Raw genomic sequence first — 56680 nt, 5'->3', positions numbered from 1 at the left:
CCTCGACGCCGCTCTCGATGGCAGTGGGTGGGGCTGGATAGCGCTCGTTGGCGTTGTCGTGGGCTCAATGCTCACGTTTGCGTATGGCGTGCGCTTCGTGTGGGGCGCGTTCTGGACGAAGCGTGACAGCGCGGGCGTCCTCCGAGAGAAGACGGTGTGGCCGGATCCGCCGATCGGCTTCCTTGTCAGCCCGCTGATCCTGACGGTACTGACCGTGATCGGCGGAATCGCAGCTCCCGTTCTCGACAGGCTGTTCGCCCCGTATGCCGAGAGCGTTCCCGGGGAGGGCGGGTATCACCTCGCCCTCTGGCACGGTCTCGAACCGGCGTTGGGCCTCTCCGTTCTCGCTGCGGCGGGCGGCGTCGGAGTGTTCTGGCTCTCGATCGCCACGGGATGGGACCGCACGGGTCGTCTCCTGCGGTACCACGCCAACGACGTCTACTACGGCGTGACACGACTGGTCGATCGCCTTGCGGTTTTCGTCACCTGGGCCACCCACTGGGGATCATTGCCGATCTACGTCGGAACGGTTTTCGTCGTACTGATCGCCTCCCAGGGCACGGTCTTGCTGTCGAGCGCTGAGTGGCGCGTCGAGCTCGAGGCCTGGCACCACCCCGCCCAACCGGTTACGGCGATTCTGATGATCGCGGCGGCGGTTGTCGCCGTTCGCGCACGGAAGCGCTTTACGGGTGTGATTCTCGTTTCCGTCACGGGTCTGGGCATGGTCGTGTTCTTCGCGCTTTCCGGCGCGCCCGATCTCGCCGTCACACAGGTGCTCGTCGAAACGGTCACGCTTGTCGCCTTCGCTCTTGTTCTGCGACGCATCCCGTCGCGCATGGGCGACCCTGGCCCCGTGGCGCACCGCATTCTCCGCGGGGTGATCGGCGCCGGCGTCGGCCTGACGATGGCGGCGGTGGCGATCATCGCCGCGAGCGCCCGTACTCACCGACCCGTCTCTGATGAGTGGGAAGAACTCGCGTACACGATCGGTCACGGCAGAAACATCGTCAACGTCGCGCTCGTTGACCTGCGTGGCTGGGACACCATGGGCGAGTTGAGCGTTCTCGTTGTTGCGGCAACGGGTGTTGCGTCGCTCGTGTTCGTCACAGCGCGCGGCGACCGACTCTCACAGATCCGGCGCGTTGTTCGCGCGAAGACGTCTCGCGCGGTGTGGCGTGCCGCGCGGCACCAGCCGCTGGTCGAGACGACAGGCGGCATCGAAGTCCAGACGTCGGAGAATCGCGATCGGCCGCGCGCGTGGCTCGCGGGAGGCGCACGGATGGATGCGCCGTCGCGAGCCCTCGTGTTGGAAGTCGTCGTTCGAATCCTTTTCCACACCATCATCGTGATCTCGCTCTACCTGGTCTTCGCGGGGCACAACCTTCCCGGAGGTGGTTTCGCCGGCGGGCTGGTTGCCGGCCTGGCCCTGGTGATGCGATACGTGGCCGGCGGTCGATGGGAGCTAGGCCTGGCCGCGCCGACCGATGCCGGACGGCTGCTGGGAGCCGGTATGGCGATTGCCGTCGGAACAGCGATTGCCCCGATGGTGTTTGGCCTTGACCCCCTTACGCGCGCAGTCTGGGAGGCCGACCTTCCTCTCGTTGGTCACGTGCACTTTGTCACGTCGACGTTCTTCGATATCGGCGTTTATCTCGTTGTGATCGGGCTTGTGCTCGACGTTCTTCGTTCGTTGGGGGCCGAGGTGGACCGGCAAATCGATGATGACGGCGGCCGCACGTTCACGGCCGTCACGGCCCCGGAACCGAATGGATCGGAGGGGCGCTCATGAGCGTTTCGCTGAGCCTTGTGATCGTGATGGCCGCCCTGTATGCGCTGGGCGTGTACGCCATGCTCGAGCGCAGCCTCACTCGTGTGCTCATCGGCTTCCTGCTGCTCGGCAACGGCTCGAACCTGCTCATCCTTATTGCGATGGGGTATCCCGGCGTTTCACCGTTCTACGGCTGGGGGGACGAACAGTCCGATCCCCTTCCGCAGGCCCTGATGCTCACGGCCATCGTCATCACCTTCGCCGTCAGCGCGTTTCTTCTGGCGCTGATCTATCGCTCCTGGCAACTCGGACAGGCCGACACGGTCGAGGACGACGAAGAAGACCTCGCTGTGCGCGAGCGTGCTGAGGCGACCGAGGACATCATGGACGACGAAGAAGAGGTTGCAGAGCAAGGCGACGAGGAGACGACCGACTTCTCCGATACGGGGGTTGAGCCCATTACCGCGGCGATGCTCGAACTCGACGATCGACGGGGAGGGGAGTGATGAGTCAGCTGGTTCCTCTTTTCGTTGCTCTTCCGCTGCTCGGGGCGGCGATGGCGCTGATCCTCGCGCGGCATCGTCTGATGCAGGTGGGTGTGTCGATCGTCACCCTGTCGGCAACGTTCCTTCTTGCCGTTTTCATGCTCTATGTCGTCGACACAGGAACGCCACTTGCGGTATCGGTCGGCGGGTGGCCTCTTCCGTTCGGCATCGTGCTGTATGTCGACCGGCTTTCCGCGCTGCTGGTGGCGGTTTCGAGCATCGTGCTGCTGGCGGTTTTGTTGTTCTCCGTTGGGCAGGGCGCGGCGGATGGCGATGAGGACACCCCCGTCACGATCTTCCATCCGACGTATCTGATCCTGGCTGCGGGCGTTTTTAACGCCTTCATCGCTGGTGACCTCTTCAACTTCTATGTGGGCTTCGAGATCCTGCTCGTGGCGTCGTATGTGCTCATTACCCTCGGGTCGACGAAGGAACGCATCCGCGCGGGAACGGTCTACATCGTCGTTTCGCTTGTCTCGAGCCTGATTTTCATTTCCGCGATCGCGGTGATCTACGGCGCGCTGGGCACGGTCAACATGGCGCAGATCGCCGAGAGGATGACGGAGCTTCCCGCCGAGGTGCAGATGCTGCTGCACGTGATGTTGCTGCTGGGCTTCGCCGTGAAGGCCGCCATCTTCCCGCTGTCGTTCTGGTTGCCCGACTCCTATCCGACGGCGCCGGCACCTGTTACGGCGGTGTTCGCGGGGCTGCTGACCAAGGTGGGTGTCTACGCGATCATCCGCACCGAGATGCAGCTGTTCCACGACAGTGATCTCGATGCGATCCTGGCGATCGTTGCCGTTGTCACCATGATCGTCGGCATTCTCGGCGCGGTTGCGCAGGCCGAGATGAAGCGCATTTTGTCGTTCACACTCGTCAGTCACGTCGGCTACATGGTTTTCGGAATCGCGATTGCGAGCGAGAAGGCTGCCGGCGCCACGGTGTACTACATGGTGCACCACATCATCGTTCAGACCACGCTGTTCCTTGCGGTCGGGTTGATCGAGCGATACGCGGGGTCGACGTCGATTCTGCGTGTCAAGGGAATCGCAAAGGCCGCGCCCTTCCTCGCAGCGCTCTATCTGATTCCCGCGCTGAACCTGGGTGGGTTGCCGCCCTTCTCGGGCTTCCTGGGCAAATTCGCGCTGTTCGACGCCGCTGCTGAAGAAGGAACGGCGCTCATGTGGGTGGGCGTTGGTGCGGGAGTTGTGACCTCCCTTCTGACGCTGTATGCGTTGATGCGGGCGTGGAACCTTGCCTTTTGGCGTGAAGAGAACGACTCCGCCGAGACCGAGGCGCGCATTGAATACCTCACCAGCGCCCCGGATGCCGACTTGCAGACGCGTCGTCGTGCGATTCCGCGCATCATGACGAGCTCAACGGCGGGAATGGTCGTCATCATTGTCGGTCTGACCGTTTTCGCCGGTCCGCTCTACGAGATCTGCGACCGGATTGGTCAGGAGCTGTTGCTACCGATCTCGCTCGTGCAGCTGGAGGGGGTGGAACAAACAACATGAGAACACGATTCTGGGTACGTCGATCCTGGGCACAACTTCCGTTCTTTCTCTGGCTTGTTCTTCTCTGGATGCTGTTGTGGGGGCAGCTGACGTGGCTTGCGTTCGTGACGGGTATTGCCGTTGCCACCTATGTCACGACAGCTTTTCGCCTTCCAACGGCCGAGTTGTCTGGCCGGTTCAACCCGTTCTGGTTGCTGGTCTTTGTCGTGCACTTCCTCGCTGAGCTCATCGTTGGCGCTCTGCAGGTGGCATGGCAGACGATTTCGCCGCGCCCGACCGCGACGTCGATCGTCCGCGCACCGCTGCGCATCGATGACGATTTGACGATGACCCACACTTCGGTGGCGATGTCTTTGGTTCCGGGCACGGCCGTTATCGAGGCCGATCGCGAGAACCGGGTGCTCTACTTGCACGCATTGGGCGTGACAACACCCGCCGGCGCCGACCGGGTGCGCAGCGAGGTGCTCGCGTGGGAGATGCGCATCGTTCGCGCACTGGGTTCGCGAGACGCCTATACGACCGTTCGGGCGAAAGCCCCCACCTATGAGAAGCGTCGTGCTGCGCAGTGGGGAGTGGACGTATGACCGTTCAGAGCATCCTCATCGGCGTCACGCTCGTGGTGTTCGGTGCCGCGGCGGCACTCACGATTGTGCGCATGGTCAAGGGCCCGTCGATTCTGGACCGGGCGATCGCCGGCGATGTTCTCCTGACGATGGTGTTGTGCATCATGGGGGCCGAGGCCGTTATCAACCACCGCACCGACACTCTGCCCGTGATGTTGATGATCGCCGCGACGGGCATTCTCGGCACGATCTTGGTCGCTCGGTTCGTTGCTCGACGTGATGGCGGGGGTGAGAAGCGATGATCATCGACATCATTGCGCTGGCCCTTGTGCTGGGCGGCGCCCTTCTGTGCCTGACGGCGGCAATCGGCCTGCTCCGGTTCCGTGATGTTCCCTCGCGGCTGCATGCTGCCACCAAGCCGCAGGTGCTGGGGCTCATGCTGATCGCGACCGCGGTGGCGCTTGCGTTGCGATCGTGGGCGGTTGTTGCGTTCCTCATCCCGATCGTCTTGATCCAGATGGCAACGGCACCGCTCGCCGCGCACGTGGTGGGCCGTCAGGCCTACCGCAACGGCACGCTCGATCAGGACACGGTTGTGATCGACGAGCTCAAGGACCATCCCGAGGTACACGACGATCGGGGATAACCCTTCCTCCGTCGCGTCAGCGCCCTGTCCCCTATTGGATAGGGCGCTGACGCGTTCTGGGGCGAATCGCCGGCCCTCGAACGACACGCCCGGGGGTGGGGTGGGTTGGCGGGGCCGCGATTTCCGCGTAATGTAATCCCTTGTCGCCGCCAAGCGGTGAGGTTGAGCCGGAAGGTTCCCCGCCCCAGGACATGCGACAGGCAGGAAAACTTATTATGAGTTTCGGTCTGGTTTTACTTCTTCGGGAGTGAATATGAATCGGGATTGTCGTTTGAGACGCTCCCAGGATTCATTCAGGCAGAGCGAGTAAGTTAGTTTCTTGTCGCCGATTCGGTTCTGCTGGTTCTGATTCGTCAAGTTGTTGGGTTTCTTTGAAACTTACGGCGTGTCGGATTTGACAGAGAGAATCGCTTCGGATAAGATAGAGAAGTTGCCCCAGAGGGCCGGCTTGGAAGAGTCGGGGCTGGGAGCGTCTGATCCTTGAGAACTCAACAGCGTGCACTTGTCAAATGCCAAATTATCCTCGGCACTCACTTTGTGGGTGTTTGAGAATTCCTTTGGATCATTTGATGTCAGTAATGACATCTATTTATATGGTCAGTTCAAACTCGCTGCTTCCGCGTTTTCCCGCGGTGGTATGCATCTTTTCTTTATGGAGAGTTTGATCCTGGCTCAGGATGAACGCTGGCGGCGTGCTTAACACATGCAAGTCGAACGATGAAGCTCCAGCTTGCTGGAGTGGATTAGTGGCGAACGGGTGAGTAACACGTGAGCAACCTGCCCCGAACTCTGGGATAAGCGCTGGAAACGGCGTCTAATACCGGATACGAACCAGAGCGGCATCGCTTCTGGTGGGAAAGAATTTCGGTTCGGGAGGGGCTCGCGGCCTATCAGCTAGTTGGTGAGGTAATGGCTCACCAAGGCGTCGACGGGTAGCCGGCCTGAGAGGGTGACCGGCCACACTGGGACTGAGACACGGCCCAGACTCCTACGGGAGGCAGCAGTGGGGAATATTGCACAATGGGCGCAAGCCTGATGCAGCAACGCCGCGTGAGGGACGACGGCCTTCGGGTTGTAAACCTCTTTTAGTAGGGAAGAAGCCTTCGGGTGACGGTACCTGCAGAAAAAGCGCCGGCTAACTACGTGCCAGCAGCCGCGGTAATACGTAGGGCGCAAGCGTTATCCGGAATTATTGGGCGTAAAGAGCTCGTAGGCGGTTTGTCGCGTCTGCTGTGAAAACTGGAGGCTCAACCTCCAGCCTGCAGTGGGTACGGGCAGACTAGAGTGCGGTAGGGGAGATTGGAATTCCTGGTGTAGCGGTGGAATGCGCAGATATCAGGAGGAACACCGATGGCGAAGGCAGATCTCTGGGCCGTAACTGACGCTGAGGAGCGAAAGAGTGGGGAGCAAACAGGCTTAGATACCCTGGTAGTCCACTCCGTAAACGTTGGGAACTAGTTGTGGGGGCCTTTCCACGGTCTCCGTGACGCAGCTAACGCATTAAGTTCCCCGCCTGGGGAGTACGGCCGCAAGGCTAAAACTCAAAGGAATTGACGGGGACCCGCACAAGCGGCGGAGCATGCGGATTAATTCGATGCAACGCGAAGAACCTTACCAAGGCTTGACATATACCGGAAACGGCTGGAGACAGTCGCCCCCTTGTGGTCGGTATACAGGTGGTGCATGGTTGTCGTCAGCTCGTGTCGTGAGATGTTGGGTTAAGTCCCGCAACGAGCGCAACCCTCGTTCTATGTTGCCAGCACGTTATGGTGGGAACTCATGGAATACTGCCGGGGTCAACTCGGAGGAAGGTGGGGATGACGTCAAATCATCATGCCCCTTATGTCTTGGGCTTCACGCATGCTACAATGGCCGGTACAATGGGCTGCGATACCGCGAGGTGGAGCGAATCCCAAAAAGCCGGTCCCAGTTCGGATTGTAGTCTGCAACTCGACTACATGAAGTCGGAGTCGCTAGTAATCGCAGATCAGCAACGCTGCGGTGAATACGTTCCCGGGTCTTGTACACACCGCCCGTCAAGTCATGAAAGTCGGTAACACCTGAAGCCGGTGGCCTAACCCTTTTGGGAGGGAGCTGTCGAAGGTGGGATCGGTAATTAGGACTAAGTCGTAACAAGGTAGCCGTACCGGAAGGTGCGGCTGGATCACCTCCTTTCTAAGGAGCTTCTGACACTTTCGGGTGTCCAGAGCCTCGTTCGGAGCGAATGTCTTCGGAGGGGTTTGCTCATGGGTGGAACATTTGACAGGGCGTCTCTTCTGCGGGGCGATTTTTAGTACACCAGCTTGCTGGTCGGAACGGGGTCGTTGTGTGGTGGGGGCGCGTGCACGTTGTTGGGTCCTGAAGGCTCAGTCGTTTGACTGCAGCTTTCCGCCCTGTGTTGAAGCCTTTGTGGTGGATGCGTGGGTGCGACCGTACTTTGAGAACTACACAGTGGACGCGAGCATCTTAAAGAAAGCGAACACACAAGGCTTTTGTTTTGTGTGACTCATGTGATTTCAAGTCTTTAAGAGCAAACGGTGGATGCCTTGGCATCTGGAGCCGAAGAAGGACGTAGCAATCTGCGATAAGCCTTGGGGAGCCGATAAGCGGGCTGTGATCCGAGGATTTCCGAATGGGGAAACCCCGCTGGGTGCGTTTACGTATCCCAGTGACTCCCGTCTGAATATATAGGGCGGGTAGAGGGAACGTGGGGAAGTGAAACATCTCAGTACCCACAGGAAGAGAAAACAAAAGTGATTCCGTGAGTAGTGGCGAGCGAAAGCGGATGAGGCTAAACCGAGCGTGTGTGATAGCCGGCAGGCGTTGCACGTTCGGGGTTGTGGGACCTACCTAAAATCGCTGCCGTGGTTTTGATCGTACAGAAGCGTATAGACGAACAGGTTTGAATGCCTGACCAGAGAGAGTGCGAGTCTCGTAGTCGACATGCGTGTTCTGCGGTGGAAGGTATCCCAAGTAGCACCGGGCCCGTGAAATCCGGTGTGAATCTGTCAGGACCACCTGATAAGCCTAAATACTTCCAGATGACCGATAGCGGACAAGTACCGTGAGGGAAAGGTGAAAAGTACCCCGGGAGGGGAGTGAAATAGTACCTGAAACCGTTTGCTTACAAACCGTTGGAGCTCCCATTGAGGGGTGACAGCGTGCCTTTTGAAGAATGAGCCTGCGAGTTAGTGATACGTGGCGAGGTTAACCCGAGTGGGGTAGCCGTAGCGAAAGCGAGTCTGAATAGGGCGATCGAGTCGCGTGTTCTAGACCCGAAGCGAAGTGATCTATCCATGGCCAGGTTGAAGCGACGGTAAGACGTCGTGGAGGACCGAACCCACTTAGGTTGAAAACTGAGGGGATGAGCTGTGGATAGGGGTGAAAGGCCAATCAAACTTCGTGATAGCTGGTTCTCTCCGAAATGCATTTAGGTGCAGCGTTGCGTGTTTCTTGCCGGAGGTAGAGCTACTGGATGGCCGATGGGCCCCAAAAGGTTACTGACGTCAGCCAAACTCCGAATGCCGGTAAGTGAGAGCGCAGCAGTGAGACGGTGGGGGATAAGCTTCATCGTCGAGAGGGAAACAACCCAGACCACCATCTAAGGTCCCTAAGCGCGTGCTAAGTGGGAAAGGATGTGGAGTTGCTTAGACAACCAGGAGGTTGGCTTAGAAGCAGCCACCCTTGAAAGAGTGCGTAATAGCTCACTGGTCAAGTGATTCCGCGCCGACAATGTAGCGGGGCTCAAGCACGCCACCGAAGTTGTGGCATTGACACATGCGATAGGCCTTCGTGGTCCAGTCGTGTTGATGGGTAGGAGAGCGTCGTGTGCTGGGTGAAGCGGCGGAGTGATCCAGCCGTGGACGGCACACGAGTGAGAATGCAGGCATGAGTAGCGAATGACACGCGAGAAACGTGTCCTCCGAAAGACCAAGGGTTCCAGGGTCAAGCTAATCTTCCCTGGGTAAGTCGGGACCTAAGGCGAGGCCGACAGGCGTAGTCGATGGACAACGGGTTGATATTCCCGTACCGGCGAAGAACCGCCCAAGCTAATCCAGTGGTGCTAAGTGCCCGAAACCTTCTATCGTTGCCTTCGGGTGACACCGGGAGGTGGAGCGCACGACCCCATGCTGGTGCGGTTAGCGTATTAACAGGTGTGACGCAGGAAGGTAGCCCATGCCAGGCGATGGTTGTCCTGGTTCAAGCATGTAGGCCGAGAGATAGGCAAATCCGTCTCTCGTGATGGCTGAGATGTGATGAGGATAAGTGGGTGATCCTATGCTGCCGAGAAAAGCATCGACGCGAGGTTCTAGCTGCCCGTACCCCAAACCGACTCAGGTGGTCAGGTAGAGAATACCAAGGAGATCGAGATAATCGTGGTTAAGGAACTCGGCAAAATGGCCCCGTAACTTCGGGAGAAGGGGCGCCCAGCGCGTATAGGACTTGCTCTGAAAGCGTGTGTGGGCCGCAGAGACCAGTGGGGAACGACTGTTTATTAAAAACACAGGTCCGTGCTAAGTTGCAAGACGATGTATACGGACTGACGCCTGCCCGGTGCCGGAAGGTTAAGAGGACGGGTTAACCGTAAGGTGAAGCTCAGAATTTAAGCCCCGGTAAACGGCGGTGGTAACTATAACCATCCTAAGGTAGCGAAATTCCTTGTCGGGTAAGTTCCGACCTGCACGAATGGCGTAACGATTCCCCAACTGTCTCAACCACGAACTCGGCGAAATTGCATTACGAGTAAAGATGCTCGTTACGCGCAGCAGGACGGAAAGACCCCGTGACCTTTACTATAGCTTGGTATTGGTGTTCTGTATGGCTTGTGTAGGATAGGTGGGAGACTGTGAAGCATTCACGCTAGTGTGTGTGGAGTCGTTGTTGAAATACCACTCTGGTCATTTGGGACATCTAACTTCGGACCGTAATCCGGTTCAGGGACAGTGCCTGGTGGGTAGTTTAACTGGGGCGGTTGCCTCCCAAAGAGTAACGGAGGCGCCCAAAGGTTCCCTCAACCTGGTTGGCAATCAGGTGGCGAGTGTAAGTGCACAAGGGAGCTTGACTGTGAGACTGACAGGTCGAGCAGGGACGAAAGTCGGGACTAGTGATCCGGCAGTGGCTTGTGGAAGCGCTGTCGCTCAACGGATAAAAGGTACCTCGGGGATAACAGGCTGATCTTGCCCAAGAGTCCATATCGACGGCATGGTTTGGCACCTCGATGTCGGCTCGTCGCATCCTGGGGCTGGAGTAGGTCCCAAGGGTTGGGCTGTTCGCCCATTAAAGCGGTACGCGAGCTGGGTTTAGAACGTCGTGAGACAGTTCGGTCCCTATCCGCTGCGCGCGTAGGAAGTTTGAGAGGATCTGACCCTAGTACGAGAGGACCGGGTTGGACGAACCTCTGGTGTGCCAGTTGTTCCGCCAGGAGCATGGCTGGTTGGCTACGTTCGGGATGGATAACCGCTGAAAGCATCTAAGCGGGAAGCCGGCCTCAAGATGAGACTTCCATGGACTTCGGTCCGAGAGGCTCCCAGCAGACTACTGGGTTGATAGGCCAGATGTGGAAGCACAGTAATGTGTGTAGCTGACTGGTACTAATAAGCCGATGACTTGATAACATTTCACCTTCTGCGGGTGTACGCGTCCACTTTGTGGTTCTCAGAGTACGGTTTCACCGTTCTGGGGCCTGTTGATATTTGAATAGTGATTCGCTGTTCGAAACATAGGTTTACCGCCCGTTTTGGGTTGGTTGATGAGTGTTTCGGCGGTTATAGCGAGAGGGAAACGCCCGGTTACATTCCGAACCCGGAAGCTAAGCCTCTCAGCGCCGATGGTACTGCATGGGGGACTGTGTGGGAGAGTAGGACACCGCCGGACTTAACGTAAAACAAGAAGGCCACCCAATGCTGGGTGGCCTTTTTGCATTCCCGGAAGGTGCCGCGAACCGACTCCGCGCATTCGCGCAGAGACGCTTCGCGTCACCGTCCGGAGCCGCGTTACCCCAACACGGATGCTGCTGCTGTCTGCCGCGCAGCGTCGGGGGACGTGGGGTGGAAGATTCCCGCGCGAACATCACGGGAGAGCCGGGCGAGCTCGCTGCCGTTGCGGAACGCGCCGCCGCCGGCAACGATCACGGCATCGTCGACGACCTTCTGCGCAGCGGTCACGGCGCGGTCCTTCATGCCCGAGAGCAACGAGAACCACCGTGCGCCGTGATCAACGCCCGCGTCGATATCGCGGCTGAGCGCCGACAACTGCAGCGGAAGAGCATCGTGCGTGATGACCATCGCTCCCACGCGGCTTCTCACAACGGGATCCTCGGCGCGCGTCAGTCCCGACTTCTTCGATATTCGCGCTCGTGCAGCCTCGCCCGCGAGCGCGATCGCGCGTTCGGCAAGACCGGTGTACACAGACGCGATGAGGAGCGTAAACGCCGCGAAGATGGCGAACTGCATGGCATCGGGGCCCGGACCGGGGTCCACTCGGCGGACCACACGATCGGCCGCCGCAACGGCGCCGGCAAGATCGGTTGTGCGGCTCTGTGTTCCGCGCATTCCGATCGTGTCCCAGTCATCTCGTGCGGTGATCGCTTCGCTGCGCTCGATGAAGGCGAACACGATCATGTCGCGGTCCTCGGAGGCGCTGTCGAGACCGTGTACGCCAAGCCGCGTCCACACGGGAGAGAGTGACGTGAAGATCTTCGTGCCGGTGAAGGCGTACCCGCCATCGCCTGTCGGCGCCGCCTGCGTATCGCTTCCGAAGAGCATGAGGTCGTTTCCGGGCTCGCTGATCCCGAAGGCAAACACCTCTCCGCGCGCGGCCTCGTCCTGAAGGAATAACAGGCTGTCGTCGCCGCGATTGTGGAGGATCAGCGCAACCGCCGTCCACACGAGGTGCATGTTCACTGCCAGCGCGGTGGCCGGCGCGGCCGTGGCGAGGCGCTGTTGGAGCACAGAGGCCTGTTCCAGGGAGAGCCCTGCTCCTCCTCGCTCCTCGGGGACGAGGATGCGCAAATAGCCCGCCTCGCGCAGCTCGATGAGGTCGTGCTCGGGGAAAACATTGTCACGATCAACCTGCGCAGCGCGGGAGCGAATGCGCTCGAGAAGGGCATCTGGCAGGTGATCCGAGGGGGTGAACGTCGTGCTCATGACCGCCAGCCTACGGCCGAGGAAGACACGCCGGGGCGCAGGCGATCAGCGGACGCACAGCGCTTCGAATGTCAGGGGTGGTCACTACCGTGGGACCTGTGGAGAACTTCCCTCCCCGGGCGGTTTTCCGCAGGTCACGCGCGGGGCTGCGGGCATCATCGCCTGTGCACGAATCGGTGCATAACTCTGTGGAGAACGGTGGAAAACGACACGAGTGTAACTACTACCCCTAGTGGTGCTCCCCGTTCGGCATCACTATATGTAGTATTGAGGTCCCGGCAGTGCGACGCCGGAGCAGTTACTTGTCCTGGAGGGGAAAACATGTCGATTACCGTCTACAGCAAGCCATCGTGCGTGCAGTGCAACGCGACGTACCGCGCCTTGGACGCGAAGGGCATCGAGTACCAGGTCACCGACGTGACGGAAGATGCCGCCGCTCTCGAGCAGGTCAAGTCGCTCGGCTACCTGCAGGCCCCCGTTGTCATCGCCGACGAGGACCACTGGTCGGGCTTCCGCCCGGACAAGATCAACGAACTGGCCTCACGTCTCGCGTGAAACACCACTGATTCGGAGGAGGCGCCATGTCAACGACAGCCGCCGCCCCGATGACGATGGTCAGCGCCGATGCCGCAACAGGATCAGCGCCCCGGCTGTCGCGTCGCGTCCCGCTGATCGTTTTCTTTTCGAGCGTCTCGGGAAATACCGCGCGGTTTGTGGAAAAGCTCGGTTTCCGCGCCAAACAGATCCCACTTCACCGACACGACGAACAGCTTGAGGTTCATGAGCCGTACGTCCTTGTCCTTCCCACCTACGGTGGGGGCAACGGGCAGGGGGCAGTTCCCAAGCAGGTCATCCGCTTCCTGAATGACGAGCGGAACCGCGCGTGGATCCGCGGGGTTGTGTCAACAGGAAATACCAACTTCGGCGAGGCGTACTGCATCGCCGGCGACATCATCAGTCACAAGTGCCAGGTGCCGCACTTGGACAGGGTTGAACTTTTTGGCACACCAGACGATGTGGCTCGCGTGAGCGACGGATTGGAATCATGGTGGACACGGCAGTGACCGTCCAGCAGCTCGACTTCAAGCACGACCCTGCGTTCGAGGGACTCGACTATCACTCCCTGAACGCCATGCTCAACCTGTACGACGCGGACGGGAAGATCCAGTTCGAGGCCGACAAGCGGGCCGCGCGGGAGTACTTCCTGCAGCACGTCAACCAGAACACGGTGTTCTTCCACTCCCTGCGCGAGCGTCTCGACTATCTCGTCGAGAAGGAGTATTACGAGGGCGCCGTCATCGAGCAGTATGACTTCGCGTTCATCGAGAAGCTCAACGACTTCGCCTATGGCAAGAAGTTCCGATTCGAAACCTTCCTCGGCGCGTTCAAGTACTACACCAGCTACACGCTGAAGACCTTCGACGGCAAGCGTTACCTGGAGCGCTTCGAGGACCGCGTCGTCATGACCGCCCTCGCGCTCGCGGACGGTGACGAGAAGCTGGCGTGGAACCTCGTCGACGAGATCATCGCCGGTCGCTTCCAGCCCGCAACGCCCACCTTCCTCAATGCCGGCAAGGCACAGCGCGGCGAGCTCGTCAGCTGCTTCCTGCTGCGCATTGAAGACAACATGGAGTCGATTGCCCGCGGCATCAACTCGGCCCTGCAGCTGTCCAAGCGCGGCGGCGGCGTTGCGCTCCTGCTGTCGAACATCCGCGAGTCGGGTGCGCCGATCAAGCAGATCGAGAACCAGTCCAGCGGCATTCTGCCCGTGATGAAGCTGCTGGAAGACTCCTTCAGCTACGCCAACCAGCTTGGCGCGCGCCAGGGGGCCGGTGCGGTGTACCTCAACGCCCACCACCCCGACATCATGCGATTCCTCGACACCAAGCGTGAGAACGCCGACGAGAAGATCCGTATCAAGACGCTGTCGCTGGGCGTTGTCGTTCCCGATATCACGTTCGAGCTGGCCAAGAACGATGAGGACATGTACCTGTTCTCGCCGTACGACGTCGAGCGTGTCTATGGTGTGCCCTTCGGCGACATCTCGGTCACCGAGAAGTACCGCGAGATGGTCGACGACCCGCGCATTAAGAAGACGAAGATCAACGCGCGTACGTTCTTCCAGACGCTCGCTGAGATTCAGTTCGAGTCCGGCTACCCGTACGTGATGTTCGAGGACACCGTCAACGCGGCGAACCCGATCAAGGGTCGCATCAACATGTCGAACCTCTGCAGCGAGATCCTGCAGGTCAACACCCCGACAACGCTGAACGTCGACCTGTCCTACGACCAGATCGGCAAGGACATCAGCTGCAACCTCGGCTCGTTGAACATCGCGCTGGCGATGGACGCCGAGAGCTTGGGCCAGACGGTTGAGACCGCTGTGCGCGCGCTGACGGCCGTCAGCAACCAGAGCAACATTGAGTCCGTACGGTCGATCGCCGATGGCAACGACCGTTCGCACGCGATCGGCCTCGGCCAGATGAACCTCCACGGCTACCTGTCGCGCGAGCGCATCTACTACGGCTCCGAAGAGGGCGTCGACTTCACGAACATCTACTTCTACACGGTGCTGTTCCACGCGCTACGCGCATCGAACAACATCGCGCGCGAACGTGGAACCTCGTTCGAGGGCTTCGCCGACTCGACTTACGCATCGGGTGAGTTCTTCGACAAGTACATCGAGCAGGAATGGACGCCGGCCACGCCGCGTGTCGAGCAGCTCTTCGCGGGTCACCACATCCCGACGCAGGACGACTGGCGCGAGCTGAAGGCCGCGATCCAGAAGGACGGGCTGTACAACCAGAACCTGCAGGCGGTTCCGCCGACCGGGTCGATCTCGTACATCAACAACTCGACCGCATCGATTCACCCGATCGCCTCGAAGATCGAGATCCGCAAGGAAGGCAAGCTCGGCCGCGTCTACTACCCGGCGCCGTTCATGACGAACGACAACCTGGAGTTCTACCAGGACGCGTACGAGATCGGCTACGAGAAGGTCATCGACACCTACGCCGCGGCAACGCAGCACGTTGACCAGGGCCTCTCGCTCACGCTGTTCTTCCCGGACACGGCCACCACGCGCGACATCAACCGCGCGCAGATCTACGCGTGGCGCAAGGGAATCAAGACCATCTACTACATCCGCCTCCGTCAGATGGCCCTCGAGGGCACCGAGGTGGAGGGCTGCGTCAGCTGCACGCTTTAGTGCTCTGACCAGGGATCTAGAGGAAAAAATGACCGAGAAGCTTCAGCTCCTGGATCACGTCCAGGCCATCAACTGGAACCGCATCGACGACGATAAAGACGTCGAGGTATGGAACCGACTCACCAGCAACTTCTGGCTGCCCGAGAAGGTGCCGCTGTCCAACGACATCCAGTCGTGGAACACGCTGACGCATGACGAGCAGCAGCTCACCATGCGCGTGTTCACGGGGCTCACCCTCCTTGACACCGTGCAGGCGACGGTTGGCGCCGTGTCGCTCATCCCCGATGCGCTGACCCCGCACGAAGAAGCCGTCTACACGAACATCGCGTTCATGGAATCGGTGCACGCGAAGAGCTACTCGTCGATCTTCTCGACACTCGCGTCCACCCCCGAGATCGACGCCGCCTTCCGGTGGTCCGTGGAGAATCCGAACCTTCAGAAGAAGGCTCAGATCGTCATGGACTACTACCGCGGAGACGACCCCCTCAAACGCAAGGTTGCGTCGACGCTGCTCGAGAGCTTCCTGTTCTACTCCGGGTTCTATCTGCCCATGTATTGGTCGAGCCACGCGAAGCTCACCAACACCGCCGACCTCATTCGCCTCATCATCCGCGACGAGGCCGTGCACGGCTACTACATCGGCTACAAGTTCCAGAAGGGCCTGGAGAAGCTCGATCAGGCCGCGAAGGACGAGATGAAGGACTACACGTTCTCGCTGCTGTACGAGCTCTACGACAACGAGGTGCAGTACACACAGGACCTTTACGACGCCGTTGGTCTCACTGAAGACGTCAAGAAGTTCCTGCACTACAACGCCAATAAGGCCCTGATGAACCTGGGCTACGAGGCGATGTTCCCCTCGAGCGTCACCGACGTCAACCCGGCTATCCTGTCGGCGCTGTCGCCCAACGCCGACGAGAACCACGACTTCTTCAGCGGCTCGGGATCCAGCTATGTGATCGGCAAGGCCGTCGCAACGGAAGACGACGACTGGGACTTCTAGAAGTTTTCTGAGAAGCCCCGGCTGAAAGCCTGGTCAGAGGCCCGGATCCGCGAAATCTCGCGGGTTCGGGCCTTACTCGTGCCCTCTGTTGGAAGACAGAGGAGAACAGAAATGACCAGGAATGTCCATTCGGAATGTCACGTGGATGGCACGTGGATGGCACCTGCGCACCTTCCCCATGGAAGCGCGGAGGCCAGCAGGCCGAGATTCGGCGGTGGCACACCGCCGGGGCCGTGCCACCTCGTGCCGTACGAGTGCCCGTGAACACGCTGCGATCCGCAGAAACACGCGGATGTTGGTGTCCCGCCGCATCGAGTGGCACGGAGTGGGACGAACGTCCAATCGCGTCCAGTCGAGTCCACGGGAGGGCATGATGCGCGGCACGAGACGTGAGACGTGGGGGAGCCTGCGCAAGCTCCCGTCCGGGCGTTGGCAGGCACGGTACCCGGCGCCAGACGGCGAGATGTACACCGCGCGAACCGACGACGACAAGGCACTGACTTTCGTATCCAAGACGGATGCCCGGAAGTGGCTGTCGTCGATGCACTCGAAAATTTCCCTTGGCCTGTGGGAGCCGCCTGCGGTCGTCGCGAAGCGGCGTCGTGCAGAGATTGCCGGCTCTTCGCAGTTGAGGGTGTCGTCAGGGTTGGCGGGGCGGTGGCCGGATAGGCGTCGAGGTCCCCCGAGGATGGAAGTTCCTACACTCACCATCCGGAAGACCTCGACGAGCTCGGCCTCGAGGCCGTCGGTCACTCGATGCCCCGGTGTTGTCAGGTGGGAGTCGCCGTGTCTCATCGGGCGGCTCCCGAAAATCACGTGAGTTGGAGCGTGGTGATGCAGGTCGCGGCGTCGTTCGCGGTCGAGAACGGGGTTTCGCCGGTCTTCCCGTCGTACGTCACCTCGATCGTCCCGCTCAGGTTGCGGGGGAGCCAGAACCCAGCGAACCCGTTGTCGAACGTGGTCGTGGTTTCTTCGAGAATCACGTTGCCAGTCGCATCGTCGATGAACCACACCTCGATTTGCTGCGCAGAGAGTTCTCCTCGGCAGGTCGTGAGGCTGTGGTAGAAGCACTCGTGTGTTTGCGAAACGAAGGGGGCAACCGAGACATAGGTCACGTCATCCGGCATGTCCAGGGAGACTTCGGTGACGTTGTCGGTCAGGACGAGGGCATTGGGCTGCACGGATGCGATCAAGTCGGCAGGCCGGTCGCTCACGTTCATTCGGTCGAGTGTGTCGACGATCTCCCTCGCCGACATGTCGGTCAGGTTGTGCGAGGCGAGCAGATCGGTGCCGGGAGTGTCGGGCGTTGCAGCATCCGGGGCAGAGCACCCAGCCAGCGTAAGAGAGAGGATTGCCGCAGCTGCCGCGGCAAGGATTGTGAGTCGCTTCATAGCGTCGTCTTTCAGTCGAGGCCCGGTGGCTTCCCTTAGCAGTCAAGGGTGCGCAACCGGTGCAGTGTGTTGGTGTTGCTGGGGTCGGCGCGCAAGTCGTTTCGCGCCGACCGGGACTGCTGCACGGATAGGTGACAGTTCCTAGTCACGCCGCCAGCGCGACGGTCGTGTTCATGATGGTCTCGAACTCGACCGGGGTCAAACGGCCCAGGCGGTCCTGGCGGCGTCGACGGCGAGCTTCGAGGTCATCCGGTCGCCCGTCTTTGATCGCGCAGCAGTAGAGCTCGCCTTCGTTCGTCCAATGTTCCGTGATATCGGTCAGCCAGAGCCGGTTCGGAGCGTCAGCGCGGAACTGTCGCTGGACGTGGTCATCGAACACGGGCGGCCCGGCCTTCTTGCTCTTCCCGCGGCGCCGGCGCTGCGCGGACGAGAGAATCCCGGCCTGCGAGCACAGATACGAGCGGGTACGTCATTTTGGGGAGCCACTGAGTTTCAGATTCGCCTGCGACAAATACGCCGCAGCCTTCCGGAGCACCTCGTTCTCTTGCTCAAGGAGACGATTCCGGCGCCGCAGCTCCCGCATCTCCGCCGCTTCGCCCACGGTCTGACCGGGACGGTTGCCTTCCTCGATATCGGCTTGGCGGAGCCAGTTCTGGAGCGTCGCTTCGCTGATCCCGAAATCAGTTGCGATCTGCTTGATGGTGACGCCACTCTCGCGGCGACGAGCGACCGCGACAACGTCCTCGCGGAACTCTCTGGGATAGGGACCGGGCATGATGACATCCTCCCCGTCAGCGCCTCCCGACGCTAACGATCAGTTGTCACCGATCCATTCCTCACGCCCTTCCTCACGACCCACACCTGCTGTTTCGATGGAGGCATGATGGCCCAGAAGGCCGTATTCGTCATCATTCCCGATGATCAGTAAGAGAAGGCCATTTCTCTCGTCGAGGACGCCGGAGCCACCGGAGTGACGGCGCTGTCGGCGCGAGGAGTCGGAAGCGGTTCGAAAAAGACGTTCTTCGGGGCGAGGTTCGCCGGTGCCCAGACCGCGTTGATCATGCTCCTCCCGGAGGAGAAGGTGAAGCCCGTCATGTCGTGTTTGAAGGACATCATCTACGACGGCGAGGACTCACACGGGATCTGCTTCGCCGTGCCAGTTGAGCAGATTTCACTTTCGCAGCTTGGCTAGCGCGCCTTGACGGCGGCGTCTCGCGGGAGGGGTATCGCGTGCTTCCCCCTCCCGCGAGAGCACGGGATCAGTACGCGACGGTGAAGCGGGCGCGGGAGTGCTGCGGCTTTTCGACCTCGTCGATGATGGCGGTGGCGAAGTCGGCACCGGAGATGAAGGAGTTGCCCTCGTCGTCGACGAGAAGAACATCGCCGCCAACGCGGAACGTTCCGAGCTTCTCCCCGGGTGCGAAGCTGCCGAAGCCTCCTGCGGGGCTGATGAAGAACCAGTCGAGGCTCTCATCGCTCGCGCGCAGGTCGTCAAGAACCGCCGTCATTTCGAGCGCTTCGGGCTTAAAGGCGTCAGGGAAGTCGGGGCCATCGACAACGCGGGGGCCGCCGGGGGAGACCTGCAGGGAACCGGCACCACCGATGATGCCGATGCGCACGCCGGCGGCTGCGGCGTCGTGTGCGAGCTCTGCGAGAGCGGCGCGCGTCTGGCCCGCCATGTCTCCGCGGGGCGCGATGGCCGAGATGACGACATCGGCGTTCTTCAACACCTCGGCACGCACCTCGGCGTCGAGAAGCGAGCCGGCGACGTACGTGACGTTCTCCTGCTGCTCCGCGGGCAGGGAGCGGCTGAGTGATGTCACGTCGTGTCCGCGCGACGCAGCCTCTGTGATCAGGTGTGTTCCGGCGTAGCCAGATCCGCCGAGAATAACGATGCGAGCCATAGACGTTCCTTTCGTTGGCAGCCCAAAAGGGCGCGTAACTTACTATAGGTAACTAGCAAGTGTGAAGGAACAAGTTACCTAAAAGTGCGTTGGTGGTATTTTCGATACCTGGAGGTCTGATGAACGACGGCTGGAACCCCTACGACCGCAACTGCCCATCGCGCCGGGTGCTCGATCGCATCGGTGACCGGTGGACGGTCCTCGTCGTCGGTGCCCTCGCCGACCGCCCGCTGCGGTTCAGCGAGATCACGAAGCGTGTCGACGGCATCTCGCAGAAAATGCTGACTCAGACCCTGCGCGGCCTCGAGCAGGACGGACTCGTGACCCGTACCGTGACGGCTGCCGTTCCCGTGCGCGTCGACTATGAGCTCACGCCCGCAGGTCATTCGCTGCGCACGCCGCTCAAGGCGCTCGAAGACTGGGCCTTCGAGCACATGGTCCCGATCCTCCAGGCGCGGGAACGTTACGCCGAAACCGCTTCGTAGGACAATGGCACCATGTCGATCCCGCTGATCACCGAGATGCCCGAACCGCAGTACATCATGTCGTCCGACGGCATCCGGCTCGCCACGTACGCGTGGGGCGAGGAAGACGCGCCGACGGTTTTCGCGGTGCATGGCTTCGCGTCAAGCGCGCGTGACAACTGGGTGGCAACGGGATGGGTGCGCGACATGTTGCGGGCGGGGCTGCGCGTTTTGGCGATCGATCAACGCGGACACGGCGCCAGCGAGAAGCCGCACGAGGCCACCGCGTACGTCATGGATGCCTTCATCGACGATGTTGCCACCGTGCTCGACACGTACCTGCTCGATTCCGTGCGGTACCTCGGGTACTCGCTGGGGGCCCGCGTCGGCTGGCACGCCGCCACGCTTCTGCGCGGCGATGAGATCGAGCGGGCTGTCCTCGGCGGGATCCCCGATGGCCGGCCCCTTGGCCGCCTCGACCTCGACCAGGCCCGCGCCCTCGCAGAAGAAGGCACACCCGTAACCGACCCCGTCACCCAGAACTACGTTGCGCTGGCCGAGCGCGTTCCGGGCAACGACCTCCGCGCGCTCGTTGCCCTGGCCGAAGGCATGCGTTTCGGGGACGCCGATCCCGACCTCAGCGATCCGCCACAACAGCGCGTCCTGTTCGCGACGGGGGAGAAGGACGCGGTTCTCGAGCAGTCCAAGCACCTTGCCGCGGCTGCGCCGAACGGAACGTTCCTGGAGGTGCCGGGGCGCCACCACTTCAACACCCCGGGATCACGCGACTTCCGGGAAAACGGCGTCGCGTTCCTCGCAGAAGCGGGTTAGTCGATTCCCAGGTCTGCGCGTATGCGCGCGACGTGGCCCGTGGCCTTCACGTTGTACTTCGCCAGCGCCACCGCGCCCTCTTCGTCGACGACGAACGTCGAACGGATAACGCCCTCGACCGTCTTGCCATAGTTCTTCTTCTCGCCCCACACGCCGTATGCACGATGCGTGGCCTTGTCCGGGTCGCTGAGCAACGGGTACGTCAGACCGTCGCGCTCTGCGAACTGCTTCAGCTTCGCCGGCTCATCGCGGGAAATGCCGACCACGTCGTAGCCCGCACCCTGAAGCGACGCCATCGAATCGCGGAAGTCACAGGCTTCCGTTGTGCACCCGGGCGTCATCGCGGCCGGGTAGAAGAAGATCACCAGCTTGCGCCCACGGAAGTCCGTCAGCGATACCGACTCTCCGTCCTGGTTCACAAGCGTGAAGTCGGGAGCATTCGATCCGGTTTCGAGGCGCGTCGTCATTCTCTGATTTTAGCGGCGAAGATCAGTGATCGTCGCGATCGCTAAAGGTTTCGAGCAGCATTTGCAACGACTGCAGGCGCTCGCCGCGGACCCGACCGTCGGCAACCGCATCGTTCAGAACGCAGTCGGGGGCGTCCGGCAGATGCGTGCATCCGCGCGGGCACTCCGCGGCGACCAGATCGAGGTCGGGATACGCGCGCAGGATGTTCGCCGGGTCGACGTGCCCCAAGCCAAACGAGCGAACGCCGGGAGTATCGATGACCCAGCCGGCCCCGTCCGTGCATCGAAAACGCAATGACACCGTCGACGAGGAGGTGTGCCGACCGCGACCCGTGACCTCGTTCACATGGCCCGTCGCGCGATCGGCGTCCGGCACCAGGGCGTTGACGAGCGTCGACTTTCCGACGCCAGAGTGCCCAACGAAAACGGTGGACTTGCCCACCAGCGCCTCGCCGATCTCGGCCGTTGGCCACGCGTCCTGCGCCGAACGGAAAACGCGCAGATCGTCGAGTCCGTCGAAGTGCGTGAGGAACTCGCTGGGGTCGGCGAGGTCTGTTTTCGTCACGACCATCAGCGGCCGAATACCGGCGTCCAGTGCGGCGATCAAGTAGCGATCGACCAGACGGGGGCGCGGAGGCGGATCGGCCGCGGCAACAACGACGAGCATCTGATCAGCGTTCGCCACAACAACGCGTTCCACCTGATCCGTGTCATCGGCGGATCGACGCAACAGCGAACTGCGATCTTCGATTCCGACAATGCGGCCGAGCGTGCCTTCGTCGCCCGTGGTGTCGCCCACGATGCGCGCGCGATCACCCGTCACAATCGGCATCCGCCGCAGTTCGCGGGCACGCACCGCGGTCGTATCGCGCTCGTTCGGCCCGTTCTCGTCGATCAGAACGCGGTACCGGCCCCGATCGACGCCCAGAACACGGCCGATGACAGCATCCTCGTGCGCCGGACGTCGCTTCGTGCGCGGGCGGTTCGCCTTGGGATTCGGGCGGACGCGAATGTCGCTCTCGTCATAAAGATCGTCGTCATCGTCGTCGTCGACATGATCCAGCCAGCTCACGAGACGGCGCCGTTCATTCTCCGGCGAGCATCTTCTGCCACAGCCACACGAACTGCGGCATCGTCTTCGCGGTGGTGCCGATGTCGTCGATCGTCACACCGGGAACGCCGAGACCGATCAGCGCACCCGTTGTGGCCATGCGGTGATCGTGGTGCGACTTCCAGGTGCCACCGTGCATCGCCTGCGGAATCACGCGGATGCCGTCGGGAAGCTCTTCCGCCCCGCACCCGAGCTCGCGCAGTCCGTTCACGAGACCGGCGATGCGGTCGGTTTCGTGCTGCCGGATGTGGCCGATTCCCGTGAACGAGGAGGGTCCATCAGCGAACGCCGCGAGGCCAACGAGCGTGGGTGTGAGCTCACTGACAGCCGACAGATCGAGGTCGACGCCATGAATGGTCTGGCCTGCCGAGACCGTGACCGCCCCGCCACGACGCGACACCTTGCCGCCGAGCAACGAGAGAATGTCGGTCAGCTGGGCGCCCGGTTGTGTCGAATGCGGCGGCCATCCGGGGATCGTCACCGATCCGCCTGCGATCATCGCTGCCGCCAGGAAGGGCGCGGCGTTCGACAGATCCGGTTCGATGGAGATCGTCTTGGCGCGCGGCGTTGTGGCGGGAACGATCCATTCCGTTGAGGTGGGACGTTCCACGTGAACGCCGCGTCGCGCGAGCGCCTCCACCGTCATCTCGATGTGCGGAAGGCTGGGGAGCCGCTTGCCGGTGTGCTTCAGGTGCAGGCCAACATCGAATCGCGGCGCAGCCAACAGGAGACCGGAGACGAACTGGCTCGACGCCGATGCATCGATCTCGAGTTCACCGCCCCGAATGTGTCCGCGGCCGTACACCGTGAACGGCAGGCTCCAGTTACCCCCATCGTCGATGTCGACGCCCAGGTCGCGCAGCGCCTTGATCATCGCGCCCATCGGACGGTGAAGGGCATTCTCATCCGCTGTCATGTGCACCTCGCCATCGGCAAGGCCGAGGAGAGGAGCGACGAAGCGCATCACGGTGCCAGCCTGACCGCTGTCGATTGTGCACCCGCCCGTGAGCGTCTTCCGCGGTGTGATCACCAGATCATCGCCGAAGGGGCTCTTGCCGGGTACCCGCTCAACACCGACGCCGAGAGCACGGAGCGCATCCCCCATTCGATGCGCATCCTGCGAATGCAGGGGGCTCTCGACGCGCCCTGGTCCGTCGGCGAGAGCCGCGAGAATCAGCTCGCGGTTCGTCAGCGACTTGGACCCAGGTACGGGGATCGTGACGCTCAGCGGCGACTGTGCCGTTGGCGCGCCATACGCGCCCCGGGGCGCTTCGGTCGGGGCGGAAGTGGACGTGGGGGAATACCCTCGCGTTGTCATCGGTTTCAGCCTACTGAATGAGAGCAGTGAGGTGACGAATGACAGGCACGGCGTGTATTGCGGCGAAACCCCAGTTTGAGGAGGAACTCGTCGACGTAGGCTGGCTGATCATGGACCAGCTCGACGCACCGACACCGCCCGCGGATCCCCGCGCGCAGTTCGAAGAGCAGGCGTTGCCGTTCATGGACCAGCTCTACGGCGCGGCGATGCGGATGACGCGTAACCCCTCGGACGCGGCTGACCTGGTGCAAGACACGTTTGTGAAGGCGTTTGCCTCGTGGTCGTCGTTCACACAGGGGACGAACCTCAAGGCGTGGCTGTACCGCATTCTCACGAACACGTACATCAACGGATATCGCAAGAAGCAGCGCGAGCCGTACCAGAGCGCGATCGATGATCTCGAAGACTGGCAACTCGGCGGTGCCGAGTCGACAACGGCCACAAGCCGGCGATCCGCCGAAGCCGAGGCCATCGATCACATGCCCTCGTCAGCCGTGAAGGATGCGTTGCAGGACCTTCCCGACGATTTCCGGATGGTGGTGTACCTCGCCGACGTCGAGGGCTTCGCCTACCAGGAGATTGCCGACATTATGAAGAGCCCCATCGGCACCGTGATGAGTCGTCTGCACCGCGGCCGGCGTCTGCTACGCGAAAAGCTGAGGGGATACGCGGCTGAACGAGGAATCGTGGCCGCCGAGACAGGAGCGGAAAAGTGAGCGACTGCGGGTGTGAGAAAACACGCGCCGACCTCGAAGCGTTTGTTCGCGGTGAGATCGCGTGTTGTCAGACGGCGTACGCCGAAATTCGTGAGCACATCGAAACGTGCCCGAGCTGCCAGGACGAGGCGACTGTTGCGCGCACCCTGACCGTGGCGGTTCAGCGAGCATGCCAGGAAGAGACCGTTCCGGCTGACCTCAAGTCGCAGGTGATCGCGAAGCTCCGCGATCTTCAGCGCGAGCACGAATAACCAAAACTGCCCCGGCAACGAAGAGGACGCCCCGCTCAGCTGAGCGGGGCGTCCTCTTCGTTGCCGGGTCTAGTCGGTGCCGGTATCGAAGGCGGCGGACTCGCCTGCCCGATCGATGTCCTCGTTTTCGGTGCCGGAGCCGGAGGTGATCTGCGAGGCCTCGCCCTGCTCGAGCTCGCCGATGAGGTCACCGGTTGTGCCGCCGATCATGCCGCGGGCGACATAGCCCTCCAGGCGGGCGCGCGAGTCGGCGATGTCGAGGTTGCGCATCGTCAGCTGTCCGATGCGGTCGCCGGGGCCGAACGCGGCGTCGCCGACGCGCTCCATCGACAGCTTCTCGCCGGCGTAGGAGAGGCTCGGGCCGGTCGTGTCGAGAATTGTGTAGTCCTCGCCGCGGCGCAGACGCAGCGACACCGTTCCGGTGATCGTCGATCCGACCCACTTCTGGATCGACTCGCGCAGCATCAGCGACTGGGGCTCGAGCCAGCGGCCCTCGTACATGAGGCGGCCAAGGCGGCGCCCCTGTTCGTGGTAGGTGGCGAGGGTGTCTTCGTTGACGATGGCCGCGAGAAGGCGTTCATACGTGATGAACAGAAGCGCCATTCCCGGTGCCTCGTAGATTCCGCGGCTCTTGGCCTCGATGATGCGGTTCTCGATCTGGTCGCTCATGCCCAGACCGTGGCGGCCGCCGATTTCGTTGGCCTTCTTGACGAGCTCGACGGCGTCGGAGAATTCCTCGCCGTTAATGGCCACGGGGCGGCCCTCGTGGAACGTGACGGTGACGTCTTCTGTGGCGATCTCGACCGACGGGTCCCAGAAGCGCACACCCATGATCGGCTGAACTGTCTCGAGTGACACGTTGAGGTCTTCGAGGGTCTTCGCCTCGTGCGTTGCGCCCCAGATGTTCGCATCCGTGGAGTAGGCCTTCTCGGCGGAGTCACGGTACGGGTAGCCGTGTTCGATGAGCCACTCGCTCATCTCCTGGCGACCGCCGAGCTGGCTGACGAACGTGGAGTCGAGCCACGGCTTGTAGATGCGCAGGCGCGGGTTGGCCAGCAGGCCGTAGCGGTAGAACCGCTCGATGTCGTTGCCCTTGTACGTGGAGCCGTCGCCCCAGATGTCGACGCCGTCTTCCTTCATGGCGCGCACGAGGAGCGTGCCGGTGACGGCGCGGCCGATCGGCGTCGTGTTGAAGTATGTGCGCCCGGCGGAACGGATGTGAAACGCACCCGTTGCGAGGGCGGACAGGCCCTCTTCGACCATGAGCGGCTTGCAGTCGATCAGCCGGGACTTCTCGGCGCCGTACTGCAGGGCGCGCTCGGGAATCGACGCGATGTCATCTTCGTCGTACTGGCCGAGGTCGCCCGTGTAGGTAAACGGCACCGCCCCGGCGTCACGCATCCACGCAACGGCACAGGAGGTGTCGAGACCCCCGGAAAAGGCGATACCGACGCGCTCGCCGACAGGGAGGTTCTCAAGCACATTCGACATGCCTCTAATTCTAGGGGAGAAGGAAGACCCCTCGATGACGTCGTGTTGGCTTGGTATGATGCGGACAAGCGGAGGGGAGCGGATGGCTGCTCACATGGCACGAAAGAAGCGCGGCGGCACGGTCGTCACGGCGCTCGGAATCGCCCTGCTCACCGTTGGCGCCGTTGTGCTCGGCGCCACCCTGCTGATGCCCGAACAGACCGAACGCATCTACGGCCAGGCGAAGACGCAGGTCAACCAGGTCGTCGACGATGTGCGCGAGCAGGTGCTCGAGGAATACCCCACCGTTCGCCTCGGCGTTGAGGGCGGCATGGCGGAACTCGACTCGTGCGATGGAACCTTCACCATCATGACCTCGTATGAACGCGAGGGTGTTCCCACCACGGCCGCGGCGCACAACAACTGCGGTGGAGACGTTCTGCTGCCATGGGACGAGGGACAACGGATCAACATCGACGGCCTCGACGGGGTCTACGAGATCGTTGACATCCGCTACACGTCCAAGATCTGGTCGAGCACGGACGACCTCGTCGGCCTGCAGGGCGATATCGCCCTGCAGAGCTGCTTCTACGGTGAGGACCGCATGAAGTTCATCGGCCTGGAGCGCGTCGAAGACGCCTAACGCGCCGATCGGCGTCGCCTCAGGGACGCCTCGATGTGTTGTGTGACGGAGTCGTTGCGAGAGAGGCTGCTCTGCCCAGTTTGACGGCGGCGGGTGCGTTTCGATGACGATTGAGGTCGATGGCCGCACCAAGCGCGAGTCGGAGAACATCGTCAGATGAACCGCGGAGCGAGCGCCGCGGCGCAGCGGGAGTCTCGCCGGCGATGCGTGCGAGCGGATGCCGTCGCCGTTCCACCGCGCCCAGTCGCTTTCATCGAGCTGTTTCGCGTTCCGCGCCGAGAGGACGGTGCGGCCAGCGAGCGCCTCACGATACGACTGCGCGGCTCGCAACGGGTTCCGCATCGTGACAATGCCGCGTGAGTGGCAGAAACGGTTCAGCGTCGCTGTGAGCCGCGTCGCCGCAGTGTGCCTGTCGCTGTACATCAGGGTCACACACACCTCATACGCGATCATCGCGAATCCGGCGGTGATCGCGGCGCGAAAATGCTCGTACGCCTCCGGCAACAGCCCGGCGTTCGCTGCACGCTCGCCACGCCAGAAGGACCGGAGAGCACTCTTGTGCACGTTCTGATCGTCGAGCGACTCCAATTCGTTGATCATTCGAACCAGGTCTGGCCAAGTGCATCGCTTTTCCAGGAGCCCAGCCCTTCCGCGGCACAGCTGTCTAACAACTTCTTCGCGTTCTTCTCGCCGACGAGGACGCCAGCCGTGGGGATGTCCACAGTCCGGGGCAGAGAGATAGGGCGAGTTCTCGGCGCACAAGCGTGTGGATAACGACGATGAGGTGCCGCTTTCGGACGATCTGGCCTTTGCCCTGGAATACAGCTACCCGAGCGATCAGGCTCGGGGCTTCACCGGCGGGTCCGGAACGCTGATGCTGCCGGTCTCCGGCGATCTGGTGATGAGCGACGCCCTGCCGGTCGGCGCAGAACTGACGTTGAGCGAACCGAACCTGCCCAACGTGCCCGGCGCGACGTGGGGTGAGCCCGTGATCGATCCGTTGACTCTGACGATCGAAGCGGGTGGCGTGACCGCTTCGATCACGGTGACGAACACGATCACGCAGGACGTCGGAGGGTTCTCGGTCACCAAGACGATCAGCGGTGACGGAGCTTCACTCGTTCCCGAGAACGCCGTCTTCACCGTCGGCTATGAGTACGAGCCGATTAACGGCTTCAGCACGTCGCGGGAGACGGGGCCGACCTCGTTTCCTCGGAGGCGCTGTTCAGGGTCGACTACACGTACACGCTCCCGGAGGCGCTGTCGGCGGAACCCGCCACGGGCAGCGAGGTGACGCCCTGGATCGTTTCCGGAGCCGTCCTGCTGGCGCTGCTCGGAACAGCGCTTGTCGCTGGAGCCCGACGCCGCCAGAGCTGACGCTCGGCACGACGTCACGACATCGACCCACTCGGTTTCCGGGCGCGTCGATGTCGTTTGCGAGCGCGTCGAAACCCCAGCGCGCTCGTCGCGCGCGGTAGCTTTCGACAATGAACGCTTCTGACGTCGAGCACGACGGCATTGCGGTGCGGTCCGTTGCCCGCTCCTTCGGCCCCGTTGAAGCGGTGCGCGACATGACGTTCGACGCGCATCCGGGCAAGATCACGGGCCTGATCGGTCCGAACGGTTCTGGCAAGACCACGCTGTTTCTGATGCTCGCCTCGCTCCTCGCCCCCGATTCGGGGACGATACGGGTGACCGGAATCGATCCGATCGCCGACCCGGCCGCGGCACGCGCGAGGCTCGGATGGATGCCCGACGCCCTGGGTGCGTGGGACTCGCTCACTGTTGTCGAGACGCTCGTCGTGGCCGGGCGCCTGTACGGGCGCGATCGCGCCGATGCGCGCACACGGGCGGATGAGCTCATCAACGAGGTGGGGCTCGACGCCGTTGCGACAAGTCCAGCCCGCGTGCTGTCTCGCGGACAGAAGCAGTTGCTCGGCCTGGCGCGCGCTCTTGTGCATGAGCCGCGAGCTCTTCTGCTCGACGAGCCGGCGTCCGGTCTCGACCCGTTGGCCCGGCTTCGCCTTCGCGCCCTGCTTCGGCGGCGGGCCGACGATGGCGTAGCGATTCTCGTCTCGAGCCACGTTCTGTCGGAGCTCGAAGAGATGGTGGACGACTCCGTGTTCGTCTCGGGCGGACGCACCGTGACCGCCCCTGAGAGCGTACGCGAGTGGCGAATACGCGTTTCTGGCACCCCAGAAACGGGCGCGCACGTCTGGCAGGACGTTGTCACGGCGGCGCTTCCCGGGGTCCCGGTTCGGGTGGATCGCCGAGATCTTTTCGCGTCGTTCCATGACGACGCTGCGGCGAGCACGGCGCTGCGGGCTCTGATCGCTGCCGACGTTCCCGTTTTTGAGTTCGCTCCCGCGCAGGGCAACCTCGAGCGAGCATTTCTGGCGATGGGAGAGCAGTCATGAGCCTCACACGGATTGGCGTGCTCACCGGCCTCGACCTGCGACAGCGCGCCCGTCGCGCGGCCTTCTACATTCTTCTCACCATCTTCTTCGTCGTTGTCACGGCCATCACGGTTCTGGCATACATCGCGGGCGGCCGGGGCTCCGGATCGCTGACTTTCTCGATCGGCATCTACGGCGTTCTGCTGATGGCCACACTCGTGACACCGACGTTCACGGGAAACGCGGTGAACGGCGACCGGGACGCCGCCACGCTGGCGCCCGTGCAGGTCACGCTGGCGACAACGGGGGAGATCCTCGTGTCGAAACTGCTGTCCGGCTGGGCAATCGGCCTCGTCTACCTCCTCGCCGCGCTTCCGGCGCTCATCTTCGCGGTGGTGATGAGCCTCGCCGAACCCGAGCCCTACGCGCTCTTCGGTGGCGAACATGACCCGATCGGAATCGACGTTCTTGCCATCTCGATCCTCGTGCTCATCGTTCAGGTGGGCATCATCGCGGCGATCGGTGTGGGCCTGAGCGCGATCATCGCCCGTCCGCTGTTCTCCGTCGCGGCGACGTATCTCATCGTGATGCTGCTGACCCTCGGAACGCTGATTGCGTTTGCGCTGGGGAGCTACGCGATCCGGTCCGACACCGTTACCCTGACCGAAAGCCCCGGGAGCTTCACGGACTTCGACAGTGGCGGATCCGCGCTTCCGCTCTGCGCGGATGCGCCAGCGGGCGCGGCCTGTGTGACACCGCGGCCGGATGTCACCGAGGGGTGCTACGCGGTGGAGAACCTCTCGTGGAGCTCCGCGATGAGATCCGATCGGGTGTGGTGGATGCTGGCCATGAACCCGTACATCGTGCTCGCCGACGCAACACCGACCACATACACGGATCACGGTTCGCCCGTTGACATGTTTGGGTTCATCAAGGTCAGCGTGCGGATGGCGCAAATGCCGCCAGACCTGGAGACGAGCGACTGGTCGGACCCCTGCGACGGGCGAGAGCCGCCGGCGGAGGGGAGCGCTTGGTACAGCGAGGATTATCCGACGGACAAAGAGATTGTCGAGCAGACCGTTCCGAGCTGGTTCGTTGGCCTGGGCATTCAGGTGCTGATCGCCGCCGCGCTCATGCTCTGGGGCGCAGGGCGCACGCAGACGCCGGCGAAAAAGACCCCGCCGGGAAGTCGTATCGCATAGGGGCGCGGCTCGCCCCGATAGGATGGGGTCTCAAACACCCGATCTGTCAGGGGGCATGCCGTGCCGGGAATTGTGATCGTCGGAGTCCAGTGGGGCGACGAAGGTAAGGGCAAGGCCACAGACCTGCTCGGTGAGCGCACCGACTGGGTTGTGAAGTTCAACGGCGGGAACAACGCCGGCCACACCGTCGTCATTGGCGATGAGAAGTACGCCCTGCACCTGTTGCCGAGCGGTATTCTTTCGCCGGGCGTCACGCCCGTCATCGGCAACGGTGTTGTTGTCGACCTCGGCGTGCTGTTCCAGGAGCTGGAGGCGCTGGACGCACGCGGCATCGACACGTCGAAGCTGAAGCTCTCCGCCAACGCGCACATCATCACGCACTATCACCGCACGCTCGACAAGGTGCAGGAGCGCTTCCTCGGAAAGCGTCAGATCGGCACCACCGGGCGCGGCATCGGACCGGCCTACGCCGACAAGATCAACCGTGTGGGCATTCGCGTTCAGGACCTCTTCGACGAGTCGATTCTGCGCCAGAAGGTTGAGGGAGCCCTCGACCAGAAGAACCACCTGCTGGTGAAGGTCTTCAACCGTCGTGATGTCACGGTGGACGAAATCGTGGACGATCTTCTTTCCTACGCCGATCGCATTCGCCCCATGGTGTGCGACACGGGCCTGCTGCTGACCGAGGCGCTGGAGCGCGACGAGGTTGTTGTTTTCGAGGGCGGTCAGGCGACGATGCTCGACGTCGACCACGGCACGTACCCGTTCGTGACGTCGTCGACGGCGACCGCCGCGGGCGCCGCCAGCGGGTCGGGAGTCGGCCCCAACCGTCTCGACCGCATCGTCGGCATCGTCAAGGCCTATACAACCCGCGTCGGCGCCGGGCCTTTCCCCACCGAACTGTTCGACGAGGACGGCACCTGGTTGCGTGAAGGCGGTCACGAGTTCGGCACGACGACCGGCCGTGAGCGTCGCGTCGGCTGGTACGACGCCCCGATTACGCGATTCGCAACACGCATCAACGGCATCACCGACCTGGTTCTCACCAAGCTCGACGTGCTCACGGGCCGTCCGACCATTCCCGTGTGCGTTGCCTACGACGTGGGCGGTGAGCGGTTCGACGAAATCCCCGTCAGCCAGAGCGACTTCCACCACGCGAAGCCGATCCTCGAGGAGTTCCCCGGCTGGACCGAGGACATCACGGGGGCTCGCACCTTTGAGGACCTGCCCCAGAACGCGCAGGACTACGTTCTCGCGCTCGAGAAGATGAGCGGAACGCGCATCTCCGTCATCGGTGTCGGCCCCGGCCGCGACCAGGTGATTGTGCGCCACGACCTCGTGAGCTAAGACATTCTGTGACAGCGCCCTCCAGAAGAATCTTCTTCCGGAGGGCGCTGTCGCGTGTGCGCGCGTAGCCTGAAGGGCATGGACGTTGCCGGAGTGATGGCCGAGATCGCCGCGGGTGAAGACGCGAAAACACGCGAGATCAACGAGCGTCGCGGGGATGACCTCGGCGTGAAGCTCGGAGACCTCCGGAAGATCGCGAAGACCGCGCGCGGTGCGGGCCTGGAGGACGACCTCTGGACAACGGGTGATGTGGCGGCGCAACTCATCGCGGTTCTCGGGATGAAACCGCGCGCGGTCGACTCTGACCGCGTCGATGCGCTGCTGCGCGAGGCGGCGTCGCCCAAGGTGCACGAGTGGTTCGTGAACTACGTCGCGAAGAAACACCCTGCTGCGGAAGACTTACGAGTGCGGTGGCTCGGCGACGGCGACCCCGTGACCGAGAGTGCCGGATGGGCGCTGACGCAGGTGCGGATCCAGAAGTCGCCGGAGGGACTCGACCTGCCCGGAATCCTGGATGAGATCGAGGCCAGGATGGTCGACGCGGATCCCCGGCTGCAGTGGGAGATGAACAACTGCCTGGCCTACGTCGGGATCCACCACGGTGAACTTCGGGAGCGGGCGGTCGCGATCGGTGAACGCCTTGGCGTCTTGAAGGACTATCCGACACCGCCGGGCTGCACCTCCCCCTACGCCCCGCTCTGGATCGCCGAGATGGTCTCGCGCCAGGAGTGAGCGGGGCCAGGACGGCGATCAGGGCCGCCGCGCTACCCGCTCACCCCTCGAGGATTGCGCGAAGCCGGTCCAGATCCTCCGCGACGAGACGGCAGTCGCGGTCGAACTCCTCATCCGTCAGCTCGATCTGACGCACCGTGAAGATCACTTCAGAGCCGTCGGGATGGGCGACGACGCGGAGAGGATTGTTCACCGTGGTTCCGGACGGCAACGTGACGGCGTGATCGAGCACACCGAAGTCGTTGTGCGGCACGAAGCGCACCGTCACCTCGCCCATCGGTGACTGAAGCACGAGATCCTCACCCCGCTCCTGCACGTCGGCCTGCGCGAGGCCTGCCGCCCAACGGCGGAGGTTCCCCGGCTGCGCGGCAAACGCATAGACGCGTTCGGGGGCGGTGCGGACGACGACGCTCACGTGGCGGGACTGCATATCGGTCACCATGCCATAAAACTCCGTCGCGAGGACGCGCTCCGGCGGACAATAACGGGCGCCAGTTCGGAGATGTGCGCTCCAGCGGACGTTATGGCAGGTGTTGGGTCCTCGTGAGCGCACATCTCCGCGGGAAGGCACGGGGTGTCCGCCCGAGCGCGCAGCTCAGCCCGCGTAGCCGGTCTGACGCGCTCAGGAGACGGGGTCGCCGGACAGGCGGGCACGGAAGAGGTCGACGTCGTTTTCGCTGAGGCGTTCTGTGGCGTAGAACAGCAGATCGAAGCCCTCGATGGGTGCTCCCGGAGCCGCGATCGCCTCACGCCCCGCGCGCACATCGCCCGTGTCGTCGTTTGAGAGGTCGGTGACCATCGCATAGGCGATCGTTCCCGACGGGCCGCCGGGGATGCCATCGTAGCCGCGAGCGGCCCACTCCCAGGTCGACTGCTGGCGGGGGTCTGCGGAGCCGTAGAGGCCTTCGAGAGCACGATCATCCAGGCCCCAGCCCGGCTCGTTGAGCGGCTGAAGGGCCCAGAAGGAGTCGCTCTCGAGAAGAACGGCATCGACCGTGCGCATCATCGCGATCTTCGTGTCGTAGTCCTGAACGGGCTGCTCCGTTCGCCAGACGGGCGATGCCCACCGCTGCAGAAGCGACTCACCGCCGTATCCGTTGCGCACATACCGGGAGTCGGCGTCCGACACCTGGTACCAGGTCACCCCGAACTCCTCGCTGAGCCGGTTGCGTAGCTCTTCCGAGACGACCTCGGCAAGCCGTTCCGTGTGCTCCAACGACGGGGCGGCGAGAATCGCCTCCGGAGACATCCCCGCAATTCCGGGGTACGCAAGCTGGGCCTGGCGTTCGGGGGTGAGTGACCCCTCGTACGAGCCGGTGGCGTCGGCGACGATCGCCGCGGCGGCCCCCGCCGTTCCCACGTTGATCAGCAGAACGATCGTCAGGCCGACCGCGCCAAGAACGCGCGCGCGGCCAATGAACAATGCCGCGATGATGACCGCCGCAACGCCCAGCTGGAACACGAGAGCGGTTGTTCCCGTGATTGCGGACAGCGAGCCGGTGGCAGCAGCGGCGATGAGGACGATCGCGTTGAGGATCGCCGCGAACAGCGCGATCCACCCGAGCGGATGGGTCGAACGGCGGGGCACCGCGGCAGCGGCCGGGCGTTGCGGGGCGACGAAGGCGGCAGAGAATGGGTCGCCCGAGAAACGGCGCTCGCCGCGGTAGCCGCCGGGAGGGGGAAGGGGCGGGGCGCCGTCCGCTCCACCCAAGTAGCGCGTTGTCACCATGGCCGCTCGACCCCCGATCCCTGGCCGCCACCCTGGTCGTCGAAGTCGCGCAGCTGCTCGCGCTCACCCTCACCGCGCTCGAGACGTTCCTCCAGCTCCTCCAGCGCATCCTGGTCCGGCATCTCGTCGTCCTCGCCGCCCTCCTCGGGCTCAGGCTCGGGTGGTGCCGGATCGCGCTGGGTGAGGCGCTCGATGAGATCGTCGAGGATCTGCGCGGGATCGCGGGAAGGATCGGGTGAGGCCTCGCGTGCCTCATCGGAGCGGCACTCGTCGGGCGCGTTGAGCGCAAGATCGAGGGCTTCTCCGAACAGGTCCGCCGCGTCGGATCCGGTCGCAGCGTTCCCCATCCGTTCCAGCACGAGGGCGAGGTTAATCTGCACGGGGCACACATCGAGGCCCGTCGCGTGTTCGAGCGCTTCGTCGAGGCGTGCCCGGGACTCCGGCAGCCGGTCTCCCATCGCGAGCGCTGTCCCGGCGTTGTACGGCGCCTTCCAGCGCTCGAACCAGTTCACCTCCGCCTGCCGTTCGGACGCGGCGATTGCGGCGGGGGCGTCGTCGCGAATGTGCGCCTGCACGGTCTGGTGAGCGAAGAGGATCATGGCGACGAGGCCAATCACGAGCACAAGGCCCATCGCGGCAATCGGGGCGAAGGCGATAAACGCCCAGCGGCGCGCCCGTCGGCGCCGGAGGGCGGCCTCGGTGAGAGTTGTCATCACGCCACCCCGTCCCGCTCGGCGGAATCGTGCAGTGTCCGCCGCAGGCGAGTTGCGCTGGTGGCAAGCTCCCACAGCAACAAACCGGAGACCACGATGCCGATCATCCACGCCAGCTCACGCCGGGCGCCCGGCGACTGAACGTCGGCGAAGCCTGTCGTTGTGCGGGGAGCGTCGGGGAAAGACGCCTCAGCGCCGGCGTCGCGGTGAACGTACGGCACACCGAGATCGTCGGCGATACCGCGCAGCGCATCCTCATCGATCACCGACAGCGCGGTCACACCGCTGTCCTCCAGGTACGGCACGTTGTCGCCGCTGCCGGGCATCACGAGCCGCATGGGCCCGCCCTCGGATGTCCCGTATCCGAAGACGGCTCCGCCGTCGATAAGGTCGGCAACGGGGGCGAACGATACGGGCGGCTCCTCGGCGGTCTGCTCTCCGTCTCCCAGGTAGAACACCATGCGGGCCCGGTCGGGCGAAATCTCCGCTGATTGCTGCAGTGTCGATTCGAGCAGGGGAGCCGCGAGGGTGATCGATGTTCCGCGAGCGTTCGGCGTTGCCGGCGGGCGAAGAACCTCTAGCGACGCCATGACGGCGCTACGGTCGGTTGTCAGCGGAAGCCGAACCGACGCCACGTTGTCGAACGTCAAGAGGCCAAAGCGCGCGCCGGGGTACGCCGCCATCACCCCGCGCACGTCATCGCGGACACCCGCGAGGCGCTGCTCACCCGATCCCCAGTCTTCCGCCGTGATGCTCGTCGTGCTGTCCACGAGCAGAAAAACGTCGACATCGCTTGTTGCCTGCTGGGACGCCCCGTCGGGGAGGCCGGGGCGCAGCGCGAGAACGCCGATGGCGAGGACAAGGAGGATACGCGGAATCCAGGCGAGTCGGCGGGTCTGGAACAGTGACCAGATCGCGATCCCCAATACGGGCAGCACGAGGCCCGCGATCAGGACGGGGTGGACCACGGGGAGAAACGTCATAGCCGCACCCGCCACATCACGAAGACCGATGCCAACGATGCGATCGCGAGGACGAGGATCCAGGGGGAGGGTGCGTCCGTTTCGACAACCTCCGCCTCGGCTGTCAGCGCCCGCGCCTCTTCGCGCCGCACCTCGCGCAGAATGTCGCCGACCGTCGTCTCTCCGCGGAGGCCGTACGACGCGCCATTCGTGCGCTCGGCCGCCTGTGACAACTCAGCGCTGAGCGGCGACGATGGATCTTGGAGCGGATCGATGGCGAAGACCCGCACACCACGGTGGGCCGCCAGCCCTGCCGCCTCCATCAGGGTGACAAGCGGGTCACCGACGAGTTCGTTGTCGGTGGCGAAGATGATCGATCGCGAGCGCTCCTCATCCGTGTGGTCGAAGCGCGTTGCGCATGCTGCGAGACCATCGCCGATGAGCGACGAACCTGCCCCCTCCAGCGTTCCCGCCCAGTGCTCGGGGATCGCCCCGTAGTCACCGTCGAGACTCTCCCGGATGCTGCGCATGTTCTCCTTCACGAACGCATAGTCGTCGGTGAGGGGGAACACCTGCACGGGGGAGGCGTTGAAGATCGTCAGCCCGATCCGCTCGCCCTCGAAACCGTCCACGAGCTCATCGAAGATGTCGAGCACCTCGATGTCGATGTCGGTCATCGACCCCGACACGTCGAGGCACAGCATGATGTCGCGATTGGTGTTCTCGGGAACGATGGTCTGCGCGGCGATCGGGCGGGCAATAACGATGCCGCCCGCGATCGCCGCCGATGCGCACAGAGCGACAACAACGGCCAGCGCCGTCAGCCGCCGTGACGCCGCACGCCGCGCTGCGGGCAACCGTGTCACCCGCTCCGCGCGCGACACGAGATCGCCGTCGGACGTCTGCCGCCCTCGACGAAGGCTGAATCCGATCGCGAACGCCGCGAAGACGGCGGCGCAGGCTACGAGCACCACCCACGGGAACATCAGTGCCATGCCATCACCACCCGGCGCGCAGCGTCGGCTCCGGCAATCGGATCAACAACGAGATCGCCGCGGAACAGGCTGGGGTAGTAGTGCCGCCGGAGCGCGTCGATCAGGGACGGGTCCACGCCACGGCGTTCCAAATCCTCGAGAGTCATCACGGGGGCCTCAACGCCCGTATACGCGTTCACGAACGCTCGGGTGAGCCGGCTGAGTTCGGCGTTCGCGTGCCGCGCCGTGATCGCCCCGGACCGGTAGGCGTCCTCCACCTGCGCGATGGCCCCCAGAGAACCATCGCGGAGGGCGTCGAGGGTCTCGGGCTCGTCGCGCGACAGCGACGACGGAACGGCCTTCGGCGGGCGCGTCAACGCCCAGATCATCCACGCGATGAGAGCGAGGAGGGCGAGAACTCCGCAGGCAACCAGCATCCAGACCGGGCTGTACTGCACGGGAGGATAGAGCTCATCGGTGAACAAGGGACCTCCTGCGGAGCATCCCGAGGAGCGACGGAACAACGGTGGCCTCGGCGCTCAGCTCTGCATGATCGATCGAGAGCGAATCCAGGAGCGTCGTCCGGTGATGATCGCCGCGCGCGCGTTCCTCGCGGATCTCGCGCACCACATCCGCATCGCCCGCGAGATAGTCGGGCACCTGCCAGCCGGTCGTGACATCCAGGCGTGCTCGCCGCGTCTTCTGCGGTGATGCCGGGTCGGCGTCACGCACGGTCAGCCACAGCAGGTCGTGCTGTGCGGCAAGCCGCCGGATCATCCGTTCGTCCTGATCGGTGATCGGCGCCTCGTCTGTCACGACAACGAGGATCCGGCGTCCGGTGACGGTGCGACGCACGGCATCGAGCAGCGCGGAGCGCGAGCTGGGCGGGGCATCGGGCGTGGACGCGCGGTCGATGGTGCGTAGCGCGTGCTCCAGGCCGCCCTCCGAGCGGGTGCCGGGGAGGCGCATCGCACCGGCGCTGTGGGCGAGAAGAACGGACACCTCGTCGCCCGCCCTCATTCCGAGGAGCCCAAGCGTTCCCACGGCCTGGATCGCGAGCGCGCGCTTGGGGTGATCGTCTGGGGCGATCGCTGCCATCCCGCGCCCCGTTTCCACGGCCAGCTGCAGGGGATGCATGCGTGTGGCTCGTGAGCGCTTCACCAGCAGGTCGCCGTGCCGCGCCGTCGCCTTCCAGTCGATGTCCCGCACGTCATCGCCCACCTCGTAGTCCCGCAGGTCCTCGAACTCGAGGCTGCGGGCGCGCTGCAGCGACGCATGTGCCCCGTCGAGGGGGTGCGTTGCGGCGAGGTGCGTTCGGAGGAAGAGGCGGCTCTTCACTCCGGTGAGCAGGGCGGTCATCGGGGCCTACGGTGTGGGAACGGCGTCGAAAATACGGTCGATGAGCTCTTCGCTGCGCACACCGTCGGCCTCGGCTTCAAACGTGAGCAGAACGCGGTGGCGCAGCACAAGGTGGCGCAGCGCACGAATATCTTCCGGCAACACGTGCGAGCGGCCGTTCAACAGGGCACGGGCGCGCGAAGCCTGGAGGAACGCGATCGACGCTCGCGGGCTCGCGCCGTAGCGGATATAGCGCGCCTGCTCCTCGCCGATGTATGCGGCGGGATTGCGGGTGACATAGGTGATGCCGACGATGTAGTTGCGAATTGCGGGCGAGACGTGAACGCCGCGAGCGACGCGCTGCAGATGCTCGATGTCCTCGATCGTTGCGGCCCGGCCGACGTGATTGTCGGGATCGAGGGCACCGGAATCGATACGGTCCAGCACCTCCATCTCTTCCTGTGGGCTGGGGTAGGTGACGATCTCCTTCAGTAAGAAGCGGTCGAGCTGTGCTTCGGGAAGCTCGTATGTTCCCTCCTGCTCGATCGGGTTCTGCGTAGCGATTACAAGGAACGGCCGCGGCAGGTGGTGCACTTCTCCGCCGATCGTCGTCTGGCGCTCCTGCATCGCCTCGAGCATCGCCGACTGTGTTTTCGCGCTGGAGCGGTTGATCTCGTCGAGCAGCACGAAGTTCGCGTGAACGGGCCCGAGGATCGTCCGGAACGAGCCGGTCGATGCATCGTAGATCTGCGTTCCGGTGATGTCGCTCGGCATCAGGTCGGGTGTGCACTGAATGCGGCGGAACGACGCCTGCACGGTATCGGCGAGTGTCTGCGCCGCCGTCGTCTTGGCGAGCCCGGGCACGGACTCGAGAAGAACGTGTCCTCCCGTGATCAGTGCCACGAGAAGGCTGGTTCGGAGGTGCTCCTGGCCGACCACCTTGGCGGCGTAGGAGGCTTCGACGCGGGCGAGCACCTCCCGCGCCCGGGCCAGGTCATCCGGTGTGGGGGCGAGGCTCTGATCGCTCATGCCTCCACGCTACCCTCGGGGATATGAGCGAGACGCACGAGGACCCGATGGACACACTGCTTCGCCTGCGCGCGAGCATCGACAACATCGACGCCGCCCTTGTCTATATGCTCGCCGAGCGCTTCCGCTGCACGAAGCGCGTGGGGGAGTTGAAGGCGAGCCACGATCTTCCGGCGAGCGACCCCGCGCGTGAGGAGCGTCAGATCGCGCGCCTGAAGAATCTTGCGCACGAGGCGGAACTCGATCCCGCCTTCGCCGAGAAGTGGTTCAACTTTGTCGTCGCCGAAGTGATCCAGCACCACAAAAAGGCCGCCCAGCGCGAAGACTGAGCGGCCTGTTCGACGGAGGCTATGCGATTGTTCTCCGCAGCGTCGCGTAGGACCCGAGGGACAGCACGGCGACTAGCCCGAGACCGTACAGCGTGAGAACAGTCGGCCCGGCGTTCGTCGCCCACTGGCCCACCTGCGGCCACGATTCCGTACGGGTGATGATGAACGCAATCGCCAGGATCAGGAGGGAAACGCCGATGATCGCCAGCGTGAGAATCGTCGCGTTCCACCGCTTGTAGATCGTCGCGAACCAGAAGCCGACCATGAAGGCCAGCATCGGCAGGGTGAAGTACGTCAGCCACGCCGACACCCATCCGTTGGCGAACAGATCGGGCACATAGGCCACGTAGGCGTTCATCCAATAGCCGTCCGTTGCGCGCTCAAATGCCGCGATGAGGAGGAAGATGAGCGACAGACCTGCCGCGGACAGAGCGGCCGCCGCAACGGTTCCGATGAAGAACTCGCGCCGGGTGGCGCTCATCGCCTGTGAAAAAGGGAACGAGTAGGCCAGGGCCATCGCTCCGGCCGGAATGAAGTACCACGGGGGCGACTGGATTCCCATCCAGTAGCGGTGCTCTTCCGTTGGAATCATTCCGAGGATTATCAGGGCAAAGACAACGGTCGCTCCGACGATGATCAGCGGCACCCACACGAAGGTCTGCGTGTTGATGTACTGCAGACGGATGACGTTGATGATGCGGCTCGGCTGGTGGGCCCGGGTGGGCATCTCGGCGAGCGGGTTTGCGGTACTCATCGCAGGCTTCCTTCCTGCTCGGTCGCGATCTGGTTGAGATCGCCGGTGGATGTCTGGGTGGCGCGCTGTGTGCGCCGGACGATCAGCTGCTGCAGCGAGACGGGCGCGAGGTCGAGGCCCGCCTGGGTGACCTGGTCGCGCTCGGCGTCGGTGAGCGCGCCCGTGAAGGTGACGGATGCGACGCGACCCAGCTGCTCGCGGTGGAGAATCTCGCGTCCGGCGGCGAAGCGATCAACGCGTTCGGCGTCGCCGACGAGGTTCGTCGCGGAGGAGCGGGCCTCGTCGGCCGATTGGTCCATGATGATGCGTCCGGCATCGATGACGAGAACGCGTTCGATCAGGTTGGCGATCTCGTCGATCAGGTGGCTCGACAGCAGGATCGTGCGGGGGTGCTCGGCGTAGTCGGCGAGCAGCCGGTCGTAGAAGGTCTGGCGTGCCACGGCATCGAGGCCGAGATACGGTTCGTCGAAGAACGTGATCTCGGTGCGCGCGGCGAGTCCAATGATCACGCCGACTGCCGAGAGCTGACCGCGGGAGAGCTTCTTGATGGCCTGCTTCATGGGCAGCTGGAACTCGTCGATCAGTTCATCGCAGAGTTCCTGATCCCAGTGCGGGAAGAACAGGCGTGCCGTGCGGAATGCGTGGCCCGGTTTGGCGTCGTCCGGGTACTTCTGGCTTTCGCGGACGAAGCAGAGGCGGCGCAGGACGCGGGCATTTTCGTAGGGGTTCTCGCCGAACACTTTCACGGAGCCGCTGGTGGCGAAGTTCTGTGCCGTGAGGATCGACATCGCGGTGGTCTTTCCCGCGCCGTTTCGGCCGAGGAACCCGGTGATGGAGTTCCTTTCGACGTCGAAGCTCACGCTGTCGAGCGCCGTCTTGTCCCGGTACTTCTTCGTGAGGTCGCGAACCTGGATCACAGAGTCCATGGGGTTCCTTCCGACGGGCGGCGGTGCCGCGGGATTACGGGGATGGTGTGGGGGTCGCGTGCTCACGGACGAGCCGTGCGACGTCATCAGGTCCGAGGCCGAGCTTGCGGGCCTCGTCGATGAGGGGGGCGATATAGCGATCGGTGAATGCGGCCCGACGCTCGGACAACACGGCCTCGCGGGCGCCCGCAGCGACGAACATGCCGATTCCGCGGCGCTTGTAGAGGATGCCCTTTTCGACGAGCATGTTCACTCCCTTCGCGGCGGTAGCCGGGTTGATGCGTGAGAAGGCAGCGAGCTCGTTGGTGGACGGAGCCCGATCTTCTTCCGCGAGAGCGCCGCTGACGATGTGGTCTTCGACCAGTTCGGCGATCTGCATGAACAGCGGCCTGCTCTCGTCCATCTCACGCTCCCTGGTTGCTTGGTTAGTTACATGACTAATGAACCATAGAACTGGGCGCGCGTCAACCCCGCCGCAGGGAGGTCCTGTGGCCGGGATGAACTGGCAGCTACGCTTCGAGCTCGCCCGCAGCCTTGCGCTTCAGATCGGCTTCGGCGGCGTTCGACAGCACGATGAGGCCGTCGAGTTCCTCCCGCACACGGCGATACGCCGTCTGACGCTCGGCCGCGGTGGCTGACTTGTCGACGGCGACGTTCAGCAGTTGCTGAGCGCGTCCCAGTCGCTGCCTCTCGGACTCCGTAAAGCCGGAGTCACGGATGCGCCGTGCCTGCTGCTCGGCAACGTCGAACGCCACCTCATAGTCGTGCACCGCATCGCGATATTCGGCGTATTCCTCGGCGCTCATCCGCTCCTTCACCGAATCCGGGCGCAGCGAATCCGCGACCTTCTTCGCCCGCAGGAACGCCGCGGTGTGCGGATCGCGCCCATCGCTCATCGTCGGAAACGCGATAACGCGCGCCACGTCAAGCTCGTATTCCAACCAGCGCCGCGTGAGATCGTCATGCATCGCCATGATTCGGCGCAGCCGCGCACCACGATCGGCATCGTCTGCCTTCGCCACCTGCTCGGGGGCGAAGTGACCGTCCCCGGCGATCGCCCGCGCGCGCGCCTTCGCCTCGATCAGCTCGAGCTTGCGCTTGTGGCCGATCTCCTGTTGCTGCGAAGACAACCCTGACACCAATCCGACAACACCTAAGGCGGCGCCCCCGAAAGGGAACACCAGCCACCAGTAGTCGCGGGCGAAATCGAGGAACGGCTCCATGGGGCTAACCGAAGAGCGTCAGCAAGACTGTCGATCCGCCGCCGGCGAGGATGAGGGCCGCGATGACGATCCACGCGACGCCGCGCACACGCCGGTTGCGGCGGTACACGTACGACTGGCGGATATCGTCATCGCCCTCCAGCTCGGGCGGAACCGACAGCTCTTCGTTGCGCATGATCAGACGATCGCTTCCCGGACCGTGTCCCCGAAGTATGCCGGCAGCGTCGAAGCGGACATCTCGCGCAACTCAGCGGCGGAGAACGTGAACGCGTCCTGCACCTCGAGAACGGGCTCGGTGTCAGTGACACCGATGCGGAGAACGGGGTAGCCGCGTCCTGCGCACAGACCGCGGAACTTGACGTCCTCTTCGCGCGGAACCGTGACGAGCACGCGGCCCGTCGACTCGGAGAACAGCGCCGTGACGGCGTCGAGGCCGCCCTGATCCATGATCTCGTTCAGCCACACACGGGCGCCGACACCGAAACGCATCACGCCCTCGGCGAGGGCCAGCGCGAGACCACCCTCGGAGAGGTCGTGGGCGCTGGAGACAAGCCACTCATCACGCGCGGCGCCCATGAGGTTGGCCAGGCGGCGGTGCGCGGCCAGGTCCACCTGCGGCGGTCGACCGCCGAGGTGGCCGTGGACGACATCGGCCCATGCCGAACCATCGAGCTCCGCGGAGGTGGTGCCCAGCAAGTAGATGTTTTCGCCCGCGTCCTGCCATCCGCTGGGGATGCGGCGCGACACATCGTCGATGATGCCGAGAACGCCGACAACGGGTGTCGGGTGGATCGGAGTGTCACCCGTCTGGTTGTAGAACGACACGTTGCCGCCCGTGACGGGAACGCCGAGCTCCATGCACGCGTCGGACAGGCCATCCACCGTCTCGGAGAACTGCCACATCACCTCGGGGTTCTCGGGAGAACCGAAGTTGAGGCAGTCGGTGACAGCCGTGGGATTGGCGCCCGTGACTGCGACGTTCCGGTAGGCCTCCGCGAGGGCGATCTGCACGCCGCGGTTGGGGTCGAGCTGGCAGAAGCGCGCGTTGCAGTCAGTCGCGATCGAGAAGCCGAGTCCGGTCTTCTCATCGACACGAATCATGCCCGCATCATCCGGGAACGACAGGGCGGTGTTGCCCATCACGTAGTAGTCGTACTGGTTGGTGATCCAGCTGGTGTCCGCCAGGTTGGGGCTCTTGACGAGCTTCGCGACCTGCTCGCGCAGCGCATCGGCGTCGTTCTCGCGGGGGAGAGCAGCGGCCGAGTCGGCCTGGAGGGCGTCGAGCCATGCGGGGTACTGAACCGGACGGTCGTAGACGGGGCCATCGACAGCGACGGTCGAGGGGTCGACGTCGACGATCTTCTTGCCCTTCCAGTGGATGACGAGGCGGCCATCACCCGTGACCTCGCCCAGCACGCTGGTTTCGACCTCCCACTTATTCACCACCGCGAGGAAGGCATCGAGCTTCTCGGGAGCGACGATCGCCATCATGCGCTCCTGTGACTCGCTCATGAGGATTTCCTCGGCGGTCAGCGTGGGGTCGCGCAGAAGCACCTTGTCGAGGTCGACGACCATGCCGGAACCACCATTGGCGGCCAGCTCGCTTGTTGCGCACGAGATTCCCGCAGCGCCGAGGTCCTGAATCGCCTCCACGAGCTCGCCCTGGTACAGCTCCAGGCAGCACTCGATGAGCACCTTCTCGGCGAACGGGTCGCCCACCTGCACGGCAGGACGCTTGGTGGGGCCACCATCGCTGAACGAATCGGACGCGAGAATCGACGCTCCGCCGATTCCGTCGCCTCCCGTGCGGGCGCCGAAGAGAACAACCTTGTTCCCGGCGCCGGTCGCGTTGGCGAGGCGGATGTCTTCGTGACGCATCACGCCAACGGCGAGCGCGTTGACGAGGGGGTTGGCCTGGTAGACCGCGTCGAATACGGTCTCCCCGCCGATGTTCGGCAGCCCGAGGGAGTTGCCGTAGGAGCTGATCCCCGCCGTGACGCCGTGAACAACGCGTGCCGTGTCGGGGTGATCGATTGCGCCGAAACGCAGCTGGTCCATCACGGCAACCGGGCGGGCGCCCATCGAGATGATGTCGCGGACAATGCCGCCGACGCCCGTGGCGGCGCCCTGGAAGGGCTCGATATAGGACGGGTGGTTGTGGCTTTCCACCTTGAAGGTCACGGCCCAGCCGTCGCCGACGTCGACAACGCCCGCGTTCTGTCCCATGCCCACCATGAGGCGCTCGCGCATCTCGTCGGTGACCTTCTCGCCGAACGTGCGGAGGTACTTCTTGCTCGACTTGTACGAGCAGTGCTCGCTCCACATCACCGAGTACATGGCCAGCTCACCCGATGTGGGGCGGCGGCCGAGAAGCTTGCGAATCTCCTCATACTCATCAGCCTTGAGACCGAGTGCACCATACGGTTGCTCGCGCTCGGGGGTCGATTCTGCGTTCTCGACGGTGTCAACGACGTGTTCAGTGCTCACCCGGGAGGCTCCAGTGGTCTCAGTGCGGAGGGACTTGCTCAGTCTAGTTGGCCCGCGCCGAAGAGCTGTTCCTGATCGGCTACACCTGCACCCTCGCCTTCGCAGAGGGGGATCCGAGCCCGCGAGAAATTGCCCGTGCCGTGGTCGACAGGGCAGGAAGAACGGATTCGGGCGGGCAGCTGCCGCGACGAATCGTCATGCCCAGGGCCGAGACGACGCGGTCGCCGGGACCGCGTACGGGTACGGCGATGGCGATTGCGCCCGCCGTTATTGACTCGTCAACCACGGAATAGCCGCGGCTGCGCACCTCCGCAAGAGTGCGCCGCAACGTCTCGGGGTCGGCGACCGTCTTGGGTGTGAACCGCTTGAGCTTGCCCCCGAGAACGGCTTCTTGGACCTCGGCGGGTGCGTTGGCCAGGAGCACCTGTCCTGTTCCCGTCGCGTGAAGCGGCCAGCGACCTCCGAGGCGGGTGAGAACGGGAGCCCCGTGGCGGGAGCGAAGGGACTCGACGTAGACCGCGTCACAGCCATCGCGCACCGAAAGGGTGACGTCGGTTGCGAGGGCGCTGTGGAGATCGCTGAGGAAGGGGAGGGCGACGTTGCGCAGCCGCAGGCCCTGTGGTTCGGGCGCTCCGAGCTCGAGAACGCGCATACCGATGGAGTAGCGGCCGTCTTCCGAGCGATCGAGCGCTCCCCACGCGCGAAGCTCGCCGACGAGGCGGTGCGCCGTGGAGAGGCTGAGGTTTGCCCGCCGTGAGATCTCGCTCAGGGTGAGGAGGAGGTGAACCGGAGTGTGGTGGGGTGCCGTTCGCGCCGGATCGCCACGCGCGCTGGCGCCGTACCTCCGCTCGCGTTCCGTGAGGCGGAAAGGCGGGTGAAGAGCATCATTGGCGCCCATAGCGTTCTGACAAGGCGTCGAAAAAGGAGGCGGCATGCCCGCGAATGAACTGTCGCAGTTGCAGGCACTGCAGGAAACGCTGCGCGCCGATGATTATCACCTCAGCGTCGAGCGGACGGGGGACGATGCGGTCGCAACGATCGCGGCGGGACCCACCGCCTGCGCAGAGTGTCTGGTGCCAAAGGACCTGATGAGGCGCATGCTGGCGCCCCTCGTCGGCGTGGAGGTCGAGCGCATCCGCGTGAACTACCCCGTGGATGTTCCCACCCTCGCCGAGCGCGAGGTTGCGGCGCAGGACTAGCGTTTCGCGTTGGCGAGAGCCGGAGCGTGCCTTGCCGACGAGATGGACAGAGCCTCTTCCGACGTCCATGCCGAGGCCCGCTGAGTGCGCGCGAGTTTAACGCAAACATCGGAGCCGCCACGCAACATGTCCAGAACTCCGACATTCTCGAGAAACTAATCCTGTGGCCAGGAAACTCACAGCATGATACTGTCTGGCGAGCGGCCCGGCGCGCGTGTCCCGACATTGGACACGCCAACGCACTCTGGGGGGAGATAAAACTGTGTGCCGTGTCGCTGCGCCGACGCGCGTCATGGCCCGTCCGCGCGCCATCGTGTCCGCGAGATCTCATCCCGCGGATGTTCGTCGAGAGGATAAACGTTCGTGACCCACACAACAACTCGCTCGCAACGCGAGCTACCCCGTGCGGGAGGGCGGCGCGGACAACGGTCGCTTGCTGTGACAGCGGCCTTCGCGCTGGGGCTTGGCTTGATCGGTGGCGCTGCCGTTCCGATGGCGGCTTCAGCAGCTGTCGGTGAGATTACGGGCACCGTTTTCCACGATCGCAACGCGAATGGTTCATTCGACGTTGGTGATGAGGCAGGCATTGAGGGCGTTACCGTCTCGGCGTTCGGCGTGGACAACTTCCCGGCGGGTTCCACAACCACGAACGCCAACGGCGAATACACCCTGTCCTTTGACACCGAAGACGCCCTCACCGAGGTACGGATCGAGTTCGGGACCCCCGAAGGCTACGCGCCTACGCGCGCCGGTATCGCTGGCGCAACGGCCGGATCAACCGTGCAGTTCGCGGCAGCAGGCGATACCGCCGATGTCGGGTTCGTTATTCCCGGGCAGCCGGTAACGGACAACCCACCCCTGGTGTGGACGGAGCAGCGCGCACAGGTGACCGGTCCGGAAGGCGGCGACTGGATTGATCCCGCCGAGCAGCCGAGCATTCGGTCGATGTCGTACGACCAGCGCGGTAACTACCTCGACGATGAGGTCACGGAAGCGACGATGGCCCAGACGGGCTCCATTTGGGGTCTCGCGAACCTCGGTGACGAGTTTGTCGCCACGTCTGCGCTTTTTAAGCGCCACGTTGCCACGGGTCCGGGAGGACTCGGAGCGATTTACCTGACAGAGATCGGTGGAGTCCCCGACGCGGCGCCGTTCGTGACCATTCCGAACGCGGGAACAGACCCGCGTCCGTTGGTTGACGATGCCGATATTCAGGATTACGACTGGTTCCATGACGGCGCTGGCTTTGATGGTGCCGGTGTTCTTGGTCTCGGCGGTTTGTCGTCCTCCGATGCTTTCGATGCCCTCTACGTGGTCAACCTCAACGACAAGCAGCTCTATCGCGTCGGTGTTGACATGTCAGGCGGTACACCCACGGCGGGGGTAGTCGAGGCGATTGCGGACCTCGGTATGCTTCCCGGCGCAACGTGTGACGCGGACCTCGTTCGCCCATATGGCGTCGAGGTCACGGGCGACAGCGTGTGGGTCACCACAACGTGCACGGGCCCCACAACCGACGATCTGGCCGGGTTCGTCTATGAATTCACGCTTGACGGTGGCCTTGTTGGCGGGGCACCGGTTCTTGAGTTCAGCCTGGATTACGAACGCGGCGTAGGCTTCGGTCCCGCGCCAGTCCCCTCAGCTAACTGGAACCCGTGGACCAATGACCACGATGAGATCTGGTTCGAGACGGACGATGACTGGAAGTTCGGTGTTGCGTATCCGCAGCCGTTGCTTTCCGACATCGGCATGGATCGCAATGGTGACCTCACGATTGGCATCAAGGACCGCTTCGGTGACCAGTCGGGCTACCTGACCGGACACCCTTCAGGCAGTGACGACTTGTACAACGACTTGTACAACGGGACCGCATCAGGTGACCTGCTTCGCGCCTGCATCGTGGACGGAGCGTTCGTTCTGGAGAACGCTGGCGAGTGCGGCGGCGTGACAGGCTGGAACCCCGCGAGCGGTGAGGGTCCCGGCGGTGGTGAATACTACGATGACGAATTCACGCCCCCCGGCCTTGGCCGCCACGCACAGGTCGGACTCGGAGCTGTTCTGCAGGTGCCAGGGTTCACAGACTTCGTTGCAACAGCCTTTGACCCGGGCGACCGTGTTTGGACGAACGGCTTCCGGTTCTTCGAGAACGCCACCGGTGAATACGGCGGTAGTGAAGGAACGGGCTGGACGGCAGTTGCTGCGTCCGAGTTCGACGGATCGAACACAGAGAACGGATCGATGGGTAAGGGCTCTGGCCTCGGAGATTTGTCGGCGCTCGTTGCTGAACAGATCGAGATCGGCAACCGGGTCTGGATCGACGAGAACCGCGACGGTATCCAGGATCCCGATGAGGTTTCCGTCGAAGGCGTCGAGGTCACGCTCACCTGCGGTAACACCGTGGCAACCACGACGACCAACGCTGATGGCGAGTACTTCTTCAACGACGAGAACGTCGATGGCGGCCTCGTGGCAAACATCGAGTGCACGGTGACGTTTGACACCACGGGAACGATTGCCGAGGGTCTCGAACTCACGGTCGCCGAAGCAGGCGACAACGTGGCCATCGATTCCGATGCGGTTGATGTTGACGGCGTTGCCACCATTACACTGATCACGCCCACGAGCGGCGCAGACCACACGTTTGACGTAGGTTTCCTGCCGCACCTGTGCTCGATCGGTGACTATGTGTGGTTCGACCTCAACAGCAACGGTCTGCAGGACGGCGGTGAACCCGGTGTTGCCGACGTCATCGTGACTCTGCTGGATCAGGACGGCGAGCCTGTTGAGGGCGTTGAGCCGTTTGTGACGGGTGAGGACGGCTTCTACGAGTTCACGGGTCTCACCTGTGGCACGTACCGCGTGTCGTTCGAAGACCCTGAGGGTCGCAACTTCACGACGCAGTACGCCGACGACAACGTCGACAGCGAGATCGACTCGAACGTGAACCCGGAGACGGGTGTGACGGATGAGGTTGTTCTGGGCGGCGATGAGCCGATCGACAACCCCACGATCGATGCCGGCCTCGTGCCGTTCTGCTCGGTTGGTGACTATGTCTGGTTCGATCTGAACAGCAATGGTGTTCAGGACGAGGGTGAGCCCGGTGTTGCCGACGTCATCGTGACTCTGCTGGATGCGAATGGTGAGCCTGTTGAGGGTGTTGAGCCGTTTGTGACTGGTGAGGACGGCTTCTACGAGTTCACGGGTCTCACCTGTGGCACGTACCGCGTGTTGTTCGAAGACCCTGAGGGTCGCAACTTCACGACGCAGTATGCCGACGACAACGTCGACAGCGAGATCGACTCGAACGTGAACCCGGAGACGGGTGTGACGGATGAGGTTGTTCTGGGCGGCGATGAGCCGATCGACAACCCCACGATCGATGCCGGCCTCGTGCCGTTCTGCTCGGTTGGTGACTATGTCTGGCTCGATCTGAACCGTGATGGTGTTCAGGATGCGGGTGAGCCTGGTGTTGCCGGCGTCATCGTGACTCTGCTGGATCAGGACGGCGAGCCTGTTGAGGGTGTTGAGCCGGTTGTGACTGGTGAGGACGGCTTCTACGAGTTCACGGGTCTGGAGTGCGGCGCGTATGTTGTGTCGTTCGAGGATCCTGAGGGTCGTGAGTTCACGGAGCAGTACGCCGACGACAACGTCGACAGCGAGATCGACTCGAACGTGAACCCGGAGACGGGTGTGACGGATGAGGTTGTTCTGGGCGGCGATGAGCCGGCTGATAACCCCACTGTTGACGCGGGTCTGCTGCCTGTTGTTGAGGTGTGCTCGGTTGGTGACTATGTCTGGCTCGATCTGAACCGTGATGGTGTTCAGGATGCGGGTGAGCCTGGTGTTGCTGGTGTTGTCGTGACTTTGCTGGATGCGAATGGTGAGCCTGTTGAGGGTGTTGAGCCGTTTGTGACTGGTGAGGATGGCTTCTACGAGTTCACGGGTCTGGAGTGCGGCGCGTATGTTGTGTCGTTCGAGGATCCTGAGGGTCGTGAGTTCACGGAGCAGTATGCCGACGACAACGTCGACAGCGAGATCGACTCGAACGTGAACCCGGAGACGGGTGTGACGGATGAGGTTGTTCTGGGCGGCGATGAGCCGGCTGATAACCCCACTGTTGACGCGGGTCTGCTGCCTGTTGTTGAGGTGTGCTCGGTTGGCGACTTCGTGTGGCTGGATGAGAACGGCAACGGTGTTCAGGATCAGGGTGAGCCGGGTGTTGCTGGTGTCATCGTGACGTTGCTGGATTCGGAGGGCAACGCGGTTGATTCGGTGGTGACCGATGATGCGGGGTTCTACGAGTTCTCGGGTCTGGAGTGCGGCGCGTATGTTGTGTCGTTCGAGGATCCTGAGGGTCGTGAGTTCACGGAGCAGTACGCCGACGACAACGTCGACAGCGAGATCGACTCGAACGTGAACCCGGAGACGGGTGTGACGGATGAGGTTGTTCTGGGCGGCGATGAGCCGGCTGATAACCCCACTGTTGACGCGGGTCTGCTGCCTGTTGTTGAGCTGTGCTCGGTTGGCGACTTCGTGTGGCTGGATGAGAACGGCAACGGTGTTCAGGATCAGGGTGAGCCGGGTGTTGCTGGTGTCATCGTGACGTTGCTGGATTCGGAGGGCAACGCGGTTGATTCGGTGGTGACCGATGATGCGGGGTTCTACGAGTTCTCGGGTCTGGAGTGCGGCGCGTATGTTGTGTCGTTCGAGGATCCTGAGGGTCGTGAGTTCACGGAGCAGTACGCCGACGACAACGTCGACAGCGAGATCGACTCGAACGTGAACCCGGAGACGGGTGTGACGGATGAGGTTGTTCTGGGCGGCGATGAGCCGGCTGATAACCCCACTGTTGACGCGGGTCTGCTGCCTGTTGTTGAGGTGTGCTCGGTTGGTGACTATGTCTGGCTCGATCTGAACCGTGATGGTGTTCAGGATGCGGGTGAGCCTGGTGTTGCCGGCGTCATCGTGACTCTGCTGGATCAGGACGGCGAGCCTGTTGAGGGTGTTGAGCCGGTTGTGACTGGTGAGGATGGCTTCTACGAGTTCTCGGGTCTGGAGTGCGGCGCGTATGTTGTGTCGTTCGAGGATCCTGAGGGTCGTGAGTTCACGACGCAGTATGCCGACGACAACGTCGACAGCGAGATCGACTCGAACGTGAACCCGGAGACGGGTGTGACGGATGAGGTTGTTCTGGGCGGCGATGAGCCGGCTGATAACCCCACTGTTGACGCGGGTCTGCTGCCTGTTGTTGAGGTGTGCTCGGTTGGCGACTTCGTGTGGCTGGATGAGAACGGCAACGGTGTTCAGGATCAGGGTGAGCCGGGTGTTGCTGGTGTCATCGTGACGTTGCTGGATTCGGAGGGCAACGCGGTTGATTCGGTGGTGACCGATGATGCGGGGTTCTACGAGTTCTCGGGTCTGGAGTGCGGCGCGTATGTTGTGTCGTTCGAGGATCCTGAGGGTCGTGAGTTCACGACGCAGTATGCCGACGACAACGTCGACAGCGAGATCGACTCGAACGTGAACCCGGAGACGGGTGTGACGGATGAGGTTGTTCTGGGCGGCGATGAGCCGGCTGATAACCCCACTGTTGACGCGGGTCTGCTGCCTGTTGTTGAGGTGTGCTCGGTTGGTGACTATGTCTGGCTCGATCTGAACCGTGATGGTGTTCAGGATGCGGGTGAGCCTGGTGTTGCTGGTGTTGTCGTGACTTTGCTGGATGCGAATGGTGAGCCTGTTGAGGGTGTTGAGCCGTTTGTGACTGGTGAGGATGGCTTCTACGAGTTCTCGGGTCTGGAGTGCGGCGCGTATGTTGTGTCGTTCGAGGATCCTGAGGGTCGTGAGTTCACGACGCAGTATGCCGACGACAACGTCGACAGCGAGATCGACTCGAACGTGAACCCGGAGACGGGTGTGACGGATGAGGTTGTTCTGGGCGGCGATGAGCCGGCTGATAACCCCACTGTTGACGCGGGTCTGCTGCCTGTTGTTGAGGTGTGCTCGGTTGGCGACTTCGTGTGGCTGGATGAGAACGGCAACGGTGTTCAGGATCAGGGTGAGCCGGGTGTTGCTGGTGTCATCGTGACGTTGCTGGATTCGGAGGGCAACGCGGTTGATTCGGTGGTGACCGATGATGCGGGGTTCTACGAGTTCTCGGGTCTGGAGTGCGGCGCGTATGTTGTGTCGTTCGAGGATCCTGAGGGTCGTGAGTTCACGACGCAGTATGCCGACGACAACGTCGACAGCGAGATCGACTCGAACGTGAACCCGGAGACGGGTGTGACGGATGAGGTTGTTCTGGGCGGCGATGAGCCGGCTGATAACCCCACTGTTGACGCGGGTCTGCTGCCTGTTGTTGAGCTGTGCTCGGTTGGCGACTTCGTGTGGCTGGATGAGAACGGCAACGGTGTTCAGGATCAGGGTGAGCCGGGTGTTGCTGGTGTCATCGTGACGTTGCTGGATTCGGAGGGCAACGCGGTTGATTCGGTGGTGACCGATGATGCGGGGTTCTACGAGTTCTCGGGTCTGGAGTGCGGCGCGTATGTTGTGTCGTTCGAGGATCCTGAGGGTCGTGAGTTCACGGAGCAGTACGCCGACGACAACGTCGACAGCGAGATCGACTCGAACGTGAACCCGGAGACGGGTGTGACGGATGAGGTTGTTCTGGGCGGCGATGAGCCGGCTGATAACCCCACTGTTGACGCGGGTCTGCTGCCTGTTGTTGAGGTGTGCTCGGTTGGTGACTATGTCTGGCTCGATCTGAACCGTGATGGTGTTCAGGATGCGGGTGAGCCTGGTGTTGCTGGTGTTGTCGTGACTTTGCTGGATGCGAATGGTGAGCCTGTTGAGGGTGTTGAGCCGTTTGTGACTGGTGAGGATGGCTTCTACGAGTTCACGGGTCTGGAGTGCGGCGCGTATGTTGTGTCGTTCGAGGATCCTGAGGGTCGTGAGTTCACGGAGCAGTATGCCGACGACAACGTCGACAGCGAGATCGACTCGAACGTGAACCCGGAGACGGGTGTGACGGATGAGGTTGTTCTGGGCGGCGATGAGCCGGCTGATAACCCCACTGTTGACGCGGGTCTGCTGCCTGTTGTTGAGGTGTGCTCGGTTGGTGACTATGTCTGGCTCGATCTGAACCGTGATGGTGTTCAGGATGCGGGTGAGCCTGGTGTTGCTGGTGTTGTCGTGACTTTGCTGGATGCGAATGGTGAGCCTGTTGAGGGTGTTGAGCCGTTTGTGACTGGTGAGGATGGCTTCTACGAGTTCTCGGGTCTGGAGTGCGGCGCGTATGTTGTGTCGTTCGAAGATCCTGAGGGTCGTGAGTTCACGGAGCAGTATGCCGACGACAACGTCGACAGCGAGATCGACTCGAACGTGAACCCGGAGACGGGTGTGACGGATGAGGTTGTTCTGGGCGGCGATGAGCCGGCTGATAACCCCACTGTTGACGCGGGTCTGCTGCCTGTGCTTCCGGCAGAGCTCTGCACAGTCGGTGACTTCGTCTGGCTGGACGAGAACGGCAACGCCATCCAGGACAACGGTGAACCCGGTGTTGCGGATGTGCTCGTCGAACTTCTCGACATGGACGGAAACGTCGTCGCCTCCACGGTGACGGATGCTTCCGGTCACTATCTCTTCGAGGACGTCGAGTGCACGCAGTACCAGGTGCGCTTCACGAGCCCCGAGGGATACGAGTTCACCGAGCCGGAGTATGGCAATGACGATACGGTCGACTCGAACGCCGTTCCTACCACGCAGAACCCGCGGGTTGGCGTGACGGCAGTGTTCGAAGTGACGCCGGAGAACCCTGTCGACCTGACGATCGATGCGGGCCTTCTCGTGGTCGAGGACGATGACCTCGCCCCAACCGGATATGACGGAAACGGCATCCTGATGGGTGGCGCACTCGGTGCGTTGCTCCTGATGGCGGGTGCGGCATTCCTGGTTGTGCGGAACCGGGCGCAGCGCGCTTAAGCGGTAAGCGGTAGCAAGGGGCGGTGACGGTTGTCACCGCCCCTTGTCGTGCGTGGAGTGATAAACGTATGGGCGAGTTTTATGGCGAATCGCCCGCGGCTCGTCAGAACGACTGCGGCGCCGCTTTTTCTCGCTCTGCGCGGTACACGGAGGAATCGGTGAGGAAGGGGATCGCGCTCGCCCGGCGTTCGTCGATCTCCTCGTCGGGGAACCCGTTTTCGATCGCACGGTGACGATCGCGCACGCCCTCGGCGAACTCGGGGTGGGTGAGCAGAAACATGTCACCGCGCTGCACGCCGCGCACAACGCGTTCACCCGCCTCCTCTGCCGATTCACCCCGAGCGCACCATCATTGAGGGAGGCCGACAAGACACCTCATAAGGATGCCGCTGGTGGGATGGCGAAGGGCGCACCTCCTCGTCGACGCGACGTAACAGTGCAGTTCGGTACACGTCTGAGCGAAGAAATCGCCAACCTCATCGACGAAATTCACTTCCGGGAGGGCCTCACCAAACGGCAGATCGTCGAAGACGCAGTTCGTCAAACATGGGGGAGCGGACGATAGAAAACACCACTCCGATCGGCATCTTCGCCAGTGGCTCCCACCTTTGAGTGGGAGCCACTGGCGTTACACCGAGACTCCGGTGCTGGGCCTGTCCTGACGCGGAGGAACGTGGTTCACGTGGTTGACTGCTTCACAGGAGGTGGTCGTTATGGCCGGATGTGATGTGGTGGCGCTATGGCCGGATCTCTTCGTCGATCTCGACGAAGACCGCCAGGACTTGTTTCGGCAGACCTTCGCCTCCCAGTACCTTTCCGGCTGGGAACCCAACCGCGCTGACGTTGTAGATCTCCTCGAGCTCAAAAGCGGTGCGATCACCCGCGACGAGTACACGCAGCGCATTCGCTCGCGCGCTTAGCGACCGATGGCGACCGGCTGGGAAGCATGGGAGTCGTATTTCTACCCCGAGACGATTGATCCCGAGACGATTGATCCCGAGACTCATCAGGGGACGCTCCGAAACAAGTTCGGCGAACGCGACCCTGACCGATTAGAGGCGAGAGTCCGAGCGGCAACGGCCGATCGCCTCATGGATCTCGCTGACGGCACTGCGAACAATGAGCGTACGTACGGCCTCGATCATTTGCGGGCAATCCACCGCTACCTCTTCCAAGACGTCTACGACTGGGCCAGTAGAGCTGCGCACGGCTCGAATGCAGGCTGATCGAGAGACCGAATTCGCGAAACCGCGCAACGGTGAGATCGAACAGCGTGTCGCGAGGTCCAAGAATTCACACGGGACACCCCTTGGAAGGATCTCGACCGGAGGCGCTTCATCACGAGCGCGGCAACCGTTTTCGCCTACCTCAACCAGGCGCACCCCTTCCGCGACGGGAACGGCCGGACAATACGGGCATTCGTGACCCAGATCGCTGAGCAAACACCGTTCAAGGTCGATTTCTCCCGCGTGAGCGCGGAGGAGCTGTACGCCGCATCCGCGAAAAGTACGCCTCGCGGAGAACGAACCTGGATTGATTGACCCACGCCCCCTCGTCAGCGTGACCGACGCAGCAACGGTGACCCGCTCGGATCATGCCGCCGGTGACCGTGACACCTCTGGAATCCGGCGTCGGCCAGCTGATCCGAACACCGGACCCGTCACACCCGGCTCATCGCGGACGGGTCTTGCTGGCCCGAACCTGTAGCGCCATTTACCGGTAACTATCGAAGCACCGGGCCCGCAGACGGGCCATCAGGAGTCTGTCCCGTGACGGGGCCCGTATCGGGGTTTGCAGCACGACGTCCGTGTTGTGAGGGCGGCGTCAACCGTGCGGCCCCGGCCAGAACATGCTCGAGCGCGGCAGCCTGTTCCTCGGTGCCTTGTTCGTGCGTCGCTCGAATCAAGGCGCGAGCAGGACCGTTCGCAAGAGCAATCATCGTGCGCAGCATCCCTGGATCTTCAGGCTGCTGACCGGACGCCATAATGGTCGACGCGCGAACATACTCGTGCACCCATGCGCGCCCGTCCTCCCGCGTCAACGTAGCAACGTCTCGCCCGTCCTCCACGGCCGAACGTGCTTCTGCTCCCAACCGTTCGGCAGCCTCCGGTGTCACACGCCGGTCCAACAACACCTGACCGGAACGCTTCTGCACAACGGCACGATCGACATTTCCGCTGGCGATCACGGCCTCTAGAGTGCCCGGCATGGCCTCATACGCAGCGTCGTGAAACGTCGAGGGAGCCCAGCGCCCCCGCTCCTTCGCGTCCGTCAAACATCGCGTTACCGTCGCGAGTCTCGACACCTCAGCCGGCACGGCAAGGCCGCGCACCTCCACGTCGTACCCTGCCGCACGAAACTCGCGCACGGTCGCGACGACCACTGACGGCTGCCGCATCGTC

54 protein-coding genes and 3 rRNA genes (2 of these 57 only partly in view) are annotated in these 56680 nt (G+C 63.1%); 31 read left to right on the top strand and 26 right to left on the bottom strand.

What is annotated here, in order from left to right:
• The 9 genes from G6N81_RS07865 to rrf form a co-directional block, all read left to right on the top strand.
• Positions 1-1789, top strand: the 3' portion of a protein-coding gene (locus G6N81_RS07865) for a Na+/H+ antiporter subunit A (RefSeq protein ID WP_165135300.1). 1181 nt of this gene lie to the left of the window's left edge; only the last 1789 of its 2970 coding nucleotides appear in the window; its start codon lies beyond the left edge, outside the window; the stop codon is at positions 1787-1789.
• The gene (locus G6N81_RS07860; RefSeq protein WP_165135297.1) at positions 1786-2274 is read left to right on the top strand and encodes a Na(+)/H(+) antiporter subunit C; all 489 of its coding nucleotides are present in this window, start codon (positions 1786-1788) and stop codon (positions 2272-2274) included. Before G6N81_RS07865 ends, G6N81_RS07860 begins: the two co-directional genes overlap by 4 nt.
• The gene (locus G6N81_RS07855; RefSeq protein WP_165135294.1) at positions 2274-3830 is read left to right on the top strand and encodes a Na+/H+ antiporter subunit D; all 1557 of its coding nucleotides are present in this window, start codon (positions 2274-2276) and stop codon (positions 3828-3830) included. The genes G6N81_RS07860 and G6N81_RS07855 overlap by 1 nt, the downstream gene beginning before the upstream one ends.
• The gene (locus tag G6N81_RS07850) at positions 3827-4414 is read left to right on the top strand and encodes a Na+/H+ antiporter subunit E (protein ID WP_165135291.1); all 588 of its coding nucleotides are present in this window, start codon (positions 3827-3829) and stop codon (positions 4412-4414) included. Before G6N81_RS07855 ends, G6N81_RS07850 begins: the two co-directional genes overlap by 4 nt.
• Complete coding sequence (locus tag G6N81_RS07845) at positions 4411-4695, top strand: MrpF/PhaF family protein (protein ID WP_165135288.1); 285 nt, start codon at positions 4411-4413, stop codon at positions 4693-4695. The genes G6N81_RS07850 and G6N81_RS07845 overlap by 4 nt, the downstream gene beginning before the upstream one ends.
• Complete coding sequence (gene mnhG, locus G6N81_RS07840) at positions 4692-5039, top strand: monovalent cation/H(+) antiporter subunit G (RefSeq protein WP_165135285.1); 348 nt, start codon at positions 4692-4694, stop codon at positions 5037-5039. The genes G6N81_RS07845 and mnhG overlap by 4 nt, the downstream gene beginning before the upstream one ends.
• A 649-nt stretch (positions 5040-5688) precedes the next feature.
• Positions 5689-7214 (top strand): 16S ribosomal RNA (locus G6N81_RS07835).
• Between the two features lie 339 nt (positions 7215-7553).
• A 23S ribosomal RNA gene (locus G6N81_RS07830) occupies positions 7554-10654 on the top strand.
• Positions 10655-10796: 142 nt separating this feature from the next.
• Positions 10797-10913, top strand: a 5S ribosomal RNA gene (rrf, locus tag G6N81_RS07825).
• Together the 16S, 23S and 5S rRNA genes form the textbook arrangement of a ribosomal RNA operon.
• 119 nt (positions 10914-11032) lie before the next feature.
• Here rrf and G6N81_RS07820 read toward each other — a convergent pair.
• Positions 11033-12184 (bottom strand): acyl-CoA dehydrogenase family protein, encoded by a 1152-nt coding sequence (locus G6N81_RS07820; protein ID WP_165135282.1) that lies wholly within the window; start codon positions 12182-12184, stop codon positions 11033-11035.
• 321 nt (positions 12185-12505) lie between these two features.
• On the opposite strand from G6N81_RS07820, the gene nrdH reads away from it, so the two are divergent.
• From nrdH to G6N81_RS13005, 5 genes are all read left to right on the top strand, one after another.
• Complete coding sequence (nrdH, locus tag G6N81_RS07815) at positions 12506-12739, top strand: glutaredoxin-like protein NrdH (protein ID WP_165135279.1); 234 nt, start codon at positions 12506-12508, stop codon at positions 12737-12739.
• A 56-nt stretch (positions 12740-12795) separates the two neighbouring features.
• Positions 12796-13248, top strand: a complete 453-nt coding sequence (gene nrdI / locus G6N81_RS07810) for a class Ib ribonucleoside-diphosphate reductase assembly flavoprotein NrdI (RefSeq protein ID WP_241245135.1) — start codon at positions 12796-12798, stop codon at positions 13246-13248.
• Entirely contained in the window at positions 13230-15392 is a 2163-nt protein-coding gene (gene nrdE / locus G6N81_RS07805; protein ID WP_165135273.1) for a class 1b ribonucleoside-diphosphate reductase subunit alpha, read from the top strand. The genes nrdI and nrdE overlap by 19 nt, the downstream gene beginning before the upstream one ends.
• Before the next feature lie 28 nt (positions 15393-15420).
• Complete coding sequence (gene nrdF / locus G6N81_RS07800; protein ID WP_165135270.1) at positions 15421-16395, top strand: class 1b ribonucleoside-diphosphate reductase subunit beta; 975 nt, start codon at positions 15421-15423, stop codon at positions 16393-16395.
• Between the two features lie 121 nt (positions 16396-16516).
• On the top strand, positions 16517-17215 hold the full coding sequence (locus G6N81_RS13005; protein WP_478335202.1) for a hypothetical protein: 699 nt from the start codon (positions 16517-16519) through the stop codon (positions 17213-17215).
• Here G6N81_RS13005 and G6N81_RS07795 read toward each other — a convergent pair.
• From G6N81_RS07795 to G6N81_RS12580, 3 genes are all read right to left on the bottom strand, one after another.
• Entirely contained in the window at positions 17208-17786 is a 579-nt protein-coding gene (locus G6N81_RS07795) for a CueP family metal-binding protein (RefSeq protein ID WP_165135267.1), read from the bottom strand. The two genes, G6N81_RS13005 and G6N81_RS07795, sit on opposite strands and share 8 nt — an antisense overlap.
• Before the next feature lie 145 nt (positions 17787-17931).
• Entirely contained in the window at positions 17932-18165 is a 234-nt protein-coding gene (locus G6N81_RS07790) for a hypothetical protein (protein WP_165135264.1), read from the bottom strand.
• Positions 18166-18255: 90 nt separating this feature from the next.
• Positions 18256-18561, bottom strand: coding sequence for a transposase (locus G6N81_RS12580; protein WP_206527854.1), 306 nt, complete (start codon positions 18559-18561; stop codon positions 18256-18258).
• A gap of 195 nt (positions 18562-18756) precedes the next feature.
• On the opposite strand from G6N81_RS12580, the gene G6N81_RS07780 reads away from it, so the two are divergent.
• On the top strand, positions 18757-18978 hold the full coding sequence (locus tag G6N81_RS07780) for a hypothetical protein (RefSeq protein WP_165135261.1): 222 nt from the start codon (positions 18757-18759) through the stop codon (positions 18976-18978).
• Positions 18979-19045: 67 nt separating this feature from the next.
• On the opposite strand, the gene G6N81_RS07775 is transcribed toward G6N81_RS07780, so the two are convergent.
• On the bottom strand, positions 19046-19690 hold the full coding sequence (locus G6N81_RS07775; RefSeq protein WP_165135258.1) for an NAD(P)-dependent oxidoreductase: 645 nt from the start codon (positions 19688-19690) through the stop codon (positions 19046-19048).
• A 119-nt stretch (positions 19691-19809) separates the two neighbouring features.
• Here G6N81_RS07775 and G6N81_RS07770 point away from each other — a divergent pair, with 119 nt between their 5' ends.
• Both G6N81_RS07770 and G6N81_RS07765 read left to right on the top strand, forming a co-directional pair.
• On the top strand, positions 19810-20175 hold the full coding sequence (locus tag G6N81_RS07770; protein ID WP_165135255.1) for a winged helix-turn-helix transcriptional regulator: 366 nt from the start codon (positions 19810-19812) through the stop codon (positions 20173-20175).
• A gap of 12 nt (positions 20176-20187) precedes the next feature.
• The gene (locus tag G6N81_RS07765; RefSeq protein WP_165135252.1) at positions 20188-20985 is read left to right on the top strand and encodes an alpha/beta fold hydrolase; all 798 of its coding nucleotides are present in this window, start codon (positions 20188-20190) and stop codon (positions 20983-20985) included.
• On the opposite strand, the gene bcp is transcribed toward G6N81_RS07765, so the two are convergent.
• The 3 genes from bcp to aroA are packed head-to-tail and all read right to left on the bottom strand — an operon-like array spanning position 20982 to position 23881.
• Positions 20982-21452, bottom strand: coding sequence for a thioredoxin-dependent thiol peroxidase (gene bcp, locus G6N81_RS07760; RefSeq protein WP_165135249.1), 471 nt, complete (start codon positions 21450-21452; stop codon positions 20982-20984). The genes G6N81_RS07765 and bcp overlap by 4 nt on opposite strands.
• Before the next feature lie 22 nt (positions 21453-21474).
• Positions 21475-22524, bottom strand: a complete 1050-nt coding sequence (gene rsgA, locus G6N81_RS07755; protein WP_165135246.1) for a ribosome small subunit-dependent GTPase A — start codon at positions 22522-22524, stop codon at positions 21475-21477.
• Between the two features lie 13 nt (positions 22525-22537).
• Positions 22538-23881, bottom strand: a complete 1344-nt coding sequence (gene aroA / locus G6N81_RS07750; protein ID WP_165135243.1) for a 3-phosphoshikimate 1-carboxyvinyltransferase — start codon at positions 23879-23881, stop codon at positions 22538-22540.
• Between the two features lie 110 nt (positions 23882-23991).
• Here aroA and G6N81_RS07745 point away from each other — a divergent pair, with 110 nt between their 5' ends.
• Together G6N81_RS07745 and G6N81_RS07740 are read left to right on the top strand one after the other, a co-directional pair.
• The gene (locus tag G6N81_RS07745; protein ID WP_206527944.1) at positions 23992-24597 is read left to right on the top strand and encodes a sigma-70 family RNA polymerase sigma factor; all 606 of its coding nucleotides are present in this window, start codon (positions 23992-23994) and stop codon (positions 24595-24597) included.
• Entirely contained in the window at positions 24594-24848 is a 255-nt protein-coding gene (locus G6N81_RS07740) for an anti-sigma factor family protein (RefSeq protein WP_165135237.1), read from the top strand. Before G6N81_RS07745 ends, G6N81_RS07740 begins: the two co-directional genes overlap by 4 nt.
• 69 nt (positions 24849-24917) lie before the next feature.
• Here the strand turns inward: G6N81_RS07740 and argG are convergent, their stop codons facing one another.
• Positions 24918-26339 (bottom strand): argininosuccinate synthase, encoded by a 1422-nt coding sequence (argG, locus tag G6N81_RS07735; RefSeq protein WP_165135234.1) that lies wholly within the window; start codon positions 26337-26339, stop codon positions 24918-24920.
• 94 nt (positions 26340-26433) lie between these two features.
• On the opposite strand from argG, the gene G6N81_RS07730 reads away from it, so the two are divergent.
• The 6 genes from G6N81_RS07730 to G6N81_RS07705 all read left to right on the top strand — a co-directional run bounded on the left by G6N81_RS07730 (position 26434) and on the right by G6N81_RS07705 (position 32638).
• Positions 26434-26961, top strand: a complete 528-nt coding sequence (locus tag G6N81_RS07730; protein WP_165135231.1) for a hypothetical protein — start codon at positions 26434-26436, stop codon at positions 26959-26961.
• Between the two features lie 766 nt (positions 26962-27727).
• On the top strand, positions 27728-28255 hold the full coding sequence (locus G6N81_RS07725) for a DUF5979 domain-containing protein (RefSeq protein ID WP_165135228.1): 528 nt from the start codon (positions 27728-27730) through the stop codon (positions 28253-28255).
• Positions 28256-28448: 193 nt separating this feature from the next.
• On the top strand, positions 28449-29378 hold the full coding sequence (locus G6N81_RS07720) for an ABC transporter ATP-binding protein (RefSeq protein ID WP_165135225.1): 930 nt from the start codon (positions 28449-28451) through the stop codon (positions 29376-29378).
• Positions 29375-30559, top strand: coding sequence for an ABC transporter permease (locus tag G6N81_RS07715; RefSeq protein WP_165135222.1), 1185 nt, complete (start codon positions 29375-29377; stop codon positions 30557-30559). The genes G6N81_RS07720 and G6N81_RS07715 overlap by 4 nt, the downstream gene beginning before the upstream one ends.
• A 60-nt stretch (positions 30560-30619) precedes the next feature.
• A complete protein-coding gene (locus G6N81_RS07710) occupies positions 30620-31906 on the top strand; it encodes an adenylosuccinate synthase (protein ID WP_165135219.1) in 1287 nt (428 codons plus the stop codon).
• 78 nt (positions 31907-31984) lie between these two features.
• Positions 31985-32638: a DNA alkylation repair protein gene (locus G6N81_RS07705; RefSeq protein WP_165135216.1), complete on the top strand. Its 654-nt coding sequence runs from the start codon at positions 31985-31987 to the stop codon at positions 32636-32638.
• Positions 32639-32678: 40 nt separating this feature from the next.
• On the opposite strand, the gene G6N81_RS07700 is transcribed toward G6N81_RS07705, so the two are convergent.
• From G6N81_RS07700 to G6N81_RS07665, 8 genes are all read right to left on the bottom strand, one after another.
• Entirely contained in the window at positions 32679-33080 is a 402-nt protein-coding gene (locus tag G6N81_RS07700) for an SRPBCC family protein (RefSeq protein ID WP_241244915.1), read from the bottom strand.
• Between the two features lie 180 nt (positions 33081-33260).
• Positions 33261-34367, bottom strand: a complete 1107-nt coding sequence (locus G6N81_RS07695; protein WP_165135213.1) for a hypothetical protein — start codon at positions 34365-34367, stop codon at positions 33261-33263.
• Positions 34361-35080: a hypothetical protein gene (locus tag G6N81_RS07690; protein ID WP_165135210.1), complete on the bottom strand. Its 720-nt coding sequence runs from the start codon at positions 35078-35080 to the stop codon at positions 34361-34363. Before G6N81_RS07690 ends, G6N81_RS07695 begins: the two co-directional genes overlap by 7 nt.
• On the bottom strand, positions 35080-36063 hold the full coding sequence (locus G6N81_RS07685; protein ID WP_165135207.1) for a VWA domain-containing protein: 984 nt from the start codon (positions 36061-36063) through the stop codon (positions 35080-35082). Before G6N81_RS07685 ends, G6N81_RS07690 begins: the two co-directional genes overlap by 1 nt.
• Positions 36060-37037 carry a VWA domain-containing protein gene (locus tag G6N81_RS07680; RefSeq protein WP_241244914.1) on the bottom strand — a complete coding sequence of 326 codons (978 nt, stop codon included), beginning with the start codon at positions 37035-37037 and terminating at the stop codon, positions 36060-36062. Before G6N81_RS07680 ends, G6N81_RS07685 begins: the two co-directional genes overlap by 4 nt.
• Positions 37028-37501, bottom strand: a complete 474-nt coding sequence (locus G6N81_RS07675) for a hypothetical protein (protein ID WP_241244913.1) — start codon at positions 37499-37501, stop codon at positions 37028-37030. Before G6N81_RS07675 ends, G6N81_RS07680 begins: the two co-directional genes overlap by 10 nt.
• A complete protein-coding gene (locus tag G6N81_RS07670) occupies positions 37488-38375 on the bottom strand; it encodes a DUF58 domain-containing protein (RefSeq protein WP_165135204.1) in 888 nt (295 codons plus the stop codon). The genes G6N81_RS07675 and G6N81_RS07670 overlap by 14 nt, the downstream gene beginning before the upstream one ends.
• A gap of 6 nt (positions 38376-38381) precedes the next feature.
• Positions 38382-39383 (bottom strand): AAA family ATPase, encoded by a 1002-nt coding sequence (locus tag G6N81_RS07665; protein ID WP_165135201.1) that lies wholly within the window; start codon positions 39381-39383, stop codon positions 38382-38384.
• Between the two features lie 23 nt (positions 39384-39406).
• Between G6N81_RS07665 and G6N81_RS07660 the strand changes: the two genes are divergently transcribed.
• Entirely contained in the window at positions 39407-39712 is a 306-nt protein-coding gene (locus G6N81_RS07660; RefSeq protein WP_165135198.1) for a chorismate mutase, read from the top strand.
• Between the two features lie 19 nt (positions 39713-39731).
• Here the strand turns inward: G6N81_RS07660 and G6N81_RS07655 are convergent, their stop codons facing one another.
• The 7 genes from G6N81_RS07655 to G6N81_RS07625 form a co-directional block, all read right to left on the bottom strand.
• Positions 39732-40466: a hypothetical protein gene (locus G6N81_RS07655; RefSeq protein WP_165135195.1), complete on the bottom strand. Its 735-nt coding sequence runs from the start codon at positions 40464-40466 to the stop codon at positions 39732-39734.
• Entirely contained in the window at positions 40463-41392 is a 930-nt protein-coding gene (locus tag G6N81_RS07650; protein ID WP_165135192.1) for an ABC transporter ATP-binding protein, read from the bottom strand. The genes G6N81_RS07655 and G6N81_RS07650 overlap by 4 nt, the downstream gene beginning before the upstream one ends.
• Positions 41393-41426: 34 nt before the next feature.
• On the bottom strand, positions 41427-41795 hold the full coding sequence (locus G6N81_RS07645; RefSeq protein WP_165135189.1) for a GntR family transcriptional regulator: 369 nt from the start codon (positions 41793-41795) through the stop codon (positions 41427-41429).
• 106 nt (positions 41796-41901) lie between these two features.
• Positions 41902-42615, bottom strand: a complete 714-nt coding sequence (locus tag G6N81_RS07640) for a hypothetical protein (protein ID WP_165135186.1) — start codon at positions 42613-42615, stop codon at positions 41902-41904.
• Positions 42616-42619: 4 nt separating this feature from the next.
• Entirely contained in the window at positions 42620-42790 is a 171-nt protein-coding gene (locus G6N81_RS07635; RefSeq protein ID WP_165131317.1) for a hypothetical protein, read from the bottom strand.
• A 2-nt stretch (positions 42791-42792) separates the two neighbouring features.
• Positions 42793-45102, bottom strand: a complete 2310-nt coding sequence (purL, locus tag G6N81_RS07630; RefSeq protein WP_165135183.1) for a phosphoribosylformylglycinamidine synthase subunit PurL — start codon at positions 45100-45102, stop codon at positions 42793-42795.
• A 79-nt stretch (positions 45103-45181) separates the two neighbouring features.
• On the bottom strand, positions 45182-46000 hold the full coding sequence (locus G6N81_RS07625) for an IclR family transcriptional regulator (RefSeq protein WP_165135180.1): 819 nt from the start codon (positions 45998-46000) through the stop codon (positions 45182-45184).
• A 34-nt stretch (positions 46001-46034) separates the two neighbouring features.
• Between G6N81_RS07625 and G6N81_RS07620 the strand changes: the two genes are divergently transcribed.
• Positions 46035-46301: a hypothetical protein gene (locus G6N81_RS07620; RefSeq protein WP_165135177.1), complete on the top strand. Its 267-nt coding sequence runs from the start codon at positions 46035-46037 to the stop codon at positions 46299-46301.
• 363 nt (positions 46302-46664) lie between these two features.
• Positions 46665-54278: an SdrD B-like domain-containing protein gene (locus G6N81_RS07615; protein WP_165135174.1), complete on the top strand. Its 7614-nt coding sequence runs from the start codon at positions 46665-46667 to the stop codon at positions 54276-54278.
• A 103-nt stretch (positions 54279-54381) separates the two neighbouring features.
• Here G6N81_RS07615 and G6N81_RS07610 read toward each other — a convergent pair whose 3' ends face one another.
• Complete coding sequence (locus G6N81_RS07610; RefSeq protein WP_165135171.1) at positions 54382-54558, bottom strand: hypothetical protein; 177 nt, start codon at positions 54556-54558, stop codon at positions 54382-54384.
• A 117-nt stretch (positions 54559-54675) separates the two neighbouring features.
• Between G6N81_RS07610 and G6N81_RS07605 the strand changes: the two genes are divergently transcribed.
• The 3 genes from G6N81_RS07605 (at position 54676) to G6N81_RS07595 (ending at position 55504) form a co-directional block, all read left to right on the top strand.
• On the top strand, positions 54676-54843 hold the full coding sequence (locus G6N81_RS07605) for a hypothetical protein (protein ID WP_165135168.1): 168 nt from the start codon (positions 54676-54678) through the stop codon (positions 54841-54843).
• 148 nt (positions 54844-54991) lie between these two features.
• The gene (locus tag G6N81_RS07600; protein ID WP_165135165.1) at positions 54992-55198 is read left to right on the top strand and encodes an antitoxin VbhA family protein; all 207 of its coding nucleotides are present in this window, start codon (positions 54992-54994) and stop codon (positions 55196-55198) included.
• A 6-nt stretch (positions 55199-55204) separates the two neighbouring features.
• Positions 55205-55504, top strand: coding sequence for a hypothetical protein (locus G6N81_RS07595; RefSeq protein ID WP_165135162.1), 300 nt, complete (start codon positions 55205-55207; stop codon positions 55502-55504).
• A gap of 497 nt (positions 55505-56001) precedes the next feature.
• Here the strand turns inward: G6N81_RS07595 and G6N81_RS07585 are convergent, their stop codons facing one another.
• Positions 56002-56680, bottom strand: the 3' portion of a protein-coding gene (locus G6N81_RS07585; RefSeq protein ID WP_165135159.1) for a zeta toxin family protein. Its footprint extends 353 nt past the window's final position; the window shows 679 of its 1032 coding nt (coding positions 354-1032); its start codon lies beyond the right edge, outside the window — the gene reads right to left on this strand; its stop codon occupies positions 56002-56004.

The sequence above is a fragment of the Microbacterium amylolyticum genome (assembly GCF_011046975.1).
Taxonomy (GTDB): domain Bacteria; phylum Actinomycetota; class Actinomycetes; order Actinomycetales; family Microbacteriaceae; genus Microbacterium; species Microbacterium amylolyticum.
Note: the sequence above shows the minus strand (reverse complement) of the source record. Positions and strands in the feature narration are given on the sequence as shown.

What these genes read in the sequence shown, in the direction of transcription:
- G6N81_RS07860 (WP_165135297.1), top strand. Translation starts at nt 1,786, where the DNA reads ATGAGCGTTTCGCTGAGCCTTGTGATCGTGATGGCCGCCCTGTATGCG.
- G6N81_RS07855 (WP_165135294.1), top strand. Translation starts at nt 2,274, where the DNA reads ATGAGTCAGCTGGTTCCTCTTTTCGTTGCTCTTCCGCTGCTCGGGGCG.
- G6N81_RS07850 (WP_165135291.1), top strand. Translation starts at nt 3,827, where the DNA reads ATGAGAACACGATTCTGGGTACGTCGATCCTGGGCACAACTTCCGTTC.
- G6N81_RS07845 (WP_165135288.1), top strand. Translation starts at nt 4,411, where the DNA reads ATGACCGTTCAGAGCATCCTCATCGGCGTCACGCTCGTGGTGTTCGGT.
- mnhG (WP_165135285.1), top strand. Translation starts at nt 4,692, where the DNA reads ATGATCATCGACATCATTGCGCTGGCCCTTGTGCTGGGCGGCGCCCTT.
- G6N81_RS07820 (WP_165135282.1), bottom strand. Translation starts at nt 12,184, where the DNA reads ATGAGCACGACGTTCACCCCCTCGGATCACCTGCCAGATGCCCTTCTC.
- nrdH (WP_165135279.1), top strand. Translation starts at nt 12,506, where the DNA reads ATGTCGATTACCGTCTACAGCAAGCCATCGTGCGTGCAGTGCAACGCG.
- nrdI (WP_241245135.1), top strand. Translation starts at nt 12,796, where the DNA reads ATGGTCAGCGCCGATGCCGCAACAGGATCAGCGCCCCGGCTGTCGCGT.
- nrdE (WP_165135273.1), top strand. Translation starts at nt 13,230, where the DNA reads ATGGTGGACACGGCAGTGACCGTCCAGCAGCTCGACTTCAAGCACGAC.
- nrdF (WP_165135270.1), top strand. Translation starts at nt 15,421, where the DNA reads ATGACCGAGAAGCTTCAGCTCCTGGATCACGTCCAGGCCATCAACTGG.
- G6N81_RS13005 (WP_478335202.1), top strand. Translation starts at nt 16,517, where the DNA reads ATGTCCATTCGGAATGTCACGTGGATGGCACGTGGATGGCACCTGCGC.
- G6N81_RS07795 (WP_165135267.1), bottom strand. Translation starts at nt 17,786, where the DNA reads ATGAAGCGACTCACAATCCTTGCCGCGGCAGCTGCGGCAATCCTCTCT.
- G6N81_RS12580 (WP_206527854.1), bottom strand. Translation starts at nt 18,561, where the DNA reads ATGCCCGGTCCCTATCCCAGAGAGTTCCGCGAGGACGTTGTCGCGGTC.
- G6N81_RS07775 (WP_165135258.1), bottom strand. Translation starts at nt 19,690, where the DNA reads ATGGCTCGCATCGTTATTCTCGGCGGATCTGGCTACGCCGGAACACAC.
- G6N81_RS07770 (WP_165135255.1), top strand. Translation starts at nt 19,810, where the DNA reads ATGAACGACGGCTGGAACCCCTACGACCGCAACTGCCCATCGCGCCGG.
- G6N81_RS07765 (WP_165135252.1), top strand. Translation starts at nt 20,188, where the DNA reads ATGTCGATCCCGCTGATCACCGAGATGCCCGAACCGCAGTACATCATG.
- bcp (WP_165135249.1), bottom strand. Translation starts at nt 21,452, where the DNA reads ATGACGACGCGCCTCGAAACCGGATCGAATGCTCCCGACTTCACGCTT.
- aroA (WP_165135243.1), bottom strand. Translation starts at nt 23,881, where the DNA reads ATGACAACGCGAGGGTATTCCCCCACGTCCACTTCCGCCCCGACCGAA.
- G6N81_RS07745 (WP_206527944.1), top strand. Translation starts at nt 23,992, where the DNA reads ATGGACCAGCTCGACGCACCGACACCGCCCGCGGATCCCCGCGCGCAG.
- argG (WP_165135234.1), bottom strand. Translation starts at nt 26,339, where the DNA reads ATGTCGAATGTGCTTGAGAACCTCCCTGTCGGCGAGCGCGTCGGTATC.
- G6N81_RS07730 (WP_165135231.1), top strand. Translation starts at nt 26,434, where the DNA reads ATGGCACGAAAGAAGCGCGGCGGCACGGTCGTCACGGCGCTCGGAATC.
- G6N81_RS07720 (WP_165135225.1), top strand. Translation starts at nt 28,449, where the DNA reads ATGAACGCTTCTGACGTCGAGCACGACGGCATTGCGGTGCGGTCCGTT.
- G6N81_RS07715 (WP_165135222.1), top strand. Translation starts at nt 29,375, where the DNA reads ATGAGCCTCACACGGATTGGCGTGCTCACCGGCCTCGACCTGCGACAG.
- G6N81_RS07705 (WP_165135216.1), top strand. Translation starts at nt 31,985, where the DNA reads ATGGACGTTGCCGGAGTGATGGCCGAGATCGCCGCGGGTGAAGACGCG.
- G6N81_RS07700 (WP_241244915.1), bottom strand. Translation starts at nt 33,080, where the DNA reads ATGGTGACCGATATGCAGTCCCGCCACGTGAGCGTCGTCGTCCGCACC.
- G6N81_RS07695 (WP_165135213.1), bottom strand. Translation starts at nt 34,367, where the DNA reads ATGGTGACAACGCGCTACTTGGGTGGAGCGGACGGCGCCCCGCCCCTT.
- G6N81_RS07690 (WP_165135210.1), bottom strand. Translation starts at nt 35,080, where the DNA reads ATGACAACTCTCACCGAGGCCGCCCTCCGGCGCCGACGGGCGCGCCGC.
- G6N81_RS07685 (WP_165135207.1), bottom strand. Translation starts at nt 36,063, where the DNA reads ATGACGTTTCTCCCCGTGGTCCACCCCGTCCTGATCGCGGGCCTCGTG.
- G6N81_RS07680 (WP_241244914.1), bottom strand. Translation starts at nt 37,037, where the DNA reads ATGGCACTGATGTTCCCGTGGGTGGTGCTCGTAGCCTGCGCCGCCGTC.
- G6N81_RS07670 (WP_165135204.1), bottom strand. Translation starts at nt 38,375, where the DNA reads ATGACCGCCCTGCTCACCGGAGTGAAGAGCCGCCTCTTCCTCCGAACG.
- G6N81_RS07665 (WP_165135201.1), bottom strand. Translation starts at nt 39,383, where the DNA reads ATGAGCGATCAGAGCCTCGCCCCCACACCGGATGACCTGGCCCGGGCG.
- G6N81_RS07660 (WP_165135198.1), top strand. Translation starts at nt 39,407, where the DNA reads ATGAGCGAGACGCACGAGGACCCGATGGACACACTGCTTCGCCTGCGC.
- G6N81_RS07655 (WP_165135195.1), bottom strand. Translation starts at nt 40,466, where the DNA reads ATGAGTACCGCAAACCCGCTCGCCGAGATGCCCACCCGGGCCCACCAG.
- G6N81_RS07650 (WP_165135192.1), bottom strand. Translation starts at nt 41,392, where the DNA reads ATGGACTCTGTGATCCAGGTTCGCGACCTCACGAAGAAGTACCGGGAC.
- G6N81_RS07645 (WP_165135189.1), bottom strand. Translation starts at nt 41,795, where the DNA reads ATGGACGAGAGCAGGCCGCTGTTCATGCAGATCGCCGAACTGGTCGAA.
- G6N81_RS07640 (WP_165135186.1), bottom strand. Translation starts at nt 42,615, where the DNA reads ATGGAGCCGTTCCTCGATTTCGCCCGCGACTACTGGTGGCTGGTGTTC.
- G6N81_RS07635 (WP_165131317.1), bottom strand. Translation starts at nt 42,790, where the DNA reads ATGCGCAACGAAGAGCTGTCGGTTCCGCCCGAGCTGGAGGGCGATGAC.
- G6N81_RS07625 (WP_165135180.1), bottom strand. Translation starts at nt 46,000, where the DNA reads ATGGGCGCCAATGATGCTCTTCACCCGCCTTTCCGCCTCACGGAACGC.
- G6N81_RS07620 (WP_165135177.1), top strand. Translation starts at nt 46,035, where the DNA reads ATGCCCGCGAATGAACTGTCGCAGTTGCAGGCACTGCAGGAAACGCTG.
- G6N81_RS07610 (WP_165135171.1), bottom strand. Translation starts at nt 54,558, where the DNA reads ATGTTTCTGCTCACCCACCCCGAGTTCGCCGAGGGCGTGCGCGATCGT.
- G6N81_RS07605 (WP_165135168.1), top strand. Translation starts at nt 54,676, where the DNA reads ATGGCGAAGGGCGCACCTCCTCGTCGACGCGACGTAACAGTGCAGTTC.
- G6N81_RS07600 (WP_165135165.1), top strand. Translation starts at nt 54,992, where the DNA reads ATGGCCGGATGTGATGTGGTGGCGCTATGGCCGGATCTCTTCGTCGAT.
- G6N81_RS07595 (WP_165135162.1), top strand. Translation starts at nt 55,205, where the DNA reads ATGGCGACCGGCTGGGAAGCATGGGAGTCGTATTTCTACCCCGAGACG.